Origin of the sequence: Rhodococcus sp. USK13, from assembly GCF_018343855.1 — a bacterium.
Lineage (GTDB): Bacteria > Actinomycetota > Actinomycetes > Mycobacteriales > Mycobacteriaceae > Rhodococcus_F > Rhodococcus_F oxybenzonivorans.
Window position 1 is genome coordinate 1 of record NZ_CP069243.1, and the last position, 57,310, is coordinate 57,310.

57 protein-coding genes and 1 pseudogene (1 of these 58 cut by a window edge) are annotated in these 57,310 nt (G+C 64.0%); 35 read left to right on the forward strand and 23 right to left on the reverse strand.

The genetic code is table 11. From position 1 onward, the window contains the following. Positions 1-648: 648 nt before the first annotated feature. The 4 genes from JQT59_RS35605 to JQT59_RS35615 form a co-directional block, all read right to left on the reverse strand. Positions 649-1,098, reverse strand: coding sequence for a hypothetical protein (locus tag JQT59_RS35605; protein ID WP_249354699.1), 450 nt, complete (start codon positions 1,096-1,098; stop codon positions 649-651). Continuing rightward, entirely contained in the window at positions 1,074-1,325 is a 252-nt protein-coding gene (locus JQT59_RS38110; RefSeq protein WP_349307042.1) for a DUF6308 family protein, read from the reverse strand. The genes JQT59_RS35605 and JQT59_RS38110 overlap by 25 nt, the downstream gene beginning before the upstream one ends. 207 nt (positions 1,326-1,532) lie before the next feature. Beyond that, on the reverse strand, positions 1,533-2,360 hold the full coding sequence (locus JQT59_RS35610; protein ID WP_213578439.1) for a hypothetical protein: 828 nt from the start codon (positions 2,358-2,360) through the stop codon (positions 1,533-1,535). A 133-nt stretch (positions 2,361-2,493) separates the two neighbouring features. Next, entirely contained in the window at positions 2,494-3,231 is a 738-nt protein-coding gene (locus JQT59_RS35615) for a YfbU family protein (RefSeq protein WP_213578593.1), read from the reverse strand. A 205-nt stretch (positions 3,232-3,436) separates the two neighbouring features. Here JQT59_RS35615 and JQT59_RS35620 point away from each other — a divergent pair, with 205 nt between their 5' ends. Beyond that, positions 3,437-3,631 carry a hypothetical protein gene (locus JQT59_RS35620; protein WP_213578441.1) on the forward strand — a complete coding sequence of 65 codons (195 nt, stop codon included), beginning with the start codon at positions 3,437-3,439 and terminating at the stop codon, positions 3,629-3,631. 1,063 nt (positions 3,632-4,694) lie between these two features. Continuing rightward, on the forward strand, positions 4,695-5,114 hold the full coding sequence (locus tag JQT59_RS35625) for a hypothetical protein (protein WP_213578442.1): 420 nt from the start codon (positions 4,695-4,697) through the stop codon (positions 5,112-5,114). Between the two features lie 82 nt (positions 5,115-5,196). On the opposite strand, the gene JQT59_RS35630 is transcribed toward JQT59_RS35625, so the two are convergent. The 3 genes from JQT59_RS35630 to JQT59_RS35640 all read right to left on the reverse strand — a co-directional run bounded on the left by JQT59_RS35630 (position 5,197) and on the right by JQT59_RS35640 (position 6,664). Continuing rightward, on the reverse strand, positions 5,197-5,898 hold the full coding sequence (locus tag JQT59_RS35630; protein WP_249354700.1) for a DUF6308 family protein: 702 nt from the start codon (positions 5,896-5,898) through the stop codon (positions 5,197-5,199). Beyond that, the gene (locus JQT59_RS35635; RefSeq protein ID WP_213578443.1) at positions 5,895-6,224 is read right to left on the reverse strand and encodes a hypothetical protein; all 330 of its coding nucleotides are present in this window, start codon (positions 6,222-6,224) and stop codon (positions 5,895-5,897) included. Before JQT59_RS35635 ends, JQT59_RS35630 begins: the two co-directional genes overlap by 4 nt. Before the next feature lie 206 nt (positions 6,225-6,430). Beyond that, positions 6,431-6,664: a hypothetical protein gene (locus JQT59_RS35640; RefSeq protein ID WP_213578444.1), complete on the reverse strand. Its 234-nt coding sequence runs from the start codon at positions 6,662-6,664 to the stop codon at positions 6,431-6,433. 190 nt (positions 6,665-6,854) lie between these two features. Between JQT59_RS35640 and JQT59_RS35645 the strand changes: the two genes are divergently transcribed. After that, positions 6,855-7,535 (forward strand): class I SAM-dependent methyltransferase, encoded by a 681-nt coding sequence (locus JQT59_RS35645; RefSeq protein ID WP_213578445.1) that lies wholly within the window; start codon positions 6,855-6,857, stop codon positions 7,533-7,535. Between the two features lie 25 nt (positions 7,536-7,560). Here the strand turns inward: JQT59_RS35645 and JQT59_RS35650 are convergent, their stop codons facing one another. From JQT59_RS35650 to JQT59_RS35675, 6 genes are all read right to left on the reverse strand, one after another. Beyond that, on the reverse strand, positions 7,561-8,268 hold the full coding sequence (locus tag JQT59_RS35650) for a hypothetical protein (RefSeq protein ID WP_213578447.1): 708 nt from the start codon (positions 8,266-8,268) through the stop codon (positions 7,561-7,563). Between the two features lie 126 nt (positions 8,269-8,394). After that, entirely contained in the window at positions 8,395-8,976 is a 582-nt protein-coding gene (locus tag JQT59_RS35655; protein WP_213578449.1) for a helix-turn-helix domain-containing protein, read from the reverse strand. A gap of 86 nt (positions 8,977-9,062) precedes the next feature. Then, complete coding sequence (locus JQT59_RS35660; RefSeq protein WP_213578451.1) at positions 9,063-9,266, reverse strand: hypothetical protein; 204 nt, start codon at positions 9,264-9,266, stop codon at positions 9,063-9,065. Positions 9,267-9,401: 135 nt separating this feature from the next. Then, positions 9,402-9,635, reverse strand: coding sequence for a hypothetical protein (locus tag JQT59_RS35665; RefSeq protein ID WP_213578453.1), 234 nt, complete (start codon positions 9,633-9,635; stop codon positions 9,402-9,404). Between the two features lie 133 nt (positions 9,636-9,768). Beyond that, a complete protein-coding gene (locus JQT59_RS35670) occupies positions 9,769-10,005 on the reverse strand; it encodes a hypothetical protein (protein WP_213578455.1) in 237 nt (78 codons plus the stop codon). A gap of 52 nt (positions 10,006-10,057) precedes the next feature. Further along, entirely contained in the window at positions 10,058-10,252 is a 195-nt protein-coding gene (locus JQT59_RS35675) for a hypothetical protein (RefSeq protein WP_213578457.1), read from the reverse strand. Positions 10,253-10,375: 123 nt separating this feature from the next. Between JQT59_RS35675 and JQT59_RS35680 the strand changes: the two genes are divergently transcribed. Continuing rightward, entirely contained in the window at positions 10,376-10,675 is a 300-nt protein-coding gene (locus JQT59_RS35680; RefSeq protein ID WP_213578459.1) for a helix-turn-helix transcriptional regulator, read from the forward strand. A gap of 158 nt (positions 10,676-10,833) precedes the next feature. On the opposite strand, the pseudogene JQT59_RS35685 reads toward JQT59_RS35680, so the two are convergent. The 7 genes and pseudogenes from JQT59_RS35685 to JQT59_RS35715 all read right to left on the reverse strand — a co-directional run. Continuing rightward, a pseudogene (locus JQT59_RS35685) lies at positions 10,834-12,357 on the reverse strand (RecQ family ATP-dependent DNA helicase); the annotation flags it as partial. Positions 12,358-12,397: 40 nt separating this feature from the next. Then, on the reverse strand, positions 12,398-12,925 hold the full coding sequence (locus JQT59_RS35690) for a hypothetical protein (protein WP_213578461.1): 528 nt from the start codon (positions 12,923-12,925) through the stop codon (positions 12,398-12,400). A gap of 68 nt (positions 12,926-12,993) precedes the next feature. Then, complete coding sequence (locus JQT59_RS35695) at positions 12,994-13,719, reverse strand: DUF8176 domain-containing protein (protein ID WP_213578462.1); 726 nt, start codon at positions 13,717-13,719, stop codon at positions 12,994-12,996. Between the two features lie 103 nt (positions 13,720-13,822). Then, complete coding sequence (locus tag JQT59_RS35700) at positions 13,823-15,178, reverse strand: hypothetical protein (protein ID WP_213578463.1); 1,356 nt, start codon at positions 15,176-15,178, stop codon at positions 13,823-13,825. A 62-nt stretch (positions 15,179-15,240) separates the two neighbouring features. Then, positions 15,241-16,569, reverse strand: coding sequence for a CpaE/TadZ family protein (locus JQT59_RS35705; protein WP_213578464.1), 1,329 nt, complete (start codon positions 16,567-16,569; stop codon positions 15,241-15,243). Positions 16,570-16,574: 5 nt separating this feature from the next. Continuing rightward, positions 16,575-16,916 (reverse strand): hypothetical protein, encoded by a 342-nt coding sequence (locus tag JQT59_RS35710; protein WP_213578465.1) that lies wholly within the window; start codon positions 16,914-16,916, stop codon positions 16,575-16,577. A gap of 64 nt (positions 16,917-16,980) precedes the next feature. Then, positions 16,981-19,095 (reverse strand): FtsK/SpoIIIE domain-containing protein, encoded by a 2,115-nt coding sequence (locus JQT59_RS35715; protein ID WP_213578466.1) that lies wholly within the window; start codon positions 19,093-19,095, stop codon positions 16,981-16,983. A gap of 1,217 nt (positions 19,096-20,312) precedes the next feature. Here JQT59_RS35715 and JQT59_RS35720 point away from each other — a divergent pair. The 10 genes from JQT59_RS35720 to JQT59_RS35765 all read left to right on the forward strand — a co-directional run bounded on the left by JQT59_RS35720 (position 20,313) and on the right by JQT59_RS35765 (position 32,193). After that, complete coding sequence (locus JQT59_RS35720; RefSeq protein WP_213578468.1) at positions 20,313-20,645, forward strand: hypothetical protein; 333 nt, start codon at positions 20,313-20,315, stop codon at positions 20,643-20,645. 35 nt (positions 20,646-20,680) lie between these two features. Beyond that, positions 20,681-21,079, forward strand: a complete 399-nt coding sequence (locus JQT59_RS35725) for a hypothetical protein (RefSeq protein WP_213578470.1) — start codon at positions 20,681-20,683, stop codon at positions 21,077-21,079. After that, positions 21,076-24,114, forward strand: coding sequence for an ATP-binding protein (locus JQT59_RS35730; protein WP_213578472.1), 3,039 nt, complete (start codon positions 21,076-21,078; stop codon positions 24,112-24,114). The genes JQT59_RS35725 and JQT59_RS35730 overlap by 4 nt, the downstream gene beginning before the upstream one ends. Beyond that, positions 24,111-26,252, forward strand: coding sequence for a hypothetical protein (locus JQT59_RS35735; protein WP_249354701.1), 2,142 nt, complete (start codon positions 24,111-24,113; stop codon positions 26,250-26,252). The genes JQT59_RS35730 and JQT59_RS35735 overlap by 4 nt, the downstream gene beginning before the upstream one ends. After that, positions 26,252-27,079 carry a hypothetical protein gene (locus JQT59_RS35740; protein ID WP_213578474.1) on the forward strand — a complete coding sequence of 276 codons (828 nt, stop codon included), beginning with the start codon at positions 26,252-26,254 and terminating at the stop codon, positions 27,077-27,079. Before JQT59_RS35735 ends, JQT59_RS35740 begins: the two co-directional genes overlap by 1 nt. Further along, complete coding sequence (locus tag JQT59_RS35745) at positions 27,076-28,626, forward strand: peptidoglycan DD-metalloendopeptidase family protein (RefSeq protein WP_213578476.1); 1,551 nt, start codon at positions 27,076-27,078, stop codon at positions 28,624-28,626. Before JQT59_RS35740 ends, JQT59_RS35745 begins: the two co-directional genes overlap by 4 nt. A gap of 78 nt (positions 28,627-28,704) precedes the next feature. After that, positions 28,705-29,289 carry a hypothetical protein gene (locus JQT59_RS35750; protein WP_213578477.1) on the forward strand — a complete coding sequence of 195 codons (585 nt, stop codon included), beginning with the start codon at positions 28,705-28,707 and terminating at the stop codon, positions 29,287-29,289. A gap of 62 nt (positions 29,290-29,351) precedes the next feature. Continuing rightward, positions 29,352-29,918: a hypothetical protein gene (locus JQT59_RS35755; protein ID WP_213578478.1), complete on the forward strand. Its 567-nt coding sequence runs from the start codon at positions 29,352-29,354 to the stop codon at positions 29,916-29,918. Positions 29,919-30,190: 272 nt separating this feature from the next. Further along, positions 30,191-31,018 (forward strand): MBL fold metallo-hydrolase, encoded by an 828-nt coding sequence (locus tag JQT59_RS35760; RefSeq protein ID WP_213578479.1) that lies wholly within the window; start codon positions 30,191-30,193, stop codon positions 31,016-31,018. Between the two features lie 44 nt (positions 31,019-31,062). Next, positions 31,063-32,193: a GAF domain-containing protein gene (locus JQT59_RS35765; protein ID WP_213578480.1), complete on the forward strand. Its 1,131-nt coding sequence runs from the start codon at positions 31,063-31,065 to the stop codon at positions 32,191-32,193. Between the two features lie 360 nt (positions 32,194-32,553). Here JQT59_RS35765 and JQT59_RS35770 read toward each other — a convergent pair whose 3' ends face one another. Then, on the reverse strand, positions 32,554-32,994 hold the full coding sequence (locus tag JQT59_RS35770; RefSeq protein WP_249354702.1) for a helix-turn-helix transcriptional regulator: 441 nt from the start codon (positions 32,992-32,994) through the stop codon (positions 32,554-32,556). A gap of 227 nt (positions 32,995-33,221) precedes the next feature. Between JQT59_RS35770 and JQT59_RS37510 the strand changes: the two genes are divergently transcribed. The 18 genes from JQT59_RS37510 to JQT59_RS35860 all read left to right on the forward strand — a co-directional run bounded on the left by JQT59_RS37510 (position 33,222) and on the right by JQT59_RS35860 (position 53,804). Next, the gene (locus tag JQT59_RS37510) at positions 33,222-33,944 is read left to right on the forward strand and encodes a hypothetical protein (protein WP_249354703.1); all 723 of its coding nucleotides are present in this window, start codon (positions 33,222-33,224) and stop codon (positions 33,942-33,944) included. Between the two features lie 298 nt (positions 33,945-34,242). Beyond that, positions 34,243-34,728 carry a hypothetical protein gene (locus JQT59_RS35780; RefSeq protein WP_213578482.1) on the forward strand — a complete coding sequence of 162 codons (486 nt, stop codon included), beginning with the start codon at positions 34,243-34,245 and terminating at the stop codon, positions 34,726-34,728. Beyond that, entirely contained in the window at positions 34,725-35,129 is a 405-nt protein-coding gene (locus JQT59_RS35785; RefSeq protein WP_249354704.1) for a hypothetical protein, read from the forward strand. Before JQT59_RS35780 ends, JQT59_RS35785 begins: the two co-directional genes overlap by 4 nt. 76 nt (positions 35,130-35,205) lie before the next feature. Beyond that, the gene (locus JQT59_RS35790) at positions 35,206-35,463 is read left to right on the forward strand and encodes a hypothetical protein (protein ID WP_213578483.1); all 258 of its coding nucleotides are present in this window, start codon (positions 35,206-35,208) and stop codon (positions 35,461-35,463) included. Between the two features lie 698 nt (positions 35,464-36,161). Continuing rightward, a complete protein-coding gene (locus JQT59_RS35795) occupies positions 36,162-37,409 on the forward strand; it encodes a Rep protein (protein ID WP_249354705.1) in 1,248 nt (415 codons plus the stop codon). Positions 37,410-38,154: 745 nt separating this feature from the next. After that, positions 38,155-38,943: a ParA family protein gene (locus JQT59_RS35800; protein ID WP_213578486.1), complete on the forward strand. Its 789-nt coding sequence runs from the start codon at positions 38,155-38,157 to the stop codon at positions 38,941-38,943. Continuing rightward, entirely contained in the window at positions 38,943-39,377 is a 435-nt protein-coding gene (locus JQT59_RS37515; protein WP_249354706.1) for a ParB family protein, read from the forward strand. Before JQT59_RS35800 ends, JQT59_RS37515 begins: the two co-directional genes overlap by 1 nt. Positions 39,378-39,564: 187 nt before the next feature. Continuing rightward, positions 39,565-40,737, forward strand: coding sequence for a DUF2637 domain-containing protein (locus tag JQT59_RS35810; protein WP_213578494.1), 1,173 nt, complete (start codon positions 39,565-39,567; stop codon positions 40,735-40,737). Further along, the gene (locus JQT59_RS35815) at positions 40,737-42,605 is read left to right on the forward strand and encodes a hypothetical protein (protein ID WP_213578495.1); all 1,869 of its coding nucleotides are present in this window, start codon (positions 40,737-40,739) and stop codon (positions 42,603-42,605) included. Before JQT59_RS35810 ends, JQT59_RS35815 begins: the two co-directional genes overlap by 1 nt. Beyond that, a complete protein-coding gene (locus JQT59_RS35820; protein ID WP_213578496.1) occupies positions 42,605-43,402 on the forward strand; it encodes a hypothetical protein in 798 nt (265 codons plus the stop codon). The genes JQT59_RS35815 and JQT59_RS35820 overlap by 1 nt, the downstream gene beginning before the upstream one ends. Before the next feature lie 205 nt (positions 43,403-43,607). Further along, positions 43,608-45,569 carry a cutinase family protein gene (locus tag JQT59_RS35825; protein WP_213578497.1) on the forward strand — a complete coding sequence of 654 codons (1,962 nt, stop codon included), beginning with the start codon at positions 43,608-43,610 and terminating at the stop codon, positions 45,567-45,569. 1,087 nt (positions 45,570-46,656) lie between these two features. Next, positions 46,657-47,106: a hypothetical protein gene (locus tag JQT59_RS35830; RefSeq protein WP_213578603.1), complete on the forward strand. Its 450-nt coding sequence runs from the start codon at positions 46,657-46,659 to the stop codon at positions 47,104-47,106. A gap of 721 nt (positions 47,107-47,827) precedes the next feature. Next, positions 47,828-48,760, forward strand: a complete 933-nt coding sequence (locus JQT59_RS35835) for an ATP-dependent DNA ligase (protein WP_349307043.1) — start codon at positions 47,828-47,830, stop codon at positions 48,758-48,760. Positions 48,761-48,800: 40 nt separating this feature from the next. Then, on the forward strand, positions 48,801-49,055 hold the full coding sequence (locus tag JQT59_RS35840; protein WP_213578498.1) for a hypothetical protein: 255 nt from the start codon (positions 48,801-48,803) through the stop codon (positions 49,053-49,055). Positions 49,056-49,555: 500 nt separating this feature from the next. After that, positions 49,556-50,215, forward strand: coding sequence for a hypothetical protein (locus JQT59_RS35845; protein ID WP_213578499.1), 660 nt, complete (start codon positions 49,556-49,558; stop codon positions 50,213-50,215). 315 nt (positions 50,216-50,530) lie between these two features. Continuing rightward, on the forward strand, positions 50,531-52,480 hold the full coding sequence (locus JQT59_RS35850) for an ADP-ribosyltransferase (protein ID WP_249354707.1): 1,950 nt from the start codon (positions 50,531-50,533) through the stop codon (positions 52,478-52,480). Between the two features lie 65 nt (positions 52,481-52,545). Next, the gene (locus JQT59_RS35855) at positions 52,546-52,716 is read left to right on the forward strand and encodes a helix-turn-helix domain-containing protein (protein ID WP_005574598.1); all 171 of its coding nucleotides are present in this window, start codon (positions 52,546-52,548) and stop codon (positions 52,714-52,716) included. After that, positions 52,713-53,804 carry an ADP-ribosylglycohydrolase family protein gene (locus tag JQT59_RS35860; RefSeq protein ID WP_249354708.1) on the forward strand — a complete coding sequence of 364 codons (1,092 nt, stop codon included), beginning with the start codon at positions 52,713-52,715 and terminating at the stop codon, positions 53,802-53,804. The genes JQT59_RS35855 and JQT59_RS35860 overlap by 4 nt, the downstream gene beginning before the upstream one ends. Positions 53,805-53,984: 180 nt before the next feature. On the opposite strand, the gene JQT59_RS35865 is transcribed toward JQT59_RS35860, so the two are convergent. Beyond that, positions 53,985-54,485: an N-formylglutamate amidohydrolase gene (locus JQT59_RS35865; RefSeq protein ID WP_213578500.1), complete on the reverse strand. Its 501-nt coding sequence runs from the start codon at positions 54,483-54,485 to the stop codon at positions 53,985-53,987. Between the two features lie 309 nt (positions 54,486-54,794). Between JQT59_RS35865 and JQT59_RS35870 the strand changes: the two genes are divergently transcribed. The 3 genes from JQT59_RS35870 to JQT59_RS38115 all read left to right on the forward strand — a co-directional run bounded on the left by JQT59_RS35870 (position 54,795) and on the right by JQT59_RS38115 (position 57,019). Further along, on the forward strand, positions 54,795-55,985 hold the full coding sequence (locus tag JQT59_RS35870; RefSeq protein ID WP_249354709.1) for a hypothetical protein: 1,191 nt from the start codon (positions 54,795-54,797) through the stop codon (positions 55,983-55,985). A gap of 100 nt (positions 55,986-56,085) precedes the next feature. Then, positions 56,086-56,616, forward strand: coding sequence for a hypothetical protein (locus JQT59_RS37520; protein ID WP_249354710.1), 531 nt, complete (start codon positions 56,086-56,088; stop codon positions 56,614-56,616). Then, entirely contained in the window at positions 56,540-57,019 is a 480-nt protein-coding gene (locus JQT59_RS38115) for a DUF6884 domain-containing protein (protein WP_349307044.1), read from the forward strand. Before JQT59_RS37520 ends, JQT59_RS38115 begins: the two co-directional genes overlap by 77 nt. A 166-nt stretch (positions 57,020-57,185) precedes the next feature. Here JQT59_RS38115 and JQT59_RS35880 read toward each other — a convergent pair whose 3' ends face one another. Then, positions 57,186-57,310: the 3' end of a hypothetical protein gene (locus JQT59_RS35880; RefSeq protein WP_213578613.1), read on the reverse strand. 649 nt of this gene lie beyond the right edge of the window; the window shows 125 of its 774 coding nt (coding positions 650-774); its start codon lies off the right edge, out of view; it ends in the stop codon at positions 57,186-57,188.

The following is a 57,310-nucleotide window of genomic DNA, read 5'->3' on the forward strand; positions in this document are numbered from 1 at the left end:
GCGCCCGCGCCGGGAGACGGCGCGAGTCGCTCCGCTCCCCGCCAAGGAGCCGCTGCGCGGCTCGCAATGGGCGATTCCCGTTGCCGTCGATCGAGTCGCTTCGCTCCTCTGAGTATCAGAGATTAGGCTCTCACCAGTGCTTTTCATCGTCCTGTTCGATCCGGTCCCCCGCACCCCAACGAGGCTGGGGAGGCCGGAGGAGGTGTCCGACCCGCCGCACGCTCGCCTTTCCGCGCCGCTCCATGTCATACCCACAGCATCCACCCACCCCCACGCAACCCAAACAGTCGAAAATCGATGAATCTCCAAAACTGTTTATTCACACCACATTACGGACCTTACAAGCTGACATTTGTGCATAAATTACGTAAACTCTTATTTTTCAAGTGATTTACCAAAGACGTTGTAAATCAAGCACTTTCAAAAAAAAACCAAAACCGGGCGAAACGGACATCTCCGCGCTCGGCGACACCCCGGCGCCGGCACACGCTCGAACAGGTCGCCAGGCGCCCCCCACATCACAAACCGGGGACATGCCATCACCAGGTCACAGCACCATTACGGCCCCACACAGCACACGGTCCGCACCCCGGGGTTCGGGTGCGGACCGTGTCAGACCAAGCCGATCCCCAGAGCTTCGCCGGCGGTTCAGTCGGGGGTGAAGAACAGCTCCATCGACACGAAGAACCACGCCACCAACGCCGCCATCGGGAGAAACGCGCCCACCAATGGGAGGGCGAACTGGCGGACGGGCCGCCACGGAATCGTCATCAACCCGCACGCCACCACCACAACCGCTGGTCCCGCCCAGCTCACCCAATACCCCGCCGACGGCGGCTCCGACCCGAACGAAGTGAACGAGCCGTGCGGATACACCCGCGGCTGCGGGACATTGCCGTAGTGCTGCCACAGCATCACCACCGGCAGATAGCAGAAGAACCCCAACAGCAGACCCGCGATGACTCCCAGCGAAATCCTTGCCCCCGCCGATGTCATCTCGTCCACACCACCCATCATCGGCCTCACCCACCATAGATCACCCCAGGACGTGTCATCTTCCCAGGTCAGAGCGCTCACCGAGGCCGCGGCTCTTGCCATCCATCCACGCGATCACATCGAACACCCGCAGTGCCGAGATCACCGAGGGAAGGCCGGCCTCCCGCGGAGCGACAGCACCCGGCGATGCAACGCCCCGCCGTCGGCCCGGAGGCCTCCCGGACCGGGTTCAGATGTGGTCGTTCGGTGCCCAACACCTCACTGACCACCGAATCCCAGATCGGATACAGCCGGGGACTTTTGCGGGCGACCAGCTTCGTCGCCTTCATCCTGGCCGATACCCGGCAGCGCCCACAGGGCCCTTTCCAGGTCCCAGGCGGGCCACCCCAGGGCGAGCGGGTCCGGTTCGTCGACCAGGTTCCGATCCGGCCCTATATCGCCGTCAGAAGAGCGTTCAGCGCATCAGCCTCGGTGTGCAGGATCGCCCGCGCCGACGTAGGCATCTTCGCCCGGGTACGGGCGGTCGTAGTACCGGTTCAGCGCCTACGCCGCCTCTGCAGCTCCTCTAGTTCGTCCAGTGACATCGGGACCCTACGGCCAAGCAATTTGGCGATCACTGGATCGGGTGCTTCGCCTGTAATGTTTGCGCACTCTGCTATGGGGGCGATCTGATCGCTCGTCATCTCGAACCAATTGTCGGCATCGTCGGGTGTGTGGGCAGGATGCGCTGCGTACGGCAGCCCGCCGACCAGCGTTGGCAACCCGACCTCCTCACCTGCACGAATCGACAACCAGGAGCTCACGTCCGCCCATCCATCGGCATCGAGCATCGTTGGACCTTCGTAAACCAGCTCCCACGCCAACGGCGGAAAATACACGGAAGCAACCGAGTTCACACCCAGCGCTTCGTCGGTCGTCGTTCTCCGCCGCGACTTCGGCCCCATCACGAACAATCCGGAGAACGGGCCAGCTACACGAGCGGTCTTTCCTCTTGCCAGGGCGAGCCGCAGTCGCAGATCGTCGGGAAGTCGCGGAGTCGTTCCCCGGTCCAAGAGCTGAGCCGGCAGATCGGGCCATTTGTCCACGATCAGCGGAGTTACTCCGCACATCCCGAGCAGGATCGACCGGGCAATGTCGCCAGGTCTGATGACGACATCCGGAAGTACTGCCTCGCGTGGAAGATTCAGAGTCCAGGACTGTGCCCACATCGGCTTCAGCGCATCGCTGAGGACCCTGTACTCGGGATCGAACACCCCGGCGCCACGATTACACGTTTCGCAGAGCCCGAAGAAGTGAATCCCTCCGAGAGCCGGTCGACCCAACTCAATGCGATCGTTCTTCTCGATCAATGCTGTCCGTGTCACCAGCATCTCATTGCCGGCGCACTGGGGAGGCACATGAGCCCGGGTCATCGGCTTCCGCTCACCACACCCACCACAAATATGCTTCCCGCGGGCGCGGTGAAGACCAATCGGCTGGCTGTTCCGTTTGACCATGTCAGTGGAGCCGCGGCTTGAGCGACCACGCGTTGCCGACTTGGTGCACCTGCTGCGCTGTCAGGAGGTACCTTCCGCCGTGGCCCTGACGACGGATCACGTCGTCCCAAATCGGCTTGAACACCGCAAGCATCCGCTCGTACGCAGGTAGGTTCCGCGCATGTGAATGACCTTCGTTCCCGATCTCGGCTAACCTGCCCTTAATCTCCGTCCACCGACCTGTGCGCACCAGGTATCGCAGATATCCGAGCATCGGGCCCTCAACCGGATCGCTGAGGTCGAAGCCACTGAACTTCGCCCACCTGGCGCGATCGCCGAGCGCGGCGACCTCCTCCGTGGTGAGGTTCGCGATGCTGGCGTCGAGTACCCGGAACATATCGAGGAGATCCCACACGAGCTGGCAATGGTTGAGGTCCAGCTCCGGCTCGACATACCCGAAGACCCTCTGATACTCGCCGGCGTAACCCTCCCGTAGCGCTTCCGCCAGGAGGAGGTGCTCGGCCTTCTCCTCCTCGTCGGCCGTCAGCGCGGCGAGTATCTCCCTTTGCTGCGCGAGCAGCAGGCGATCCGACGGTGCGAGGGAACTCGGGGCGTCGGGGTCCTTCAACTGTGAGTTCCGACCGAGGACCTGATCGATGGTGGCCCGCAAGAGATCACTGACATTCCGGTCCTTCGCCTTGGCCAGAGACTCGAGTTCGGCACGCGTCTTCTCGTCGACGCGGATGGTTATAGATGCCATCAGGTATTCCTTCCTGCTGTTGTAGGCATGTCTTACCGTCTTACAGGTAGAATACAGGATTACACTACCGTTGTCGCGCCACGCGAGCGCGATTAGTTTCCGTGCAGCCTGCCCTGGGGACCTTTTAATCCGCCGAGCTCCGCGCAAGAAGAGACGAGACCTTCGGCCAACCGGGACGAAGGCTTGACCTCGAGAGCGAGACGAGATGAGCGAGATCGATGACGACACGCGATCGAAGCGGACGCAACGGCGGAACCCATCGAAGAAGCTGGCCAGGGTCATCACGCGAGCATCAGTTCGAATGCTTGCGGTGAAGCTCTTGTGGAAGCTTGCGCAGGCTACCTATCACGAAGTTGCGGAGGTGTTGCGGGAGCTGTTCGCCGACATCATGAGTAGTTGACCGATCAGGCGCATGGGCGTTGTCGTTACGACTGCCGCAGCACGCAAGTAACGCCGATACGGGGGCAGGCAGCGCCCACCCCCGCGCCTCATTAGAAGCACGCCCGCGAAGATCACGATCTTCGCACCCACCAACCCAGGATCACCTCGCCGGCGGACAACAGGTCCTGCCCAAGCCCTCACCTCGGTGCCATGCGAAGCGGCCCGCACCCTAGAACGGGTGCGGGCCGCTTCATACGACGGCAGTAGGGACGGGCGGGGCTGCGGTTCAGTAGAAGCGAGCTCGAACAGTCTCACTGTCCTTATCGTCTTGAATCCAGATCGAACCGCCATCGTTCTGAGCTGAGAGAACCATGTCATACAGCTGCAGCGCCTTGTTAATGACCTCGGTCTTGGTACTTCCGGTGATATCTGCTGCGTGCTCGAGAGCATCTGCTGAGGGCCGAGCGAGGTTTACGGTGACCCGTTCGGCAACTCGCGTTGCCGTTCCAGACGGCTTACTGCCGCGTGCTACGGAATCAATGCGTGGCATTTCGGACTTCCGTTTCCGTGATCGTGGATCGTTTGTCAATCGTTGTCGTTTGTCAGTCGTTGTCGGTGATCGTTTTGCCGGGGCGGTCGCACTCTGATTTGAGCGTCCATCGAACAGTCAGCGTAACCCCTGAACTGCATCAAGGCAATCCCTTAGCTGGCAATTAGTACACTTTTGCCATCCTATTGAATGGATAATGACAGTCTACCGACTGAACATCTTACGTCGAGCATATGCTTGATAGCTGGATTATGTATGTATGCAGTAGGTAGAATTCGCCTCTAGCAGCTAAGATGATGAGTTGTACTCACAGGATGCCCTCCGGCTCGGCGGGCGCGAGCGGAAGGTCGGGCATGACGGAGAACGATGACGATCCGATCCATTTAGATCTAAGTGACGAACCTCTCGGTGACTGCATCCTCATCCGAGATGATTCGCCTCAGGAAGATGACAGCGTGATTCAGTCACTCCTCGACTGGGTGCAGAGGTTGAACCCGCGTCCAAAACCACCGCCATCGCAGAAAGAACGCGCGTGACCGAGCATCCGACAAGCCGCCCCCAGGACCCCGACGCCGGGGTCATCCCGCAGCCGCCATCGCCCGCCCCGATCGCTTCACGGTCGCCGCACCCACACGAGCAGGTGTCGGAGGAGACGGAGGACCTAACGGCAGAGCCGGTGGAACTGGAACAGATGATCCTGCGGCGCGAGGAGATGAATGTCAGCGGCGAGGCTCCCGGTTTCAAGTTCGCGGTTGCTACGAACCATCTCCACGCACTCGCAGCCCTCGTGTACGCCATGCTGATAGGCACAAGCCTTGGCGCAGCCGCATTCGCGCAGTGGCTCTTTGGAATCTATGGATTGCACGCGGCGCTCGCCCTTCCACTCGACCTAGTGACAGCCCTGACAGTGGGGTGGCTCGGCAAGACGTGGGTCGATGACTTTACGAAGTAGACAGACACGACAGCGTGGATAGGCGAGCAATCCCGGCAGAGCGGCCTGACCTGGTCTCGGGCAGGTGTGGGTCTCCGGCCGGTTATCGCCCCAGATCGGCGCTATCTCCAAGACCACGATTCTTTCCGTCCATCCACGCAATCACATCGAATACCCGCAGCACAGAAACCTCCACCGGCAAGTCGGCCTCCTCTCGGAGCGACAGCAACCGGCGGTGCAGCGCCCCGTCGTCGGCGCGGAGCGCCTCCCGGACCGGATTCAGATGCGCTCGTGTGGTGCCCAAGACCTCACTGACCACCGAGTCCCAGATCGGATACAGCCGGGGGCGTTTGCGGGCAATCAGCTTCGTCGCCTTCGTCCGGCCGATCCCCGGCAACTCCCACAGGGCTGTTTCCAGGTCCCAGGCGGGCCACCCCGGGGCCAGAAGGTCCGATTCGTCGACCAGGTCCCGATCCGGGCCTATCGCCGCCAGATGGGCGTTCAGCGTCTCCGCCTCGGTGTCCAGAATCGCCCGCGCCGCCCTCGGGGGAATCTGCACCGACAGGAACGACACCGCGACCAAATCGTCTGCGGTGAACCGGTCCGCCTCTCCCTCCCGATCCCCTGTGCTCGACCAGGAATCGAAGTGCGCGCCGACATAGGCGTCGTCGCCCAGGTACGGGTGACCGTAGTACCGGGTCAGCGCCAAGGTCGCCGCGGCATCGGAATCCGTCGCCAGGCTCGTCGGTAACCGGAACGTGGTCGGCGCCCGTTCGGGCGTTCCGGCTGAGGCGGGCATGTTCATCGCTGGTCCAGGTCTACGGTGCGCTGAGGATGATCGGCCGCGGTCAACGCTCGGTAGTTGTCGTTCGACCACTGAATCTCGCGGCGCCGCACCCGGTCGTACTTACGTAGCTGAGTGGCCGTCGTCGTCTCCACCAGCGCACCGTCCTTGACGAACCCGACCGCCGACCACTCCGCGTTCATCTCACGCGCCACGAACCGGGCCGCGCGACCGGCCGACGGCAACCGCGACGACGTGTTCAACACCGTCTCCAGGGTTGCCGCGGACGCATCCGGCAGCGAATCGGGACTGGCGTAATGCTGACAACTGCGCCACACAGCAAACATCGAAGCTCCTCGAGGTGGTGCGGAAATGCCGTCCCACCAAGTATCTCGGCGATCCGCAGATGCGACGAATATAGAACGAATCCCCAGGTCGTGACGGATCAGCTTGCGGGACATTTGACTAACTCAGGCACACTCTCTCGCCCCCAGGACGTTAGGCCGGCGGACCGCGTAAATCTCTACGCCGTGGCTACGCGAACCCGGTGCCTTCAGGCCGCACCACTTTCGGGCAGTAGCGTGCGGGCCTTCTCTGCCAGATCTGGCAGACCTAGCGCGTCGAGCCAGTCACCGTAGGTCCGTGCCGGAGCGGCCACCGCCATGTCCTCGTCGATCAGCACCACCGGGCTGGTGGAGTACGCGACCCGGGCTACGAACCGGGCGATCTCCTCGGGGGTCAAGATCTTCCCGAGCGGCGGACGTGTGGTTGCTGGATTCTCGGTCATTACATCTCCCTCTGACAGAGCTGCCTCACCGCTGGGAGCGTAGTCCTTAATGGTGAGGGTGTGCTTGTCAGCGATCTCCACAGAAACCGACTCTTCGCCCATAGTCTGGAAACGACATCCGCGCAGACACTCGATCCCACGTAGATGGACGTGTCGAGCACCGGGGATACCGGATATCGAGGAGCGAGACATGCCATTAGCACCGTTCGACCCCATCACGGCGATCTACACGCCAGCTCACGCCTGGATGTACGAAACCATCGTGGCACCGGCCGTCTACCGCTCGCGCCACGTGATCGACGAGTACTTCCTTCCGCATCTACCGCCGAATGCCCGCATTCTCGACGTCGGATCCGGTGGGGCGCTGTTCACGCAGTACATCGCCGACCAGCGCCCCGACGTGCACATTCTTGGTCTCGATCTGTCGCAAGCCCAGATCGAGCGCGCCACCAAACGCATGCGCAACTACGGCTCCCGGGTCCGGTTCGACATAGGCGACGCCACGCAACTCGACTTCGCCGACCAAACATTCGACGGCGTCATCAGCTATGGCTCCATCAAACACTGGTCATCACGCGAGGCCGGGCTCGCCGAATGTATACGCGTCCTCAAACCGGGTGGCCCGCTGCTGATCACCGATGCGGACCGCAGCACGAGTTTCGAGGACGCCCAAAGGTTCATCGAGGACTACAAGATGCCGCGCTTTCTCGGCAGCATCAACCTCGCCATCTTCCACACCTGGATCGCCGGCCGCTCCATCAGCCTTGACGAGGCCCGTGACCTCGCGAGCCGACTCGACCTCGTCGACGAGCACGTATCCCGCATCACCGATATGCCACTCGTCATGATTTCCGGGCGCCAGCCGTCCTGAAAGTACAGACCATACGTAACTTCGCTTATTCTTGCGCGGAATTCGCTTCTCGTGCGCTGCGCGAGCGGGCATCAACCATCGACAGCAGGTAGGCGCGTACCTCGGGCGGACACAACGCCTCGGGGATGCACGCCGCACGTCCCATGCCGCCACGAACGTAGAGATACACCAACCCATGGTCGACCTCGATCTTGGCGATCGAGCCGTGCCCGATGACTATCTGGGCGACAGGGTCTTCCAAGAGCATTCCGAAGGAGTTGATGCCGCTGGCCCACCGCGCTCCCGGCCCCACCATTGTCCGTTGCGCACGCAAGACCACAACGAATACAGCCAGTGGCAACGCGATAACAATCCCCGCAAAGAATCCGGTCAGTTCAGCTTCACCACCCCACAGGGCCACCGCCATGGCCACCACCATCACGGCGAAAAAGACGATAATTCTCGGGCGACGGAGAAATCGCCACAGGGCGAGCCGGGAGAACCGGCTCACGTCTCCGCGTTGGGCGGTCCAGGTGTACTGCACTGCGGGCACCATCCGCGCCGGCGGCCGGGCCTCTGGGATGCGCGGCCAGCCGACGCCCGGATCGCGGAGTTGGCGGGGTGTGCCCACCGGAACGGCAATGCCCTCCCCCACATAAAGGCCCTCTCGCACAGCGCGGGGATCATCAGCGAGGGCGTCACCATTCGGTGAGGCCCCGCCGCCGGCAGCATTGTCGGGGTGTTCAGCGGGCATGGAGATCTCCATCCATCTGGGGTAGGAAGTGCAAATTTCTGGAATCAGCAGCAATGCTCGGTATTTCGAGGCCGAGACGGGGTCAGGAACCACGCCACCCTGTCTCCACCCTTCGGCCGAAACACCTCACGCCGACTTCCGCTTCCTGGCGGTTGCGGTGGCCGGCGTCTTCCCCGCGGTGGCCGCACGCTTCGTCACTGTCTCGCCCCCTCCACGCTTCGCCGCTTTCTCGCCGCCACCGGAGGCCGCGGTTTTGACCCGCTTCGCCCGCGCGGTGGTCGTGCTCTTCGCGGCCGCCTGCGGGACGTGGGCTTCGCGGATCGCCCAGGTACTGCCGATCTTGATTGCGGGCAGCTCGTGGGCGGCGATCAGCTGCTGGACACGCTGGCGGGTCATGCCGAGCCTGTGCGCTGTTTCCTGCACCGACAGCAACGCGGTCTCGCTCGTGCCGACTTCGCGGTCGTAGTCCTCGGTGGTCAGCACCCGCAGCGATCGCACCGTCCAGGTGTAGCTATGGAGCACCGCAAGTGCGGTGGTGGTGGCCTGCCGGAGCGATGTTGCGGGCAGCGTGAACACGATCTCGGTGTAGCCGAGGTCCGACCGGCCGACCGCGCCGCTGTACTCGGCGATCGGTTCGAGAGCCGATTCGGCACCCTCCGGCCCGAACGGCACGTCCAGTTCGGCGACGACGTTGTACGAATCTGTCATCGTTCTGCGCCTTTCTGTTCTGTGTGATGATCTGCGACGATGTGGTGTGGTTCGGGGTGTTACCTGCACCCCCGAACCACTTCACGTCAGCGGCGTGGTGGCCACGCGAAGCCCGCCCGCTTGAGGTGAGCTAAAGCATTCCTGAACGACCGGTAGTCGCTCGCCGAGCCGGAGAACGTCGTGATCAGGTCGTCGCCCTTGTAGACCATCGGGTGGCCGTTCTTGGCGTATCGGACCGTGAATCCGGCCTCCTCCAGCGCTTTGAGCACCTTCTTTGTGTCTTTATCCATCTGAGTATGTCACCCCCCTTGTCGTATGTAAAGCAAGAATAGCACTTTCATTTGTCAATTGACAAGTGGAAGTGCTATTCGGCGCGGCGGGGTTGCTATTCGGAGAGTCCGAGTCTGGCCGTCAGCGTTGGGATGTCAATTCCCTGCGTCGAGGCAGGCGCGCATGACCGCCGGGTCTTGCGTGCACTGCGTGCTGATGTCGGATTTGACGTATGTGGGTACGGGCTCGACGGGCGTCGATCGGACCGGGTTCGAGGGCTTAGGTCCGAAGTTCCAGAGGATGAGGATGGTGCCGGCCATCGCAGCGATCAGGGCCGCGATCCGGTATGGGGATACTCGGCGCGGAGTGCTGGTTGCGGTCTCTATCATGATTCCCCCTGGTATTCAGTAACCCTGCGGGTGAGCGTATCCGCTGGCGGTGACATCCCAGAGACGCCTCCGGGCGCGTACGGGACTGCCGAGGCGACTGCGCGCGAAAGCACCGCGCGACTTCGGTGTTGCATCAGGCGCCTCTCGCGACGGTGACGGGCAGCGTCTGCGGCGGGTACATCGCATGTGCGGCGGCGACGGCAGCAGCCGAGGCGCCGGATACCTTCTGGGCCGACCATGCTTCCGGAGTCCAGCCCGCCCCCGGTGTAGCGATGTCGTAGAGCACGGCGGGGACCTCGGCCCCGTCGACGAACACGCGCGCGTGGGTATGGCCGCGGCCGTCTCGGACGGTCACTACTTCGACGCTCATCTCATCCACCTCGCTCATCTGCTTCCCCCGGTCGCATATGGGCATGCCTTACTTAGGCCGCGGCCGCGGACAGGGGTGCGGTCAAGACGATGTCCTCCGCGTCCGCCTCGACGACACGTCCGCCGGTCAACTCGACAAGTACGTAGACCGTGCCGGCCGGTCCGGGGAAGAACTCTCGTACTGCAGCGACAGGATTTGCCGCATGGGAAGCATCGGTCAGGACGGCGGTGCGCGCGGTGGGGGTCATGGAGATTCCTTTCAGTGGTTCGGATCTCACCAATTATTACAACGCTGCGTTGTAATAATCAAGTGTTGCTCTCGGTGCTCCCTGTTTCGATCTATTACAACGAAGGGTTGTAAGATGCGGTCCATGGACAGCAAGCCCGAACCAGCCGCACCGGAACACGGTGCAGAGGAGGGCATTCGGGGTCTCCTGACAACCAAGCAGGTCCTCGAGCTGGTCGAGCAGAGATCCGGCCGCAGGATCGCGCCTGCGACGTTCCGGTCGTACGTCTCTCGCGGTCAAGCGCCAGCGGCGGCCGTGCGTATCGGTCGCGAACCTCTCTGGCAGCGAAGCGCCATCAATGCCTGGCTACGCGAGCGGCAGGGCACCAGTGGCCGCCCACGTTCGGAGTCCCGCCGAACGACAGTGAAGCGCAGAACCGACTGACGTATCGGCAACCCCTTCCCCGCCTACACAAGGGGCGGCAAGTGCTGACGACGAGCCTGGCGAGTTCGAGCGCGATCTCGGGGTGGACCTGCCGATCGGTCATCTTCTGATTCACACCGCCACCGGCCCGGCTCATCAGGATTGGGAGCACGAGATCACCGAACTTGCTGCAGTTCCACCCCGGGCGCGATGATTCGCGATCGATTCCGGGCGCAGGTGTCACACCGTCCACATCCGGCACCGGTGCCGTCGAGGTCTGGATCGTCGAGTTGGCGGCGAAGGAACTCCATGCGACAGCCCGCGGTGTGCTGGTAGTCGATGATGGCCTGTTGTTCGGCGTTCCGAGCGTCTTCCAGGCCATCGAAGCGGTCCTTGTCGTACGTCCACCGTTGCCCGGTGCCGACCCACCCCCCGCGCACCCGCCGCACTACGCCTTCTACTTCCAGAACGCGCAGGACCATCTCCGTCCTACGACGGTGAAGTTCGGTCTTCTCCGCCAGGGCCTTGATCGTGTGTGGCTTCTTCTTGTCGAGAGTGTCGAGCAACTGCCGGACCACCTCTTCTCGCGGGAATGCGAGGGACCCGAAGTAGTCCCAAATTTCCTGATCCTCCGGGCCGGGAAGCAGGATCACGTCCGCTCTTGCCATGGCGCGGCCGGCGCGGCCGATCTGCTGGTAGTACGCGATCGGAGACGCTGGTGAACCCACATGGATGACGAACCCCAGGTCGGGTTTGTCGAAGCCCATGCCCAACGCGGATGTCGCGACGAGTGCTTTCACTCTGTTGGCCAGTAGGTCCGCTTCGAGTGCTACACGGTCGCCGGCGTCGGTCCTTCCGGTGTAAACGGCCACGTTGTGGCCGCGGCCGGAGAGTGTGTCGGCGAGCTCTTGGGCTGCGGCAACGGTGAGCGTGTAGATGATGCCCGAGCCCTGCAGGTCATGGAGCCGATCGTTCAGCCAGAGGCCGCGGTCGGCGTCATCGTCGAGGTTGATCACCGACAGATGCAGTGAGGACCGATCCAAACCACCTCGTAGGACGATCGTGCCCTTGTTGCTGGCACGGGCTCCGACGCCCAGCTGTGCGGAAATGTCGGCGACCACCCGGTCGTTGGCCGTAGCGGTGGTCGCCAGGACTGGAATGCCGTCCGGAAGCTGGGTGAGGAGGGATCCGATGGCCCGGTACGAGGGACGGAAGTCGTGTCCCCAATCCGAGACACAGTGAGCCTCGTCGATGACGACCATGCCCGCGGTCGCAGCGAGGACGGGCAACACCTCCTCCTGGAAACGTGGATTAATCAGGCGCTCGGGGCTGATCAGCAGCACATCGATCCGATCGGCGGTGATATCGGCGCGAATGCTGTCCCACTCGTCGAAGTTGTCGGAGTTGATCGTTGCTGCACACACTCCCCCCCATTGCGCTGCTGCGACTTGGTTTCGCATCAACGCGAGCAACGGTGAGACGATCACCGTTGGGCCCCTATTGCGCGATCGCAGTAGTCTCGCGGCGACGAAGTACACGGCAGACTTTCCCCACCCTGTTCGTTGCACCACAAGAGCGCGCTTGCTGTGTACGACGAGCGCTTCGATAGCCGTCCATTGTTCTTCACGCAGCGCCGCATCCGGCCCTGCGATCTCGCGCAGCATCTCTTCCGCATGCCCACGAAGACTCTCTGTGTCGCTCATGAAATGTCCTGTTCCGGTGACGTTTTCTGTGGTCATTGGTCTATTGGGTGCAGTCGACGTGCACGGACAGGTAGATCCGGCCGGTCCCGTAGGGAGAGTTCCAATCTTGGGGTGCGGCTGCGGTCGCGGCGATGTCGAGTTGGTCGAGTTGTGACCAGTCGACCGCCGTGAGGCTGTCGAGGTACTGGTTCGTTGTGTCGATGTCCCCGGACAGGTTCTGGTCGGTGTTGGTGACGGTGAGTACCTGTGACGGGTTCGAGGCCTTGATGTTCCACCCGTGCGGGGCGTTGATCTCGACGACCAGGTCCTCGCCGGTGCCGAAGCATGTGGCGGTGACGTCCTCGGGCTTGGGGGTGGTGATTTCGGTGTCGGAGTGCTTTTCTCCCCATCCGATGATGATGCTGCCGAGGTCGTCGCTCGAGTCGGTGACCACGGTGCCGCTCTGCGAGGCGGACACGGCGGTTGCGTCCCTACTGTCGTCGCTGCCGCACGCGGTGAGCGCGGTCAGCGCGCCTACCGCCACCACAGCTGTCGCGGTTGCTGATCTGCGGATGTGGTGCACGCTCATCGGTGGTCCTTTCGATGTGAAGGCGGCCGGCTGATGTCGCCGGCCGCCTTCGCTGTCTGCGAAACGGTTTAGGTGATGACGTCGACGAACCAACGGCCGTCGACCTGTTTGGTGGTGATGGTTTGGGTGAACTGCGTGGCCGGTTGTCCTGGTCGCATTTCGGACAGGACCACGGAGTAGTGGCTTTCAGCGATGGGAATTGTCCGTAGGCAGTAGTTGGTGCCGACCGGCACGGTGTCGATGCCGGCTTGGATTTTCTCCGCCGCCGGCAGTGGTGAATCGGGTGCAGCGAGGGCGCGCGCTGCTAGTCCGGACCGAGCTACGTAGTAGGCGTGCTCGAAGGCCGCGATCACCCCCGCCCCGCTCTTCTGGTCTCCACGGTCGCTGCGGCACTGGTCTCCGACGTCAGTTCCGGCTGTGGGGCTCTCTGCGGGCTCCGGAGCCTCCGTGAGGGTAGGTACAACCGTTTCGTCGAGTGCGGCGGTCGGTGGGGCAGCTGGCGTGGTCGTTGTGGACTCGTTGGGTTGCAGCACGCCCCAACCAACGACGGCGATCGCGGTCGCTGCGATGGCGGCCGCGACGGTGCTCTTCCTTCCGATGCGGACATGCATGGTGCGGGCCGGTTTCGTGGAGGTCAGGCGCTCGGATGCGCTGCGGTTTCCGCGCCTGCCGGGTGCTTGGGTATCCGGGCTGCCCGGTGTGAAGGTGGTGGTGGGCGCGGCTCCGAGGGTGTCGATCACTGCCGGATGCCGGGTCGACTTACGCGATGTGGTGCTCGGCCGGTTCACAGCCACCACCACCCCTTTCTGGTCAGTCGGTCGTCTTGACGGTGACGGGGCCCTGCCTGCAGAGGCGTCGATCCTCGATTTCCAGGCAAGGCCCCACCGGTGTGTTCTCTTAGGCTGCGGCGTTCTCGACGGTCGTGAGCAGCGCATTGATTTCGGTCGGCATTGCGGTGCGTAGATCGGCACCGGCCTGAAGCAGCTGGTTGCCGCCGGGCTGTTCGGCCACCCAGGTAGCTGCCTGCTCCCCGGCGTCCTGGACCTGCTCGATCACCGGTGCAGCGGCGGGAGCTGTCTCTGTTGCCCATGAGGTGGCTTGTTCGATAGCCGCGCCGCCGGTGGAGTTGGCGGTGGTGGTGTCCGCGAATTGTGCGGCGGCCGGGGTGTTCTGCTCGACGAACTCGGCGGCCGGGTGGAGGTCGATGATCGGTGCCGGCTCGGGAGCCGGTGTCGGAGCGGCCTCGAAGGCATGCGCTTCGGGTGCCGGGGCCGGTGCCTCACCCATGTTCTCGCCGGCCCCGTATGCGGCACCGATAACACCACCGATGGCGCCTCCTACGCCAGCACCTGCGACGGCTGCAGGGAGTCCGACGGCCGCGGCGCCTGCGGCGGCGCCGATTCCGGCTCCAGCGACACCACCGGCAACGGCTCCGGGGACTGCACCGACGATCGGCACGGTGATTGCACCGACCGGTCCCATGACCGCGGCACCGGCGACTCCACCGATCACGGCCCCGCCTGCTGCGCCGAGGACAGCGGCGGGAACACCGGCGACCAGCGCACCGGTGCTCGCTCCAATGACAACGCCAGCAGTGGTTCCGGCTGCGATCCGATCCGAGCGGGTCGTCTCGATTCCGAGGGAGTTGAAGAACGTCGCGCCCTGCGCCTCGAGGACGGCCGACGTGTTGTTGATCTTGTCGGCCTCTTCGCGTGGGAGCCAGTCAGGGCGAGGACCACTGATCGCACCGAAGCGGTAGGTGTCGGGAGCCGCCTGGATGGGTGCGACGGGCTGCCCCGGGACGGTTTCGGGTTCGGGCGCCCGGTAGGCCTCCGGGATCGGCTGCGCCTGCTCGTTGTACTCGGGAACGTTGTAACTGGGCTGGCTGTAGGCCGGTTCGTTGTACGTCGGAACCGATCGCGTCGGCACGTTCTGGTACTCGACCGGCGGCGTGTACCCGCCGATGTAGTCCCAGTCCGCGGTTGTTCCGCCGTTGTCCGCTTCCTGCACCGGAGCAGCGGGTTCCGGCGTAGGGGTGTTCACCCCAGCCTGGCCACCCTCGTTGGTGACCCCTGCCTGTCCGCCGTTGTCAGTGACCCCGGCCTGTCCGGGCGCGGCGGCCGCGGAGGGTGCCAGAACGATCCCGGCGGCGATGCAGGCTGCCACGACCGCTGCGGTGGCGCCGATCGGTGCAGCTTGCTTTCGGTGGCGGCCAACCTGTCTGCGGGCAGTACGGGAAGCGAGAGTGCTCATGTCGGGTGTGCCTTTCGTGGGGTGGATCAGGATGGAGCGGAAGAGATGGACCAGGTAGTCGGTCAGCGCGGCGCAGCCATCAACTCGACGACAGCTGCGGCGATCACGGTCAATGACTGTGTAGTGGTGGCACGAAGTTGGGCCGGGAAAATGCGCTCGCCGGTGGCGAACAACGGCTCGAACGGCATCCTCAGCACCTGCCGCACGCCGAGTTCGAGGAACGCGTCGACGGCCGCCTTCTCCACCATCGGGGCGTCACCGGGTCCCTCGGTGATCACGACGATGGTGCGGCTGAGGAGCTCATTTCGACTGGCGGCCAGGTCGAGCAGCATCTCCTCGGCCGGCTCAGCAGCGTCGTAGCGCAACGGAACAGGGACCACGAGCACGTCCGCCGCTGACACTGCCCACCGCCAACTTCCGGCGAGGGCACTGTTGCCGGTATCTGCGACGAGGATGTCGCGGTGTTGAGCGAGGATCGCAGCCAATCGCTCTGCGTCGTCATAGCTCAGGGCCGCGTCGGCTGCCCGGCGACCGGGAACGATGTCTTCGCCGGAGGGCTGGCGAGTGAGGTACCTCGACAACGCCGACGGTCGGATCGTGGCCTCAGGGTCGGTATGTGCTTCGAGCAGGCCGACAACGTCGCGGCCCCCTGCGGGAGGAACACCCACCCGATTGGCAAGGCTGCCACCGACCTCGGAGAGGTCGGCGCATGCGATCGTGCTCCCGCCGCGCAGAGCGGCCAAGACCTGTGACAGCGCCACCGCGAGCGGGGTCTTGCCGACGCCCCCTTTCGTATTGGCCACGGTCACGACCGAGAAGTCAGGGATCGCACTGGTGATCGTCGCTTCGGACATCCGCAGGCGCATCTCAGCCGAGTCCGCCTTGGGGTTGAGACTGAGACCAAGGACCGCGTTGAGCCGCCCCCGAAGCCCCAAGCGTGCGGGAGCGCCCGCACCGGGATTGACCTCGGGAGCGGCCAGCGCCGAGACGGGTCCTCGCGGCGCACCGACCGCGGCACCGCGAGCACCACGGCCGCCGTCGGACGTACGGCGAGGGCGATGCCCGATCGGCTCGACAGACACGCTTACCGGTTCGGCGAGAACGTCCTCGTTCACCTCCGGCACCGGGCGCGGTACCGGCGCCACAGTTTCGATGGGCCCGGTCGGTGCCGCACGGGAGGCTGAACCGTCCGGGGAGACGATGATCTGCTTGGACACACCCGACTGCTGCACCGCGACCTCGACCGGGCTGCCGGCCTTGACCGCCCGCTCCTGGCTGTACTGGTGAATGCTGGTGTGGATCGTCTTGCCCTCCGACGCCACCAACTGCTCACCCGTCTCGGCGACGCGGGCCGTGGTGTCCGAGATGATCTCGACAGTGAATGTGTCCATCAGTGTCACCCGCCGAAGGCACCGACGGACAGCTCGGAGTCCATCTCGCCCACGGTCTTCTCAGCGTTGTCGAGAGCAGCAAGCGCATCCGAGCGCGCCTTGCCTTCAGGGAGAACCTCGATGATCTGCCGACGCGTTGCCACCGCCGCCTTGATCTCCTCGAGACGCGGGCGTGTGAGTTCCTGCTCTTCGGTGAGCTTGGTCAGCCAACCGGGTACGGCTTCCTTGAGAACCCGACGCAGCTCGGTGATGACGGGGTCATTCGCACCTTTGGCGGCGAAGGTGCCGCGTAGCACGGTGACGTCCTCGGTGGTCGGTGTGATCGACTGGGAGATACGGCGGCTCATGAGGGGTCCTCTCGGTTTGGTGATGCAATGGATGAAGCGGTGAATTCGGTCTGCAAGTGGGTGCTCAGACTGGCGCGAGGACCTGGTCGGGTTCGGGCAGGAAAACGACCTCGGTGGGGCCGTAGTGGACGTTCGTTCTGACTCGTCCGCCGGTGTTGATCGACAGCGTCGTTTCGAGGACGTCACCGGTGTCTTTGTCGCGTATGACGGTGACCGTGTCGACGGTGACAGGCACTTCGTTGCCCTGGTCGTCGTCGAGGAGGATGACCATGCCCTCGGTGACCGCCGCGGCGGGGATCGCATCGGCGAAATCATCGTCACCTGCGGGGCCGTCGGTTCCGATGGGGACATCGCCCAGCGCAACCGGCTCGGGGGCATCTTCGTGGTCGCGTGCACGTTTAGCCAGAGCGCGCTCGGTTTCGACGAATTCACGCAGTTCGGCGGAGTAGAACAGCATCGTCGGCGGCTCGTCCGGGATGAGCCCGTGGATGATCGCCTTCTCGTCGTCCGAGAGCTGGTTCCACTTGTTGGGGTGCGGATCGACGTTCGGGGTCCACCACATCTGTGCATCGACCGGGGAACCGTCTTGGCCCAGTGCCACGCCACGGCCGGGAACGGAGGTGTCGATCTCACGGCCGACCTGGGTGTCACCCCACATCATTCCGGCTCCGTCCTGAGAGAGGTTGCCGAGCGAAATTCGGGTGCCGAAGTTGTCGCGCGCGTTGCCGCTGGCACCACCGAACAGGGACGCGTCCGGGCGCTGCACACCGAGAAGCAAGCGGATCCCTGCCGAGCGGGCGAGGACGGCAAGGTCAGCCCACGCACCCAGTGGGTCAAGGGTCTTGAGTAGGTCTCGTGTTTCGTCATCGCCGGTCTTGGCCAGGCGTTGCCACTTGCCGGAGAGGATGAAGAACTCGTCGAGGACCGCGATCAGCAGCGGCAGCTGCGAGGGTTCGATTTTCTTCACGTGCACGTAGTTGTTGCGGGCCATCATCTCCGCGTGCAGGGCGCGCACGAGCATCGCTGACCGGACCGCGTCGTAGACGATCGCTGCACATCCCGGGTATCCCTCGAGGCCGTCGAGTTCGATCATCTTCGGATCGACTCCGAGGAATGGGATTCCGCGGCGGGCCGCCTCGGTGAGCAGGGTGCGGATCACCGAGGTCTTACCGCCGCCGGTGGGGCCGACGATCAGGCAGTGCGGCTTGTTCGATTTCGTCGAGATGTCCCAGAACAGATTGAGATCGGCGACACCGGTCGCATAGGGAAGGTGCCGCAGGTTCTCGTCGACCAGTTCGAGGGGGTGATCGACCCGGGTGGGCAGCGGTGCTCGTAAGCGCATCACGAGGAAGCCTTCGGACGGAGTCCACTGGATGGCCCAGGTACGGCCGGACTCGTGCTCGCCGGCGAGGGAGGCGAGCGCTTCTTCGACCTTGGTCTGGAAACCCCGGGATCCGCTGTTGAGCGAGGGGGTGAAGGTGATCATGTAGCCGGTCTCGGCACCGTCCTCGTCATGGGTGTCGACAGTGACGACCGGTTCTTTGAGCGGTCCGTCTTTGAGGGCCATCTCCAGCGCCTTGTGACGTGCGGATCGGGTGTCCGCCTCGACCAATGTGCGGGTGATCAGAATCTGGTCACGGTGTGCTTCGTGGCGGACGGTGTAGGTGTACTTCCCGGTGCGACCACCAGCCGATCCGCGGACCGCGGCGGTGAACTCGTCCATCTCCTTCGGCCGGATGATCGCACCGCGGGGGAGCTTGATCCTCGCGCCGCGCAGCGCTCCGACGCCTGGCAGGAACGGCACGGTGACCTTGACCGGTTCGTGCCGCGTCGTCTGGCGCACCTGAGCATCGAGCATCACGCGGTAGCGCCGGCCCCGGAATCGGACGACGTCGACCGCGGACCACGCGACTCCGACTAGCGCGAGCGGCAGGCTGTAGTCGTGGAGGGTTGCGAGGATCTCGCTCGCCCCGTTGACCGTGTTCACGGCAGGGGTGTCCGACAACTCGGGCGCGTAGAAGGCGAGACCGGCAGCGGCCACCGGAATGGGAGCGAAGGTGCGGTAAGGGCCGACGACGGGCTTCGCTGCAGTTGGCTGGTCGCCTCGACCGGTGCGGTTGCCGGGCCCGGGGCCGAACATTTCGACGAGGAAGTCTTTCAATGGATCCCGCTGTGCCATCGCCTCGCTCCTCTCGTCGTGGTCGAGCCCTGCGTATGTGCGGTCGGGCGTTGTGGATGTGCACCTTGGCAGACTCGACGTCTTCGTCTCAACGTGATCTGTGGATAACTTTTTTGCGCGCTGCTCGCGGGCTGTATCGGACACCGTTGATTGCCTCATCGACCGAGTCGGGTACGGATCTCGCTGGTGCACTGCCACGTACCGATTCGCACGACGTGGCGGGATCGGTTTACCTGTCTGCGCGGGCGACCATGCACTGTCCGATGAGCGCGTGGTGCACCGCTCAGCACCGTCCCTCACAACTCCCCTGCAGCGCGCTCACTGAGCGTGTCAGCGACCGCGGGTGTGGGGTCGTTCTCGCCGCGTCCGCATGCGGTCGCCGGGTCGCTCGCAGAAGCACCGGACGACGCTGAACAATGCGGTCGTAGCCATGCGCTGTTGGCGCTCATGGCCGGACGTCGATGCTGCACGGTCGGTCGCTCAACTTGGCGGTCGCCGGATCAGGTTCGAGCGGTCATGACGACGCTGCGCCGGGCGACACCGCGAGCGCTCGATATAGCGTGTGAACAGGCGTCCACGAAATGGGTTGGCGCGGCGCAATTTTCCCAAGTACACTCCCCCCTAGGCCCGGAGGGCCGGGGGGAGTGACCCCCGAAGGGGTCGGTGTTTCAACCGCCCTACTCGGCGCTCAACCGCAGCGCTCAGATCTGTCGCGCATTCCACCGCGCCGATTCAACCCGGCGAGTGCGCCGTTCACGCCAGCCCTCGTTGATCGCCCTTCGCTGGGGTTTCATCGACGTCCCTGGATGGCGGCACCGCCGCTCCACTGATTCGAGGTGCGCACTACCCGCACGGCAGCGTGGCCACGCCTTCCCGAATCACCCTTGTCGAAGGGGTCGGCGACAGCGCATCAATTCGGTTACTGCACCGTCGGTGTGGAGACCGCACACACTGATGCCCCGAGCCGGTACGTATCGGTTCGCTTCGCCGGTGGGTCATCTGCAGGACGCCGCCATTCAGTCGGCACGTTGACTCTCAGGACGCAGCCTCCCTCCGCCGCATCCTCCCCGTACGTCGATCACCGGGTTCGGCAGCGCCCACCATCGGTGACGGAAAGTTATCCACAGATCACGTTGAGATCGAGCACGCATCTCTTCTACCGTCCCGCCCAACCACATTCGTAGGTTCGTTCACTACACACCGTTGGAGAGGCACCCATGCTCGCTATCGCTTCCACCGTCATCGACTTGTCGCATACGGCAGTCCACCCCTCGCCCGCACCCGATATCGCGACCCTGGCACAGGAGACGGACATCAACACCGGCGGTCTGCAGCAGTGGATCAAGGACAACATCGTCTTCACGATCCTGATCGTGCTCGCCTGCGTCGTCCTGACCGGAGGTCTGCGCGGCAACCTCTCGAAAGTCTTCACGGTCGGCGGTTTGGGTTTGGTGGGCCTGGCGTACGTCGGTATCGCGTCCTCGGAGTCCGCGGCCACAGGTATCGGCAATTGGGTTCTCGGTCTCTTCGGTATCAACGTCGCAGCCTGAACCGGTCCTGACAGACGAGCAAAGGACGTGGTGACGTGATCAACAATGACGACCTGCTGTACCGGGTGGACCGGCACTACCTAGGACCGACCGGATACACCTTCCCGGTCCGCATTCGCTACACCGCCCTCACGGTCGGCGCCTCGGTATTTCCCCTGGTGTTTCTCATCGCTCGTGCGGTCCTCCACGTTCCGCTCGGTTTCAAATCTTGCATGGTGATGGCGATGGTGACGGTGCTGCTGACTCACCACATCGCGAAGTACGTCACTCCGGACCGTCCGCTGCGGTCGGTGTTCATCGCTGCCCGCAACGACCTCGTCGCCCCGCGGCCACCAAAGACGGGGGAAAGAGTGTTCGTCACCCTCCCCACTCGACTGACCACGGGCTCACGCCCGGACGCGACCACCGCCGACGGTGAGGACTCACACCGATGACCACCTACGACAACGACATCGCATCGCTGTTCGACCCGCAGATCGAAGACCCGGTTGCCGTGATCCCGCCGGGCGCATTGCCTCCGTCCTGGGCGGCGGGCAGGCAGGCGCCCGCTCCAGTGCCCCAGGGTCCGCAGGCATGGGCGGACGTCGAGTTCCCCCCGCACCCGGTCACCGAAGTGTCCGAGCAGTTCGACGCCAGAGAGGGAGATCCGGCAGTCCTGGCCGAGGACACCCGCAACCGCGAGCGACGCAGCAAACGCGGCAAACGGCGCAGGAAGACGGCCGCCGACCGGCAAAAGGCGGCAGCGAAGAACAATGCCGACCGAGCACGGAAGTCGGTGCGGCTGCAGTTGACCGGCACCTCCGGCCACATCACCCGAACCTCTAAGACCTCCACAGCATGGTTCCTGCAAAAGCAGGGCCCCTGGAACTTCCGCACCACCGGCAAGCAGCGACGCTTCATCCGGGACGAGGCGATGGTGCTCACCAACCTGCAGAAGGCTGGCGTAGAGACGCTCCATCGACGCGTGGTGCGCACCCCGTTCCCCGTCGAGCAATGGGCGAAGGACCACGACCAGTGGGCTACTCCCATCGACGACGTCCCCGGCGCACTGTCGTGGGCCGACTACCTGCGGGGCCAGCAACACGCGATGCTGTGGTCGGACGCGACGATCAAGGGCCGCTACTGGGGCATCGACCTGCCCGCGCGCTCGCAGTTGGGTATCGGGCTCGACCACCTCGCCCGCACCCTTGCCTACGTGGCGAGCTGGCCGCTTCTGGGCACGCTCTCATCGCTGATCACGGGCTGGGCCGATGACGCCTTCGCCCGCGAGCAGCGAGCGCTCGCCGACCATCTCGCCGACCTCGAACGGATCATGGCCGGCCGCGGTGTGAACGCAGCGCCGGCGTCGCCGGCCGCGGTCGACTACCTACTGCGGCGTTCTGCGACGATCGGCCTACCGCTCGCCGCCGGGGCCGGCGCCGCCGGGGCCGGGGATTGGGAAGAATCCGATGTCGCCGCCCTCGAAGACCTGACCGAGTTGTCTCTGACTCCGGGTGATGGCTACACCACGGTCTCCGGAGTGGTCGAAGGCCGGCGTTACACCGGTGCGGTGATCGTGCTGACCGTCGGACGCATGGCACCGCTACCGATCCCGGAACGGATGCTGCCCTGGCAGGTCATCGGCGACCCCTCCGGCGAACCGCTCGAGTGGTCCGATCGCATCGAGCTGCACGACAAGGCGAAAACGATCCGCACGATGCGTGCATTGACCGGCAGGATCGAGGCGCAATTCACTCACTACACCGTCGAGCACGATCAGGTCCCACCGAAGGAGCTGGGCGAGCAGCACGCCCGCGTTCAAGACGTCATTTCCGACGTCGAGGAAGACCACTCCGGCCTCTCCACCCGGACCTCGGGGTGGTACCGGGTCGCCATCGTGGGAGCGACCCCGGACGAGGCACGCAAGAAGGTCTCGGATCTGCGGGAGATGTACTACCCGCACATCGCCCTCGAACAGGAGCACGGACAGTTCCAGCTGCTGCGCGAGTTCATCCCCGGCGAGCCGCGCGCGAACATGGCTCACACACGGCACATGGACGTCGAAGCGGTCGCCGCGGGGATGGCGACGGTCGGTGACCGGATCGGTGACCGCCGGGGCGTAGTACTCGGCGAGACCTCGTCGATCGCACCGCGCCCGGTCATCTGGGATCTGTTCGCTGCGCATGAGATCAAGCACAAGTCCGGTCTGACACCGATCGTTGCGGTGCCCGGATCGGGTAAAACGTTCCTGGCCGGAATGATCGTCTACCAGGCCGTGCGCGCCGGCGCCTACGGTGTCGTCCTCGACCCCTCGGGACCGCTGAAAGAACTGGCAACGCTACCCGAATTCCGGGACATCGCCCGGGTCTACGCCCTCACCGGCCGCGATTCCCGTCCCGGTGCACTCAACCCTTACCGCGTCATCATCGACCCGCGCCGCGACGACACCGAATACGACGCCCTCCACCCCGACTTCGCGCGTGTCCCCGACCCGTATGCCGCCGCCCAAGCCAAGTACGACGCGGACATGCGGGCGGCGGCCGCCGAGCGCGTCGAGGTCGCCGTCTCGGTACTGAAGATGATGCTCACCGAGCGGCACCTGAATCTCGAACACACCGAGTCGGTGCTGCACCTGGCCGCCAACCGTGTCGGCGGGGACCGCAACCACAACCTGGGTGAAGTCCTCGCCGCCATCGCAGATATCGGTAAGAACGATCCCGATCAGGCCGTGCGCACCTGTGCCGGCGGCGTCTACCAGCAGCTCGAATTGATGTCGAAGCTCTCCGAGGCGCGGGTGCTGTTCCCGGAGGCCGGCACGGTCGGGAGCGGTGTCGACGACTTCGACACCGATATCCGGCTGACCATCCTCACGATGCCCGGCCTGCAGCTGCCCCCGGAAGGTGTTCCCTCCTCACAGTGGACTCCGCAGCAGCGGATGACCGCCCCGCTGATGCACATGGCCGCGTGGCTGGCGAACCGACTCGTCTACGAAAAGCCCCGGCACGTGCGTAAAGTGCTGTTCCTCGACGAAAACAAATACCTTGAGTCCACCGGTGCCGGCCGCACCCTGAACCTGAGGATCGCCCGCGACTCACGCAAGTTCAAGGTCCGCGCCCTGGTCTGTTCGCAGCTGCCCGACGACTTCCTCGGCCTCGACGGCACCGACGACAAAACTGCGCTGACCTACGAAGTGTTCGTCGGCGATGTCGGCGGTGACCCGCACGCCATCGCAGGTGCCCTCAAGCTCCTCAAACTGCCCGCCGGGCAGGGTTTCGAGCAGTTCCTCGCCGAACTCGGCAGCGGCGGCGAGGACACCCTCGACGAGGACACCGACACCTCGTATCAGGATCAAGCGCGCCGATGGATGATTCGGATGGCCGATGACGTCGAGCTAGTCCGGTCGAGCTGGGTTCACTACGTGCACCTGGCCCACGTCTTCGCGGTCTTGAACTCGAGTACCGCGAAGAACGCTCTCGGCGGTGCTGCATGATCCACATCCTGCACCGGGGAAACGCCCACGTACCACCCGCGAACGCCCCCCAGGCCCACTCACACGTCGGAAGCCGGAATAGTCAGCTGGCGGGGCATCTGGGGCGTCTTCTTGCTGTCCTCGCATTGGTGCTGGCGCCGTTGCTGGTGAGCCCGAACTCCCCCGTCGCGGCCGCGGACGGCGGCTTCGCGTGCGACGACGTGCCCAGCCCGGAATATCCCAAGGGTGCCCTGCCCGGAATCTTCGACGCGACCAGCCAGCACCGGCCCGACAACGGCGTGACCGGATACGCGACCTACGGGTGGGCCGGCCTGAAGTGGTACACCTACGACCTCGGCTGCGGCGAAGACCTGGTTCGCGCCCCCGGCGCGGTCACCGACACCGACACCGGCAACCTGTTCCTGACAATCGGGAAATCCCTGGCCGCGGCCGCGTTCTGGCTCGACGATCAAACGAAGACCGGTCAAGCCGCCGAAGACGCCGGGATCGCACCCGCGATGGAGCAGTTCGACGAGATCGTCTCCTCAATCACGAGCCGCATGCTCGGGCCATACGGAACCTGGCTCGGCCTCGGCCTCACCGTGGCCGCGTCGATCCTTCTGTGGCACGCCCTCAAATCGAACGCCGCCGCAGTGACCAAATCCGTCGCCGTCGGCGGTACAGCACTTGCCCTCGGTGCTCTGCTGATCGGGGCGCCCCAGCAGGCCATCCGCTTTGCCGACGACACCTTCGGGTCAGTGATCACCGACGCGCAGAACGAAATGCAATTGGTAGCCGGCGGCGGGAAGGGTCCGCGAGAAGTGTTGATGGATGACATTTTCCTCGACGACTGGCGCAAGGGCTGGTTCGGCCCGAACTACGACGACGAAAAGAACCACCTCGGACCCAAGCTGCGCGATGCGCTCGCATTCTCCTACGAGGAACAGCTGCAGATCGAGAACGCACCCGATTCCAGTGTCGAGAACGACCTGAAAGCAAAGAAGGAGCAGATCTTTCGCGACGATATCGTCAGTCCGCTCGATGAGCACTACGGCTTGTCCTATTACACTTTTCAGGGCAGGGAATCCGGGCGCACTGGAATCGGCTTCATGGCAATGGTGAAGCTGGGAATGCCGTCGATCCTGTGGATCGGTGCATCGATTCTCAAGCTCGTCGCACTGCTGTCCATCCGGCTCGCGATCCTGTTCGCCCCGATCTGGGTACCGCTCGCGGCCGCACATGCCGGGACGTTGATGCGGGTGTGCCGGATGATCGCCACCGCTTACATGTGGGGAGTTGCCGGTGCGGTCATCGTCGCGCTCTACCTGATGGTGCTGGTGCAGCTGTACGTCACCGACAACGGGAAGGTCGACGGATCATGGCGGTTGTGGTTCATGGTCATCTTGACCTTGGTGTGCTGGTTCATCATGCGCCCGTTCAAACGTGTCACTCAGACCTTCAGCAATAACCGGGCCGGCGTCCTCGATCGCAAAGCCCGCCATGCGCAGCAGTCGATGAAGCAGGCGTTCTTCAAGGGCGCTAGCGCGTTCGTCGGCGGACCGGCTGGGGCGATCGTCGAGGAGGGCGTCTCGGAGATGCGCAAGAACACCAAGAACGGCCCCACCGCCACCGACTCCGGCAACTCTTCAAGTCCTGATCGCCCGGAAGGCCGCGAGCTCAACCAGCGCCGCCGCCACGAGGCAGACCAGTCCCGACTCAACGCCCGCAAGAAGGTGGACCTCCAGCAGCGACTGAACGACTCCCAGAAGGACTCCACCAGTGCCGAGAAGACCCGGCACCGGCAGGACCTCAGCGGCTTCGGCAGCAAGGGCAGCGACCAGGGCGGCAGGGACATCACCGGCACTCCCCGCAGTCGCAGCACCAAGCTGCAAACACTCGGTGGCGGTGGCCGATCCGGTAGTGGGCAGAGCCGCGGCGAAGCGCCCACGGTCAGTGAGACCTGGGACGGCGGAGCGGGTTCGGCGATCGCGCCGATGAAGGTGTACACCCCTGACCGCCGAGAATCCTCCCCGGAGCGGACACCGGCGATGTCGGGCGCACCTGCACGTACCTCGTCGTCGGCGAGGTCGACGGCGCGCCTCTACGAGCCGTCCCTGACTCCGGAGGAGCGCAGGCACCCGAGCGAGAGGTACAGCTGATGGCCCGCTCCGCTGGTAACCCGGTCCTCGCCCCGCTCCGGCGATGGGTGCTCTATTCGCGGACGAATCTGACCATCACCGTGGTCTCCCTACTCGGTGTCCTGTTCCTGGCAGGGGCGGTGTTCGGCGAGTCCCCGAACACCACCCCCCGCACGGGGAACCAGGCCACGGGCGCCGGTAGCGATGCGACCACGACCGCCGCGCCGTCCGAGGAGATCAGCTACGACCTCGTCGAGGTCACGGAGTCGGCGGTCGCCGGCAAGACCGCGGCCGCGGTCGGAAAGAGTGCACCGGAAACGGCGATGGCCTACGCACACAGCTACGTCGACATTTCGACGTCCAACACCGAGTGGCGGACCAAACTCGCGAAGTACACCGCCGACACTCCTGGGGACACCATCGTCGCCGCACGACCACCCCTTCCGGTCGCGATCACCGGACCCACGACCAGCGAAATCGTCACCGGCAGTGGCGGCCAACGGCGGGCCGAGGTCACCATCTCCACCCAGGCCGGGGACCTGAGCCTGACCGTGGAGGTGAACGACTCACCCACCGGGCCGAAATGGAAAGTGCAGAACCCTCTTCCCACTCTGGACCTCGACGAGGTCGGCAAACTGGGCACGATCCCTTCCCTCGCGAGCGGACCCGCACCGACCGCCCGCGCGAGTACGCCTACTACCACGACTCCATCGGCACAACCGTCGAGGACACCCTCTGTGCCGGAGCCTGACCCCACACTGCCGGCGGTGTCCGAACCCGATCCCGCTCCAGTCCCCGGACCGATCCCGATTCCGGAACTCGACACCCCGATCCCGGGAGCCTTGTGACCCCGCGCCACCGTGCCACCGCTCTCGTCCTGGCAGGCGCCGCCGTCGTCGTCTTGGGCTCCACCGCGTGCACCTCCCGACCGGTCATCCCCCGCGACCCCTGCAAGAGCGTGTCGACCGACACCGGCGCCACCACCGGCGGTGGCGAACTGCGCGCCTCGGGACCGATCACCCAACCCACGAAGGCCGGCACCACCACGTTCACTTCCGGTTTCGGACCCCGCTGGGGAACCGAGCACAAGGGCGTCGACTTCGCCGGCCCCGTCGGCACACCGATCTACGCCGCCCTCGACGGGCTCGTGGTCCGCTCCGGCACCGCCACCGGATTCGGGCACTGGATCGTCGTCGACTCCCTCGTCGGCGAGTCACCGGTCTCAACCGTCTACGGGCACATGTCCGCCGACGGGCTGATCGCCCGCGAAGGCCAACAGGTCAAAGCCGGTGACCACATTGCGAACATCGGCAATGACGGTGAGAGCACCGGCCCGCACCTTCATTTCGAGTACTGGGAAGGCGGCCGATTCCAAGGCGGCACTGCGGTCGACCCGATGACCAAGCTCGGCGGAGCCAGCACCCCCACCGGTACCGCCACAGATGGCGGCAACATCGAGCTCGCGGCCGCGGCATCGCCGATCGACTGCGCAGGCTTCGGCACGGTCGGTGGCGGCGAACTGGCCGCCGGATCAGTGCCAGCCGAGTTCGACCCATGGATCCGCAAGGCCGGCAGCATCTGCCCCGGTATCCGTCCCCCGGTCCTGGCCTCGCAGCTCTACGCCGAGAACCAGTTCCGGCACGGCCCGGGCGCACCCGTCTCCCCGTCCGGCGCGCTCGGGCCCGCACAGTTCATGCCCGGCACCTGGGCGACCTGGGGCAAGGATCACGACGGCGATGGAAAGGTCGATCCCAATTCGATCGGGGACGCCGTCATGGCCCAGGGCCATTTCATGTGCGCCCTCAACGACCAGGTCAACGCGGCACTCACCGCCGGCACCATCTCGGGCGACCCTGTCGAGCTGTCGCTGGCTGCCTACAACGCCGGCTTCGGCGCGGTGCAGGCACACCGCGGCATTCCCCCATATGCCGAGACTCAGAACTACGTCGCGAAAATCATCCTCGGCCAGGGCAAATACACCTCCCTGAGTTCCACAGGGCGCCTGGTACCCAATGGGTCGAGGGATGGGGGCCAGGTCGTTGAGGCCGCCCGCCAGTACCTCGGTACCCCATATGTGTGGGGTGGAGGTAGTACCGGCGGCCCGTCCGGCGGGGGCTTCGACTGTTCCGGACTGACCAGCTATGCGATCTTCACCGGCAGCGGCGGCAAGGTCACACTGCCCCGCACCTCCGAGCAGCAGTGGACCGTCGGCACCGAGATCCCGATCGATCAGGCCCAACCCGGCGACCTCGTGTTCGGATCCTGGGCCGACTCAGGACCGGGTCACGTCGGCATCGCCCTCGGCGGTGGACGCATGATTCACGCCCCGACCACCGGTGACGTCGTCAAGGAAGCTCCCCTGATGAGCGGAATGAAGGCACGGAGGGTGATGTGATGGTCACTGCAACAGACAATGCGCCGTGCAATCGACGCGGTGGAACGTGTGAGTTCCCCGCCGCGACAGGAGTATGAGATGAGTGTGCGCCGATTCCTGGCCGTGGCCGCAATACTAGGCGTCGCCGTCGCGGTCCTGGTCTACGCATTCCGGACGACCCGAGACGATCCGCAGACCGCGGTTCCCGAGACATCTGCTGCGCCCGTACCAACCTCGACGACGACTGCACCCCCGCCGCGACCGCCCACTTCAGAGAGGTCGCCCGACGCCAGTGAGGCTGAGGACATTGCCCGGCAGGCTCTGACCGTGGCGTTCACTTGGTATCCGTCCACCGACAACTCCCCCAGCGACGGATTCATGCGGGCGCGGCAATGGCTGACCGAAAACCTTGCCGCACAGATCGCCGTTCCGGTCACGACCGAACGCGGGCCCGGCGTCCAGTGGGGGCAGTGGGCGGCGAAGAACGCCAAGGTCATCGCCGACGTGACGATCGGCTGCTCCGGGTGCCCGCCTGATACCGATACCCTTATCCACCGAGTCGCCACTATCGAGCAAACCGCGGTCACCGGTGACGACGCTGCCCCCGTCGACCCGGACACCACCGTGTGGGTCACCCTCAGCAAAGCCGGGGGCAGCTGGTTGATCGACACCGTCCGGTATTGAAAGCAGTGGTCACCGCACCGAGTTCGATCGCGCCGCCCTGCGGCAACAGGAGGGGAAATCAAATGTCCAACCACGCCCGTACACTCTTCACCCTCGCTCTCGCCGGCACGATCGCCGCGGCCCTGACCGCATGCTCCGGCTCGGCGGAGGAGGACGGACGGCTTGGAACCATTACGCCAGCAGAAAGTGCAGGCGGCTCGGATGGATGGGACGGCAACCTCGCTATCGGAGTCGGGAATCGCAAAGGTAGCGACCTCGTGACGCTCCCGGCTCCTGACCAGGTCGATGCGCAATGCCACGGCGAGGGTGACACTCTCACCGTCGACGTCACCGCACCGAACGGCTGGCACGCCACCCTGACCCACGGCTCCCAGACCGTGACGGTCGAGAATGAGACTCTCAATTACCCCCCACACGGCTTCGCCGAATCCCAGCAGGCGATCGACGCCGTCAACAGAACGCGACCACCAGGCGACACCAAGATATTTCCCCTCGGCATCACCTGGGACCGGCCAGCCGTGGGTGACGTCGAGATCCAGGTCGACGTCGATACACCACCACACTGGATCATCAACTCGCCCTACGAGGACTTCGACATGTACATGCACATCAGCTGTGGCCTGAAGTAGGAGCTGTCCTCGAACCCGCCAAGGGGACGTGTCGTCTTCGCAGGTAGAAGCGAGAATTTTCGGCGCCGACGTATTGCGCAAACCTCATGGCGCACACGATCATTCCTGCAGCGGAAGTCTGCCTGCCTAGCATTTTCCTTAGTGGCGCGTAACATAGCGTCGCGCCTTCAGGTGTGAAGGTTTCCCGGTGCTTGACGATTTCGGCTCCGGATGTGGCGGCCCGGCATAGCTCATGCCTGGCCACACCTGCCAATAAGCCCGGTGGTGCCTTCATGTCCGGTGTTCGACGCGTCCATCATCTGAACTGCGGTTCCTTCGACTCGCTCGCAAGCGGACCACTCGTTTCACACGTCCTACTCTGCGAGACGGACGGCGGCCTGGTTCTTGTCGATAGCGGAATCGGCCTCGCAGACATCGCCGCACCGAAGAGCCGACTCGGCCGCTCTGCCCTAGCACTCGGGCCTGCACTACGAGTGGAGGAGACCGCTGCACACCAGATCGAAACCCTCGGCTACCAGGCCTCTGATGTGCAGCACATCGTCGCAACACACTTGGACTATGACCACATCGGTGGCGCACTCGACTTCCCACATGCAACGGTGCACACCACGGCCGCCGAACTCCACACCGCGAAGACTCGACAGCACCTGCCCGAGCGGTTGAGATACCGCCTCCCACACATCGAAGCGATCACATCGTTCCACACGTACGAAGGCGAGGGCGAAGAGTTACTCGGCCTGCCCACGGCGAACCCGATCGTTGGCATAGAAGACATATGGCTGGTGCCGATGCCCGGCCATACGATCGGGCATGCCGGCGTCGCCGTCCGGACGAGCAATCGGGGATGGCTATTTCACGCTGGCGATGCGTTCTATCATCGGTCGGTTCTCTCCCCCGACCGATCCGCGCTGATAAGCCGTGAACGTGTGTTGGGCGCTCTTGAATTCGCCTTGGCAGCGGCCCCAACCCGAGTTCGGGCAAACCATCGGCGACTCCGTAACCTCGCGGGCCGCTCCTCACAAGCAATTACAGTGTTCTGTGCGCACGACCCCGTACTATTCGATCGACTTCACGCTGAGGCGAGCCCGATTTTCCCCTGACGATCCCCTTACATAAGGTTGGGTTCGAGGGAGGGGAAATCTACGTGACCGATGTACTCGAGGGCGGCCGGCAGCGGAAAAACTCAACGGATACTCGCCACCTGGGTTGGGTGATCTACGAAACTCTGGGCATCCGTACAGGCGAGGAGCCTTCCGTCGTTTCGGAGGGCGGACAGGCTCGCGACTTCGCCAGCCGAACCAGGGGAACCTGGGAGGTTGCCAAGAGAAGCAACAGCGACCGCGCCAAAGCCCGCGAAGCAGCGCAGAATGCCGTCAAATCCGCCTACACCTCACGTAAGCCACTCCACGACCGTGTCTGGTTGTCGGGAAATCGGACTGCAGTCGCATACGCAGATCCACTGCTGTCCGCCGAAGGTGACGTCTTCGGCGTTCAGGTCTTCGTTGGGGCACCTGGTGAAGCTCCGCCGCCGCCGCGAACGGTAGGCACCTTCGAATGGGACTACGGCACGCAACGAACCCGGCATAGCGGTCCTGTCGAACAAAAGATCCTCGGCATCGACATGTCACAGCCGGACCGCGCTCTCCCCGAAATCTGGCAGTTCTTCACAGCCTTCGACAAACGGGATGCTTACACGATGTATGTGGGCGCATTCGGCCATGGAGAGCTAGGAGCTGGCGCGCCATTCGCCGCCGAGATCAGCCTCAAGGGCGACGATGGCGGTTTCCGCTGCGTACACATGACGGTTCGCTCCATCGAAAGGGCTGGCCAGAAATCTGTCGGTGGCCTCATCCACGACATCACCGACGAGACCCCTCCGAAACAAGACTTTCACCGCGAGTACAGCAAGACGCAGGTGATGGCACTCGAGAAGTCGCTGTCCGAACCAATGGGCATCGGCTACCTCGAGCTAATCACCGGCTTGTTCCTGGAATGGGACGTCCCGCCGCCCGGCCCCCTCGCCCGTTGGGCAACCGAGGTCGCCCAGATTCACGAGAAGAGTCGCGCCGAGCTCGATCGCGCGCGGGCATCACTTCGCAACGGCGAGGCCCTTAGCGTCGACCTGGTGCTCTTTGTGCGGTTCTCCGAATCGGAAGCGTGGACACCCGCGGACTTGACCATCACTGGAGTAGCTACCGCCAGTGCTGAACACGGCGTAACGGTCGCACAGTCGACGGTGCTAGTACGCCCAGGAACGAGCCCACAGTTCTGGTAGTACATGATTCAACCAGGGGGGCAATTGATTTCAGCCGTTAAGCCGAGGAACCGAGATCGACACACGGTGGGAGTCGAACGGTTGCAGACTCCCGGGGTGCTGCTAATCTGATCTCCGCGCTCCCACCCGGGAGTTTCCTGAGGCTTGTCGTGTTCGGCTTCAGATGTGGCTATGAACGTGTGGCACACCTATATCTATGTGCTGCACCGACTCCCGGGGTGGGTTATGTCGAGCGGAACTCTCGAACTGCCGCAACGCGCAGACGTGCTCTCCGGATCGAACAATGAATCGTCGGCTTTGCCTCCCGCGTTACACGGCCAAAGCGCTTCCCTATCAGTCGTGCCCTCAGTGGCACGAGGTCTAATCGAGCGGTGGTCGGGCGCGACCGCGCTCGTAAGCTTCACGCACCTCCGTCACAGACACGCCAAGTTCCTTGGCAAGACGATCAGCAATAGCCTCACCGAGCTTCGCGTGCCCACGTTCGAGGGCAGCAAGGAGGGGCGTCGACACACCGACGCTGCGGGCAAGCTGGGCTTGGGTTTGACCAGTCAGCTCACGGAGCGTTCCGAGTTTTCGCTTGTCGGCTGGGACATCGATCAACTCGTCCATTCGCAGGCCGAGGATTTCCGCAACCCTGAGCAGTCGATCGACCTGAGGGGTCGATCGACCCGTTTCCCATGCCGAGATCGTGGCCGTGCTGACGTCAGCGCGAAGAGCCAGCTCACCTTGGGCCAACTTCTTGTCAATGCGGGCAATGGAAAGCCGGGAGGGAACGAATCCCTCCAGTGTTCGTCGGCTCATTCTGGGCACCCTCGCATATCGAGTCATGCTGCCCGACCTCCTGGACTGTTGTCACACACAAGTGCTATAGACAAGAAGCGATAAGTGTAAGAATATAGAAGAACCCGTGGGGAAAGGACCGCTCCTCACACAACAAGAAACCCCCCAATCGCTACCAACGATCAGGGGGCCTCGGACCGCGAGGGGCTGCAACCCCATAGCGGCCATAGCAGATTGGAACCTCTGCAATGAACACGTTAGCTGGCGCTCACGTCGAGCGCCCCAAGAAGCACCTGTCCGCAACACAATCGTTGGCCGCAGCCACTACAGCCGAACTGGGCCGCCTCACTTACCAACACTCGACAGTGGACGGCCGTTGCTCCGGCTGCGGCTACGAGCCGACCGTCACCGAGCCGATGTGCCCGGTAGCTGCGGCCGCCCTGGGTGAGCTGCTGCGACGAGATCCGCACCCCAACACTCGCTCGATCAAGCTGTCGAAGTTGTCGACCAACGACCTCCTGGTCACCGCGAGTGCGCACCGCCCCACTTCCGCCGGCCGGTGCCACCGATGCGGGTTCGCCTACACAGCTCAATGCCAAGACTGCCCCTCACTACGCCTGATCCGTCAGGAACTGGAAGCCCGCGGAATGATCCCGCTGACGCAGCCTGATGCCGACTCCACACCCTGCGCCGGAAAGTCCGCGACATGGGAGTTGGCAGGGCAGAGTTTCGCGGCATGGCAACGAGCAATCGAATCGTGCAAACACTGCCCGTTCCTCACCCAATGCCGCGACGAACTGAATGACCGGATCGCTCAGGGAGACACACCGCACGATCAGATCGTCGCGGGAGAAGCGTTCGACTACTACGGCGACCACGTGCCGGCCAAGCGCCTACGTCCGTATGCGGTCCTCCGCAATCGCAAACCACGTCGATACGCTACGGCGACTGCCGCAGGTGATGCGGCATGACCGCACAGTCGTCTCTGCCAGGCCCGCCGTGTGCAGCCAATCCTCGGCTATGGGACCTCGACCAAGGATCTTTCCCAGCCGCACTCGACGCGAAAACGGGATGCCTCCTATGCCCGGAGCTCGCAAGTTGCCGGCAAATGGTCATGGAAATGGTCAAGGCCGGCACTCCCCCACAGTCAATGATCTGGGCAGCAGTTGCCTATCGACACGACGGCAAAGCGATTCCCACTGACCGAGCCCTGCGCGCCTACTTCAACAGGGCGGATGGCCAACGGGATGCCAACCGGGGAGTAGCGGCATGACCTCACTCGTCGATCACGTTTACCTGATGGCTGCCGGTCAGGTGGAGGCACCCGCCACCGAAGGACCCGCAGTCACTCGTTGGGGCTGGTTCGCCGACCTCTACTCAAACCCGCACTGGGGTCTGATCACACTCCCAGGCGTCTCCGTGGCCGAGGCACAAACAGTCGCGGGACTTTGCCGGGCCACACCGATCGGCTCGGTCAGCACTATTCGCGCCCGCTGGGACGCGCTCGAGCAGCTCGCCGCCATCAAGCTCGGCCGCACACAATCCGATTACGTATGGGCAGCGGTAGCCAATTCAGCCATCGATGCACACGACTACCTGCTCGGCGTCGACTTCAGCGGGGTCGAGACCACTACCAGTGCCTTTTGGGCACACCTCGCCGTCCACCCGATTGCAGCTGCAGAGGCCCGCATTACGGCGGCTATCGACGCGTGGAGCGGCCGTCTCCACGATTCAGCCAAGGGGGAAGCCGCATGACCAGACTCACTGCAACCGACAGCCAGGGGCATGAGTGGGAACTCATGCCGACGAAGGACGGGGTAGGCGCCCGCCTCATCGCGGACGGTGACCAAACGGCGATTCTGCAGGCTGAGCAATTGCTCGCTGAGCATGGGCCGCTCCTGATCTCAGCTTGCCGGCCGGCGTTCTCCATGGGAACTCACGAAGCGCTCGCCGACGTGGTGAATCTTGTCGCCTCCGATCCCGAAACTGCCTCCCTTGAACAGGTCCGCGAGGTTGCCGCCGTGGCACAGCTCCTGCTGGCCCGATCGGGCGTATCAAGGCGGGCACATCTGCTGCAGGGGCCCACTGCACCGTTCCCCCTGCAGCAACAGGCCACCGGGGATAGAAGGAGCGGTCTGGCGGGCGGACCGTGGTGACCACTTCCGTCACAGCCGACACACCGGACGCTCTTGGTTACCCGTATCGGTTACGGATTCGATCTAGGGTTTCCACATGGCACAGCGCAACAAGGGACCCCGCGGTCAGATCGCCACGCGTGCACCCCTCAGACACCACAGGTTTTACGAGGCTCGGGCAGCCGAGCTCGGCCTCGACACTGGGGACTACTCCGTGCTCATTCTCGCGATCACGCACGGATTGGACATCCCGGACTACATCAGCGCGAAACTTCGCCCCGAGCAGCTTCGACTCCTCGAGATCGAGGCAGCGGGGTCGTTACGGCGCGTTGAGCAGCTCGCGATGGGCGCGTGACCGTGCCCTGAACAGCGAACAACCCCCAGGGCTTGGCGGCGTCGGGGGTTGTCCGTTTATGCAATTTTGGGAGCTTCCCAGCTCCCTGACCACCACTAACCCTCAGAAGGAAGAGGCGGTGACCTCCCCTACCTCGAAAGGAAGAGTCGGTGCTTTCTCGATGATAACGCAGAGCCGCAATACCGGACTGCCTGCGAAGACGTTTCGCATATCACTGTTGGCACAGCATGGCCACATTCCCATGTCAGCGCGGTCCATCGCACGGATCGGCGGAACCGCACTTGCAGAATCCCAGCGGGCCGTCGCGACGCCACAAGTTTTCGAGGCCCCAGGTCTTCCGCCTCGAAACCCTGTCCGATCTCTCCGGAGCGCATGGAGAGGAGGTCGGCCTTTTGATTAGTCACATCGTGAGTACCTCGATGGCTAACTAAACAGCGCAGACCCTCGAAAAACAAAGCCCCCTGGTGGGGGTGGTTTGGGATCAGGTTCCGCATTGCGGTGACACAAGGACTGGCAGGTCCTTCAGAGGGAGAACGTGGCAGGTTCTCCGTCTTCTCAAACTTTCGAGAGGTGAGCTTCGGAAGTTGGCGCTTCCTGGCTCGTACTGCATTCCCCGAAGGGACACCGTGACCGGTTCGTCTCAGGCTAGCTCACGTCCTGGGCCAGCTTCAACACATTCTATTTCGCCCATTGATTTCGTGTCGCCCGACAGCGGTGACGCGAATGTTCCTCAGTCCCCCGAGGTCGACGCCTGGGCAGCCTCCGTCGAGGCCGCAGCCCGGGCTGTCGACGAGCTGCACGAGTTCAATCGGGAAACCGGACAGCGCGGCCGCTCCTTCGCGCTACCCGTCGAACCGGGCCGAGAGGCCTGCGTTCCGGTGTGGTCTGGACGCACCGAATGGTTGCGCCAACTCCGCCACCAGATCACCCACAGCGACACGGGCCGGACATCCGTGTCGAAACACAAAGTCGGTGTGGAACGCATGATGGCCGTCGCTACCGCACACGCTCACTTCGCCGAATCAAAAACCGGCCGAGGCATCACCGCATCACGCGAGTTGATCGCAAAGTACGCGGGAGTCTCCGAAACGACGGTCAACCGTGGCCGTCGCGTCCTGCGAGACCTAGGCATGGGCGTCGAGCTGGCGCGTGGCCGCAACCTGAACGGCCGCGAGTTCATGGCCGCCGAGCTGCACCACGGCGGCCGCCAACACCGGGCGGCTTCAGTGTGGGCACTCAGCTCGCCGAGAGAGGTCGTAGCGGCCACTCCCCCAGCCCCGCAGTCAAAGCGCAAGAAGCGCACCCGCGCGGCCGAACGCCTCACGAACTACCGTGCACGCCTCGCTCGCCACGCAACGAAGACAGCCAAAGCCGGATCCGAGAATCCCCAGATCAGAGGCCGTGACACCCTATCCCTAAGTTCTTACTTTTCTTCAGAAGATCTCTTGTTACGTAGTACTCACCAACGCGCACGCGCGGGCGAAGATTCATCCAACCCAGCACACCAAGAGCACCAGCGCTCTATCGAGCTTCAGAAGGCCGCGGCCAGCCTTGTGGCCAATGCTCCTGCTCTGAACCCGCGGGGTCATATCGGGGCTATCTGTGACGCACTGGTGGCGTCAGGAATCGACATCACACGTTGGACAGGCCGAGACATCGCGCGAGAACTCGGTCGAGATACCGCTGCACGTGGCTGGATCTGGCCGAACAGTGTCGATTCCCCGGCTGCGTTTCTTCGCTGGCGGCTCGCTCGCATGGACTGGAAAAAGGCCTCCCCCAGCGAACTCCGCGCTCTCGTAGACGCCGAGCGTCGGCGGGAGCAGGCCGCCCGTGCGGCCGAGCGTGAACATCGCGACGTGCAGGCTGCATCCGCTGAGCATCGAGCTGCAGCGCTCGCCGCTGTTCGGCAGGTATTGCGCGACAATCGTCGCCGCGCGGAGCAGTGAGGGGCGGAGGGACATGTCGTTTGCGCTGGTAGTTTGCGTTATTGAGGACCAACACCGCTCTCGAGATCAGGTTCGTCGTCCCCCGACGAAAACAAAGGAGGTGGCCAGGTCGGCGGATCCAGATACTCGGGTGACGGTTCGTTGACCCAGTCCCCCCTTGGGCGGGTTCTCCCACTTGCGCGGGCTACGGAATCTGATTACCGCACCAAACTCGACTCGCGCATTACGGAGATCGACATCCCCACCTTGAAACCAAGCGTTCGAGAAGTCGAGCGTGGGGGTTGGTCCTATATCCCCTATGGGCAGGAATGCGCCATATGGGTTATATGGTGCAACGTTGCGCCGCAACGGATATGGGTCCTGCCAGCACAAACAGCATTGCGTAGGCACGGCCCGCAACGGTCGCAACGAAGAGACCCCGCCGGGGCCTAGCTGGTGTCGGATGGGGTGCGGCGGGGGAACGCCCCCTCTGGAGGGCTTCTGCGGCGTTATCTCAGCTGGCGCTATATCTCCCCATTGGATCTCTGATGAGCAGAGTTCACCTCAGAGCAGCTATGGCTACGGGACATTTTGCTAGCAGAGATCTTCTGAAATAACTGTATATAACAGCATGTCACTCCAGATTATCTCCTCTTAGGAAATCTAGGATCACCCTAGGTAAGGCAAGAGAACGACATGTACCGCTAGCTGATATAAGCTAATATAAGCATTTATAAGCTCCCATATGGGAAGAGAGGGGAGGGGCATGACGATCACTGCGATCGCAAACCTCAAGGGCGGCGTGGGGAAGACGGTGGTCGCCAACGGGCTCTCGCATGCCGCGGCCGCAATCGGGCGGACGATCCTGCTGGTAGACGCGGACATGCAGGGCAACTCCACGAAGCATCTGACCGGCTATACGACAGCTGAGCCGCCGCCGCATTCGCTCGCAGATGTTCTCGACCGCCAGACGGATCTACCGATTCGCGAGGCGATCGTCGCCGCGCGACGGGAAGAGATTCACGTTGTACCTTCGGGCTTCGCTGAACTCCAAGCTGTCTCAGATCAGCTCGGCACCAAGCCAGGGGGAGAGATGAGCTTCGCACGCGCTCTCAAGCCGGTGTCCAGCGATTACGAGCACATCTTGATCGACTGCCGTCCTGCAATCGACCTCGTTTCCCGGAGCGCCCTCTACGCCGCCGACAACCTTCTGATCGTGGTTAACCCGGAACCGGATGCAGTCGACGGCCTCAACTCGATCCAGACAGCTCTCGAAGACCTGGCCGAGTACATGGACAAGGTCCTGCCGATCGCAGGGATTGTCATCAACAAGCTCGACGGCCGTCGCAACGACCACGCGGAGGTCATCGCCTACCTCAAGGAGTACGCGTCGGCGGACGGTATCGCCCTGCTCGGCGACCCGATCATTCAGAAGGCGGATATCTCGAAGCTGACCAACGTCGGCATGGGTTTCGATGAGCACCCCGCTAACCCGGTCTGGTCCCGCAACCTCCACAACAACTTCATCTCGATCCTGGAGAAGGTGGCCCTCTGATGAGCAAGATTCCCCAACCTGCCCGACCCGCCCCTCGCAGCGCGCGCAACACGTTCGCTCAGGCCGCGGCAACGACCGCAACGGCGCAGCCTGTTGCATCGGAGCCGACCGCAACGTTGCCTGACACGCCCGCCACAGCGGCTCCTTCCGCAACATCGTCTGCAACGCCGCGGCAACGCAAGACCGCATCGACGCCGGCGAAACAGGCAACAGAGAAGAAGCGCAAGGCTCAAACCACCGACATCCTGCTGTCGCTGGAAGAAGAGCTCAAGGACCGCATGGTCGCCGCACTCGACCACACCCGCCCACGCACCGGAATCAAAAGCCAGCAGCAGTTCATCCGCACCGCCATCGACCAGCTGTGCACCAAGCTCGAAACGCAGTACAACAACGGCGAGCCGTTCCCCGCGCCCGCTGACGAGATCGCCATATAACCACTATGGGCAGGGATGTTCCATATGGGCGATATGGCGCAACGTTGCGCCGCAACGGATATGGGTTCTGCCAGCACAAACAGCATTGCGTAGCAACGGCCGCAACGGCCGCAACGAGAGAGACCCCGCCGGGGCCTAGCCGGCGGGGCCTCATCGACCGGGACCCCGTGGAAGGAAACCCCGATCTATGAATGACCTTAATCTCAAGGCCGCACGAATCCAGCTCGGCGCCCTGATCGCTGCCTTGGTCGTTGCGATCCTTATTGCGGTGGGCATCACGGCAGGTGCCTTCGTACTGTCCTTTGCGGTGCTTCGCGACCTCGCGTTGCAGGCCACCATGCCGTATTGGCTCACCTGGATCTTCCCCGCGATCGTCGACGGCGCAATCTTCGGCGCAACGATTGCCGTCGTTGCACTCAGTAAGATCAGCGGCAGCTCGGCCGGCAAAAGGTTCTTTCTGGGACTTGCCATCGCAGTCGTACTGATCAGTGTGGTCGGCAATGCCGTACACGCATACAAGGCGGCGGAGATCTCCGCACGCAACGTTGCGGCCGGCCTCGACCTGGGCTACATACCGCTGGCCCCTGAGGGGGCCGCTCTCATTGCGGTCATCCCGCCCCTGTTGGTTCTTGCCTTCACCCACGGTGTGGGCATCCTCATCAAGGCCATCGGTACCGCCCACAGCGAGTACTCAGAGGTCGTCGACGCCGCCCGGTTGGGGCCCGCAATCGACAAGAGCGCCCCTGAGCTCAACGAGATGGTCCATTATTCCGCTTCGACACGCTACGGGGCGGGGTCCGATGTGGCCCACGATGTTGCGCCGGCATCGAACGTTGCGTACTCGCCGATTACTGGGGCTGCCGACCTGGCGCCGCGAGTGACCTCGGCTTCTGCCGAGGTGTTGGACTCGGACACCATTGCGCCCGCTGCGCAGTACGTTGCGCCGGTCTCCGAATCGGTCGTTGCGGCCACCCACAACGTTGCCGACGTTGCGGAGGCAGGGGAGTGGGAGGTTGCACGCAATGCGCCGGGCGAGGACTCCCAGGAGATCTACGTGCTGCCCGATGAGGAGCAGACCATCGAGAATCTCCTCAACTTTATTGATTCCTGCGATGACTTCGAGCCCGTCGTCAAGGAGACAGCGCGTCTGCGGATTACCGAGAACCTCAGCTACGCGGAAATCGCGACGATTACGCGGGCCAAGGCGGCATCCACCGCAATGCGCCGCTTCGTCAAGGTAGAGCAACGCGCGGTGGAGGCCGGATTCCGGACCCCGCCGCTGCCCGAGGTCGACGACGCAACTGATAGCCGCAATGCGGCAACGCCCGACCAGCAGTACACATTGGTGGGGGCACGCTGATGTCCCGCCCGGGCAAGAGCGGGGACGATCAGTTCGCGCTCTTTGACCTGACGGCCGGTGAGGACATCAAAAGGGAGTTGGCGACGGACCCCGGTACACCAACACCGACCACCGAATCGGACGTTGCGCTGCAACACGCACCCGTTGCGGACGCAACAGGAGGCGACGTTGCACCCCAGGCAGTCGACGATCAAGCAACGTCGGACGAGACCGCAACGGACACCAGCGTTGCGGACGATACGACCGAGCCGGCCGCAACACCCACACCGGTGTGGGAGTCGTTGCCCGTGGGGGAGGACGCAGACGGGCACGCCCTGATCGTCACCGCCACCGGGACCTACACCCCGTCCGGACAAAAGCTGGCCGGCCCGGTCAACTCGATCGAGAAACTCGACAAATTGATCCGATGGGCATCGCTCACCCCTCTGGGCACTCCCGCCCAAATCTGGGTCGTCGGAATCGACGCCTGCGAACTCCTCGGGTGGGTCATCGACCCCGGCAGCGAAGACGACGTCGACGACATGGAAGCACTCCGCACCCGCGCCGCCGCCGAGCTGACCGACATCCTCCACGCCACGCTCACCCCGCTCCTGAGCACGGGATGGGAGCTTCGCGGCGACCCGGGCCACGTGATCCACCTCTCGCGTGCCATCGGCAAGTTCACGTCGATGGTCGATGTAGTCATCGAGCCGTACGTGTGGACCTACTGGAACAAGGACTTCGGATGGGGAAACCGGGTCGGTGACATGGGTGTCCTCGGCTCACCCACCGCCGGCACCTACCTTCCCGACGATGATCTGCCTGCAGCGCGCGAGCTGGGCCGTCGACTGGCGTGGTGCGCGAAACATCTCGGGGTGCTCCCCGGTCCGACCCCGGCGCGCACCGGGGCCGCTGTCATCGACAAGATCAAACGAGAGCGCACCCGTAGCGGGAAAGGCATCGTTGTCACGACCGCTGGGCCTGTTCCACCCCTCGACGGCGCACCCCGGGGAGACCTCGAGCCGGCTGTGGGCTGGACCCGCGTCCCGGAGGCTGCCGACCTCGCCGGCGCCCACCGCGTGGTCTCGATCGACCAGCGCGCCGCCTACCTGGCCTCAGCCGGGATGCTCGAATTCGGCTATGGGAAGCCGAAGCACCTGACCGGTGATGCGGCGGCCACAGCAGCAGTGGGAGAGAAGGGGACCCCGTTCGGGCTGTGGCGCATCACCTTGCCCGCCGCACAGACGCTGGCACTACCTGAGAAATTGCCCTTGCCGCACCCATACATGCTCGACGACCAGCCGGTGCAGACCTGGGTCACCACTGTCACCCTTGATGCCCTCAGAGATCCGATCGCCGATGGTGGCATCGGCGCCGATCTTGACGACCTCGAGATTGCCGAGGCCTGGGTGTACCCCGAACAGGGCCGGGTGCTGGACAAGTGGGCGAAGATCCTGCGAGAGGCGCGACGGACTGCGGGCGATACCGAAGACGCCGCGATGAAGCGGTTCCTCGGGGCCTGCTACAAGGGCTATATCGGCCGGATGGTCAACCCGGACATGTGGACGTCCAACCGCATGGTGCACCACCATCAGCCTCTGTGGCGGGCGGCGATCATCGCGCACTGCCGGTGGCGCGGTCGTCGCGTGGCCATGCGCATCGCACGCGAGACGGGGCGCTGGCCGGTGCGCACCGTGACCGACTCTTGGGTGTACCTCCTCGCTGACGAGGACATCGCGGATGACAGTGCCGCGCTCGGGAAGATGGTCATCGAGAAGGAGTCGGACCTCACCGATACCCTCCTCTCTGCGTTCGCGAACGCCCAGGATGTGCACGATGTGAATCTCGCGATCAAGGCGGCATTCGAGGACGAGGAGGGGGATGACTGATGGCACTGCACCTCCCGAAGCCGCGTAGCAAGAAACCGGCGCAACAGGCGGTCGGCCTCGACGGTCTGAAGGTGTCCGTCGCCAATGCGGCTACCAGCGGGATCGAAAAGTCCAAGCAGGTCAAGAGCGGGGGACTAGCCGGGCTGACCAGCAAAGTCACGGTTCAACAGGTTCGCAAAGAGATCGGCAATGAGGGTCTTCGACAGGCCGCAATCGACGCCGGCCGCAAACCACCGTCCGACCGGACGTTGCGCCGCTGGGCGCAGAAAGGCAACATCCCGCACCCCGACGTTGCCGAGCGCGCGCAACGCCGCGCGGCAATCGAACGGCTCGGTGGCATCGACGCGGTGGCCGCCGCAATCGGGCGTTCCCGCTCCGCTGTATCCCGATACCGATCCGGTGAAACGAACGAGCTGCGTGCCGACGCCAGTAAGAAACTGAAGAAGGTCAAGGCCGAGGACACGATGAAACGGGCCGGAGTCCTGCGCCCCGACGGGACACCTAAGAAAGCAACCATTCGCGTCAAAGGCGGAGTGATGGTGCGCAACGGATCCGACGAGGGATACGACTATCGAGTCCGCACCTTGAATTTCGCGAACTCCGATACCCCGTTCAGCACCGAAGAATCTCGCGAGCTCGCCGCAGCGCTGGCTAACGACGATCACGCCCGGGTCGTCGCACTCCTGGAACGCCACGCCACCCTCGACTACCCCGAAAACAAGGGATTCGACAAGTACAGCGACGAATTCGGCTTCCATTTCGACTCCATCGAATCTGTGCACATCGACTGGACTTAGCCAACCTCGGCGCTCTTACTTAGACGGGCGAACCGAAGTTATCCACAGATCACGTTGAGATTCAGGCACCAAATCAGACACTGTGGGCGCTCGCCTCGCGGTGGCATGACTGGCAGTCACAGCAGTTGTTCCCACCAACAGGCGATTCACTGTCCGCCGGTAGATGAGGTGCCGATTGCCTGCCACACGTCCGAACGCTCGCCGCATGCTCACCGCCGCCGTGGCCGCGACACTCGCGTCCGGAACAGCAGCCCTGACGGTTCCCTCGGTGGCAAGCGCCGATCCAGGTAGCTGCGCGGCCGTGTTCAACCTGATGATCCCCGGAACCTGGGAAACCAACGAGACAGCCGACCCATCAGTTCCGGTTGGCATGCTCAAGCCCATCGCCGACGCCATCAAAACCAAACAGGGAAACCGCGCCGAGGTGTACACCTTGCCGTACATGGCCCGTGCATTCGACAACGGAAAGACCTACGCCGACAGCAAGTCCGATGCGCATGCCAAAGCCAGCAAGGTGCTGACCGACACTGCGGCCAAATGCAAAAGCACCAAATACACGATCACCGGATACTCGCAGGGCGCCGACGCTGCAGGCGATCTCGCCTCCGACATCGGAAACGACAACGGCCCGATTCCACCCGAGCGGGTGCTTGCGGTTGGACTGCTCGCTGACCCCGGCGCCGGTACCAAGGGCGAAGCCGTCGTCGGGCCCCGCGCGACCGGAACCGGGATCGCCGACCCTCGCCCACAGGGGATGGGCAAGCTCTCCGGCCGTGTCGCCTCAATCTGCTATTCCGGAAAAGACCTGTACTGCTCAATCCAGAAGGGCTCGAGCCCACTGCTGGGGTCGCTGGGATCGATCCTGAGTAAGGCGCCCAGCGCTGAGAGCGAAGGTTCCGCCGCTGGAGGGAGTTCAACGGTTGCCACCGCGTTGACCTCAGATTTCTCCAAAGCTGATCTGCCAGGACTGGGCTCGAACACCGAGACTCTCGCGCAACAGGCCACCGCAGAGACGATCGATGTCGCGCAGTTGGCGAGGTCTGCAACGTCAGTGATGAACACACTCACCCCGGTGGCAGATCTACTCGCCACCGGGGCCGCGAACTCTGCAGCAACGGCCAACCTGACCACCGCCGCGCCGGGAACGGCAGAGCATGCCGCCGGCCAGGTCCTCAACACTGCAACCCAAGCCGATCTATCGAGTGCGTTGACCACCGCAGCGAAACTCGCCGACACGGCATCGTCGTTGACTCAAACGGGCACCACCACGCTGTCGGCCTCATCCCCAGACGCGGTCGCGCTGTCGTCGGCGGCCGGGACTCTGAGCACACAGGTCGCGCCACTTGCTGCAACACCTGCAGATGCGCTCGCGTCGGCGTCGAGCGTGCTGTCGGTGCTCAAACCCAGTGTCGTGGTGGGTCAAGCGCTCAACGTGGTGACCAACGTGACCGCACTCGACCTGCCCGCCATCCTCAACAATCTCGCCGTGCTTCCACAAAAAGTCGCAGCTCTAGACGCGCGCGGGGCACATCACATTGCGGGAGAGTTGAACAATCAGTTCTCGCCGCTGGTGAAAATGGCTGCTGGAGTCGACCTGCAGTGGGTCTCCCAGGTGCTCTCCGTCATTCCCGATCCGACCGGCTACACCCAGATCGCCGCGCTCGTCACGTCCATTCTCGGAAATGTCGACATCATTCGGCTCGCAAACATCGTTGGCCAGATCCAAGAGATCGCCTGGACAGCCGTCGAGAGGCTGCTGCCACCGCCGGGACAGGCACCCGACCCCCTCGGCGCAGGCGCAGCGATGGCGGGGCTACTGCCGGTCGGCCTCGACCTCGCCTCAGTGGCGGTGAACATGCTCTCCGGTAAGGCCACCAAGACCGACCCTGCACTGCTGGGAAAGCAATCACACACCGCATCCAACGCGATCACCAGCCAGGCACAGAACCTTGACCTCAAAGGGCTGACCGGATCGCTGACGACGATGGCCAGCTCCCAGGGCGCCGACGACCTAGCAGCCCTCGTCGGGGAAGGCCTCAATGCCGCATCCTTCTTCACCTCTGGTGCCCACACCGACTACAACAACCTGGTCGTCGACAACGCCGGGCGAAACGCCATCCAGTGGCTCTCGGACTGGCTCAACCTTCAAATCGGCCGGGCAGCGTAATCGCCTCCGAGATCAAACCTGCAAGCGAGAGGCGATCGTCATGGCTATCCCCCGATCACACAACCCCGCGGCACGCTGGACCTGGTGCGCGCACTGTGAGCACCGCGGCTACCTCGCGCGCGCTGACGCGAAAAAGGTTCGCAAGCGCCACCAGACCCAGAAGTCGCTCGCAGTGTTCCCCTGCCCTCACACGGCCGGGCTCTACCACGTTGGACACCGTCCGGCCGCACTGAGTGAAGGCACGATCGATCGCCGTACGCTGGTCAAAAGCCAGCGAACTGCGCTTCAACAGAGCCTCGCGCCTGGTGGCGCATGGTGACTCCGAGGTGCACCACCGCGGCGCCGGCTACGCCCGCCCCGCGGGAGGCAAGGTCCGGTTCGGGATGGGACCCCTCGCGACCCATGGAATTCCATCTGGCGGCAAACCCGGCGTCCACCTGATATTCCCCCGAAGCCGCCTGGACTACTCGAACGAGATGCGATCGGAGAACCGGCACGAACACAACGACGCTCACCGGTCACACAGGCTGGTGTTAACGCTGTTCGTGAAAGGAACACCCACCATGCCGCTCTTCATGTGGATCTTCTACTTGCTCGGAATCGGCGGAGTCCCCGGCACCGGTCTCTTCGGCTAGACCCCACACGTCACTGCCCCGGGCGACTAGCTTCTACCACCCGCCCGGGGCCGTGTTGTGTTTGAGTCAGCTCGATTTCTCACTTCCCCCTGCGGCATAGATGTGTGCGATGCTGATCCCTGCAGTTCGTGAAAACGTGTGGGGGGACATGACTGTTGAACACTTTGCTGCGTGCCACTGGACGACGCGGTTGGACGATCCACTGTGGCCTATGCGAGCACCGTTTCGCTGCCGCGGTGGCCGATCAATACGACGCTGTCGCATTCGCGCGAACACATGGGTGGATCATCGACGAACTCACGCGCTGCCCGATGTGCGCAGCCACCCGAGCAGCGTCCATAGACAGCGGAACCCAGCCGACCGGGCATGTGCAGTGTTGTCATGAGGAACCAATTGTCAGCGAAAGGGGATAGGCGGTGGGGGAGTCGAACCAGCGGGCCCACGTGTTCGTCATGGTGTCGTACTGGTGGAGCCGTGGCGATGACCTCGCGAACTATCAGCTCGGACACATCTTGTCTCAGACAGAGTGTTGGAGTGGCGATATCACCGACGCGCAAGCAGTCGACCGCGCCTTACGGGTCGCCGCCGACAATCCAGCGCTCCTGGTGGAACTCGACGAGTGGTGGCAGATGGTCGCCGCCCGTCGCAACGGCAACAACACACAGAACCCCGGCCGCAGCCTGAGCGGAGCTATCGGATACCTCACCGACCGGCTCGACGCCGACCCGATTACACCGGACGCAATCGAAGAATGCCGCCGCCAGATAGCGGTTCTAGATCGTCAGATCATCAAGGCGAAGAACTTGCCTGAGCTAACCCACCCCGATGTCGAAATGCTTACCCTGCTGGCCCGTTACATGGAAGCGCGGTCACGGGTGTTGGCATTGAACGCCGACCGGTGAACCAACCGCCCGAACTCTCGGCGAACTTGGAACTTGTGTTGAATCGCCGCTTGTTTCGTGGTCTGGTGGGCGTTGCGGGCTTTCCCCGAGTCCGCTCAGGGCGCTCTGCCTCCCCCCGGTGAGCGCGCCGGACGCGCCCCAGCTGTAGATCGGCTGGGGCGCGTCCCCAATACCGGGAGTCCGGAATGCAGTCGAGAGCGCGGGCGGCTGGTGGACCGCTCAGGCAAGCAGACGTCGAAGGCAACACGCCATGACCGCTTTCCGCCGAGGAGCCAGCATTGAACAGAAAGGACGTCACGCACGCACTGTGGTGGAACTTTTGTTCCGCTCAGAGCCCCGGCTTATCGGGCGTAAACCACCGGTCGGCCTGAGGTTGAGGTCCTGAACATGGCGGTATTCGTATCGTTGCGAGACAACCTCGGCAGAAGAACGTTCGGTGACCACCGTTCGCCGCGTCCTCGCATCCACAGACCTCCCAGCCGACAAGGCAGGTCCCGCCAACTAGGCGATGCCCGTTTGGGCATAGGTCAGGGGAGGGTTCCACGGCCATCACCCCTCCATTATCGCACATACGTTCGAACGTATGTCTTCGGCGCATCCGCCCTCACGGGGTCGGACGAGCGGCATAACGCCAGTTCAAAGCATTGAAACCCTCGCCCGGCGGCTGCCCGCGGAGCACAATCGGCAAATGAGCGAAGTTGGGAGGCAGCCGATCGCTCCGATGTTGGCAACTCTCGGGCTCCCGCCGGAGAGTGAGGGCTGGGCCACTGAGTTCAAATGGGATGGGTGCCGAAGTATTGTCACGACCTGCGGTGATTCTCCGGTTTTGTGGTCCAGAAGCGGGAACAGCGTCGAACAGTCCTACCCCGAGGTTGTGGCAGCGTTAGCGGCTGCAGTGGGGGAGCGGAAGGTTGTCCTCGATGGCGAGCTCGTTGCTCTCGACCACGGCCGGCCGTCTTTCGGACGACTGCAACATCGAATGAACGTGACGCGGCCGACCGCGTCGCTGTGCCGGCGCTTCGCGGTCACCTTTTACGCCTTCGACCTTCTGTCGGCCGACGGGGTGGATCTGACCCGTGAGTCGTACCTCGACCGCCGTGCCGCGCTTGCCGCCCTAAACCTTCCCGGCCCACGGCTGCAGGTGCCGCCGCACTGGGTGGATGTGGACAGCCGGACCATGCTCGAAGTGGCACGTCAGCACGCGCTCGAAGGGTGTGTGTTCAAGAAGGTCACCTCGATCTACCTGCCCGGCGCCCGGTCGAGATCGTGGGTGAAGTCCGTCATCCGGCGAAGGGCCTCCCTGTTGGTTGGTGGGTGGAGCGCTGGGTCAGGTATGCAGCGAAACGTGGTGGGATCGTTGCTGCTCGGCGCCTATGATCTTTCCGGCGATCTCGTTTATGTCGGCCATGTGGGAACTGGATTTACGAACTCCATGCGGCGGCAGCTTCGGGACCGGCTCGTCGAGTGGGAACGTCCGACGAGTCCATTCCGTGGCTTTGACCAGTACTCGAAGGGTGTGCACTGGACGGAATCGCGCCTGGTGGTCGACGTAGAGTATCGAGAATTCACCGGAGCAGGCCTCAGGCACCCGTCATTCAAAGGGATCAGGGCCGACGTCTCGCACCATGATGTTCAGTGGCATCTATTGCTTTGAAGCGACATCATCAGAGGCCGTGAGCGGGCAGGCTCGAATCATGGCGAAACGCGAGATCAGGATCTACCTAACTATTCCAGGTGAACCCGGAGATACCGCGCAAGATATACGCAGACGCAGGAAACGCCGTGTGCGCGAGTTGTTCCAGCGGGCCCGCGACTGGATGAACATGAAAGCGATGGCCGAGCCGGATCGGTTCGATTACGAAATCGCTCATGACCACCAACGTTCCGACCTCGGCCAACAAATGAACGACCGCTGGGATGTGTACGGAAAAGAGACTCGGTGGAGTTGATCGGCGTCAGGGATGAACTGGACAAGGAAGCCGCTGGCTCCAGATGGAGTCAGCGGCTTCGTTCCTTCCCGGCACGCTTCGCAATGAAGGTCTGACCGGTCAGGATGACGGTGCCGCCATATCGCCTCTCGGCATGTGGTCGCTCGCGGCGACGATTCTGATGTGGTACCCGGGGTATGCGCGACACCGTCCACCCCTTCAACGGCTATGGCAACAGTGATATTCCCATCGGGGACATGTGTCTTTACAGGTCAGGTCACTTGTTGTGGGCTGGGTGATGCGTTAGCGCTCGACGTCGCGTGGGCAAGTATCGCTCCTGTGAGGCCTCCTCGGCGGGACACCAACTCGCCACGGTGAGACAACCGTGTGATCTGAGCACTCCCCATAGATACTTGATAGACCTTTCATCCCTGGGTTTGTAGTTATGCGCCAACAGTGGCAAACTAGCCAACTAGCAGGAATGGTGCATAACCGAGCCTCCAAGCCCTAGGGGTATAGAAATGCTGCATATCAAGTTGACCAGGGCTGTGAAAGCCACTGATCCGACTGACCCTTTGCCTCGGGAGTTCTATGGATGGGATGAGCGCAGAACTCTTCAGGAGAACTGGGACGCCAACCGTGGGTACTGGGCACTCGGGGCGCGCGCCGACCTCCAGGATTACGTCCTGTTGTCTTACAACGAAACCGGCGAAGTCGTCATGGCTGCGAAGATCAGAACCATTGTCGACGCGGAAGGGAAACCGAACCGGCGAATCATTGAAGGTGACCTCCTCGCGGAAGGTCACCCCGTTCACGACACCTACGTCGGTCACCGTGCACCCGAAAAGTCGCTCAGCGCGCGCAATCCGATCACCTACATCGACGACAACACTCCAGGCTTCGGGCGCCCATGCCTGTGCGGATGCGGCACAGAAATCCATGGAGCCCTCTTCGTTCCTGGTCACGACCAAGCTGCGCTACATCAGAGAATCGCCAAAATCGGTTCAATCGCCAACTTCCTCGAGTGGTTCGACAAGACCACCAACACCGAAGCGAACTTCGACACGAATGCCCCGACGGTGCTCAGGGGCGTTGGACGAATAGACCTGACTGTGTACCCGGACGGACGAATCGACTTGAAATTCGATCCCACGAAACCGGGCACACCACTTACGGAATAGCAACGCAGAGCCGCCGGTACGAATACGGCCACTGCTCCCCATCTTCGCTTGGCAACAAAAATGACCTGATACATAGACCGCAAAGGAGGGGACATGTCATCTCCCCAGTACTCTGCCCTCATGTGTCGGTCGAAATCACATGGAGCCCGGCGGTGCCCAGGATGCGGTAGCTACGGCGCCGCAGCGAAAGCGAACGCAAACCGTCGACACGGCCGCAACGCCCGAAAGAAAGTCGTCGACCACCTCAAAGAGCAAGGCCTGACGGAAACAGCGGCCGCAGTACAGTCGGCACCGCCGAGCATCCTGCCGGAACTGATGGCCGCCTTGGGAATCGACAAATCTGTCCTCGGTGACATCCCGATGCCGAGTACCCACGCCAACCCGCCGTCGGCGAAACTCCTGATCGCCCATGCCGAAGCCGAACGCGCGAAGCTAAAGGGCCCGCAGATGACCTCAGCGCAGGCCGCCCTCGACGAAGCAGAGCAACGCGTCCTCGACGTCGATGCCGAGGCCGAGGAAGCGCGCAAGGCAGTCAACCGAATTCGAGCCCGGCTCCGGAAGGCAAAGAAGGCCGCCGAAGACGGTACCGGTTCATCAGACGACATCGCAGCGAAGCAGAAGGATCTCGACGACGCGAAACAGGCTTACCTGGACGCGAAGCGCCGGCAGGTCGAGGTTCGAGAAGACCTAGCGGCCGCGAAGTTCGGTCTGCGCGAGGACATGGCCACCGGCGCCGAGCGCGACGCATACTACGCATCCCTGTCCGACGACGAGATCGACGCGATCGCCCGATCGGTGAACCGCCGCGCCGCACCAGAAGCGGCGAAGGCGCTCACCGAAGGTGGACAGCCGACCCTGGCATCGACACCGCGGGACACCAGTGTCTACACCGCCGGCACCATCGCGATGGAAACCGGGTCCGGCGTCACCGAGGTCGAGGGCCGCATCCTCGACGGCGGCACCGCGATCTACCGGCGCGGCTCCTCGGATTTCTTGATCCTGCAGCGCAAGGGCGACGCCTACCATCCGGTGGGCCAGGCCACCGGTAAGAACGATGCGCTCGCGAAGGCCAATCGCATCCCGAAACTGACCGATCCTGATCCGCTGCCCGCGAACGCCACCGAGCTGCAGAAACAGGCGCACGCGATGAAGGGCGACGTGGGGCTCGAAGTCGCCCGCAAGGCCGTTGACGGATATGCGTCGACTCCGGCCGCGCAGCAGGCCGTCATCGACGAGGAGATGGCCGAGGCGAAGGACAAGTTGACCGACTCCGCCGGGGGCGGCCCGGTCCGCGCGGACATCCACGACGGCATCAAACGGCATCGGCGGACGCTACGGCAACAGTCTGCAGTGCAGGCGGGCGAGCAGGCACGCGCGAAGGCCCTCGCCGATGGCGCCAACAAGGCGGAGGCCGACGCCGCCTACGCCAAGGCCCACCGGCGGGCTCTGGGTACACCGACAATCGGTGGCGGCACGATTCCGCACTTCGAGCACGACATCCCACCGCAGAGTCTCGGCGCGGACAAGCACGCCAGCCTCTGGCGCAGCGGAATCCGCGCCTATGGCAGGGAGACTGCCGACGACTACGCCGTGATCTCTCAACGGGCCGGCGACTTGAAGTCGTGGGGCTTCCAGGTCGGGCCGGGTGGCCAGGTGCAAACGTCGAACATCGGGGCGCTGACCACCTCCAACACGGCGTTCGTGCAGAAGGTATTGAGCTACAAGGAACGCAGTGCCCTGACGACCTACACCGGCGGCAGCTACCGCTCGATCAACGCGGCCATCACCGGCCGCGATGCCAACCCCTCCGGGCACGTGAAGACCGTGGTGTCCCAGTTGGACTCGGCGTTCGACAAGTTCCGTGCGCACAACCCGAACAAGACGCCGATGACTCTGGTCCGCGGCACCCAAGTTCCCAGCGGGTGGAAAGGCACCACCGAGGAGTACATCGACTCGGCCTTCACCGTCGGGTCGCGGATGGAGATCGGCAAGGTCACCAGTTTCAGCACCAACCACAGCACCGCCCACAACTTCGCCGGCCACCCGCCGTACATGATGGTCGTCCGCACCCGCGACGGCCTGCCCGTCAAGTCCATCTCGAACTTTTCGTCCGAGGATGAGGTCGTCCTGCCGATGGGGACCCACCTGCGGTGCGTGAAGGTCGACCATCACGGGATCAGCGGCCGGCCAACGGTCTATATGGTCGCCGAGGACTTAGTCGCCGAGGCCGAAGACGGTGACGGTTCCGCCACCAAGGCTGCATAAACTGCCGTGTACCAGCAAAAATGACACGTCCCCTCCCCGGAGGGGCGAGACGGAAGGACCCCACGATGGCCGCACTGAACGACGAGCAGCTCGACGAGATCCGTCGGCACCTCGATGAAGGCATGACCCCCGACGCGATCGCCGACTACCTCGGCCGCGTCGCCGACCTCGACCTCATGGACATCGTCACCATCCGGTCAGCGGCGGTTGCCCTCTCGCGGGGGGAGACCCCGTGACAGTGACACCCTCGATCAACCCCGACGCGGCACCAACCGAGGACAGTGCCATCCGGTACGCCAATGCACTGACCGGCCTCGCCGCCGGCGACGCGTGGGGGTATCAGGTCGAATTCACCAGCTACGCACAGATGCCGGCCTACCCGGTCGCCCCGCCATCCGGGCAGTGGGTGCTCTCCGATGACACGCAGATGACCCTCGCCGTGCACCACGCGCTGGTCGAGGTCACCGACTTCGGCGACATCGACGCGGTCACCGACGCGATCACCCGGCACTTCCTCCTCTGGCAGGTCGACCCCGACAACACCCGCGCCCCCGGCCGCACCTGCATGACCTCGTTGAGGAACCTGCGCGCCGGCGCTCGCTGGTACGACACGGACGGGGCCGTCGAATCCGCCGGCTGCGGGGCAGTGATGCGTTTGGTCCCAGTCGCATTCGCCCCCGAGCCCTACTGGCTGGGGCTGACCGCTCTGCAGGCCGTGATCACACACAAGCACCCGCGCGCTGTCGTCCCGGCGCTGCTCCTCGCCGACGCAACCCGCCACGCCCCCGAACGCCGCGGCCGGTTCCTCGAACACGCCCTGACTGCGGCCACACAGATCTACAACGGCACCAGCACCTGGACCGAGGACTCCTACCTGCGCGATGTCCTCGCCCCGATCACCGGGGACGTGTCGTCTTACCTGGTAGACGGTCTGAATGACGGCACCTGCGAGATCCTCACCCACGCAGCGGAACGCCTCGAACAACTACGCACCCTTCCGCCGGCCGACTTCGGCGACCCATGTGCGGGAATCGGTCAAGGCTGGGAGTCGGCCAGCGCCGTCGCTCTCGCCCTGCTGGTCGCGGACCTGGGAACCGCAGAGGATGAGGCCGCCCTCACGGGACCCGAGGCCCTCGCCTGGGCATCGACCAGCAACGGCGACTCCGACTCCATCGCGTGCATCGCCGGCGGGCTTATCGGCGCAGCCCATACCGCCGAGGACTACTGGAACAGCGCCGGCATGAACCCGCTCTTCGAGCCCCGCTACTCCGCCGAACTCGCCGCCGCGGCGATCCGGCCTCCGGGAACACCGAACACCCGGTGACCACAGACCCTGGGCCGAACAGGGTAAGCGGTCTTGACCAGGGGATACGACACGTTCCTGAGTCGCCGCAGGCGCCGCTAGCCCCCATAGAGCGGATAAGTACCCATATGGGCACAGCTGTTGCGTTGGTCGACGAGGCAGGCAGCGCCGGATCCGGAACATACCCGCGCAACGATTCGGTCAGTCGACCATTGGGACAGTGGTTTCGGGCTGGCCGTCGACGGAAGACAGAGGATAGTGCGGACAGGTGACCACCTGACTGGGCACCGGGATGGCACGCCGGGCGGTGTCGAGGTAAAGGCGATACGCGAACTGTCCGCTCCGGTGGGTTCCGGTATCCGGGTCGACAGCGCCGAGAAAGTAACCACTCGTGGAGTCGACGGTCGAGAAGATTGCCCGAGCCCACTCATTGGGCTCCGCCGGCGGCAGATGCCGCGGTTGTCCCGTCGACGCATCAACGGTACGTACGACGACTGTGACCACGGTCCCGGCCGACGCCGGAACCCACGCCTCGGCCGCGACATCGAACGGTGCGGTAGACGTGTGAATGCGCAACTCGACATTCGTTCCGGTCCGAGCCCTCGCCGTGACACTGTGTGGATTCGCCGCGCCGTCCTCAGCTACTAGGTCCGGCAGCGACTCGTGAGAGTCAGCGTGGATTCTGCCGAGGTCAGCGGACATACCGGTAAGCGTACGTGCAGCACACGGGGTCGGCAGGGGCGGCGTAGTTCCATATCGATACTGCTCGCGGAGCTAAATCAGCATGATGGGCGATCGGTGACCCCTGTCCGTGAGGGCCCGCCGATGGCACGCGTGTGCAGGAGCTCACCCCTTGTGTTGGGAAGTGGCTCGTATGCCATGTCCGATGTGGAGGCTCACCATGACTCCGGGTCCCCCGGCATGGCGCCGGGATTGCACATAACAATGTGGCATTGTAAAGTTCTGCCGAAGGGTTCTTACTGAGGGGGATACGTGATGTACGACTTGCCGATGGCCAATCTGACGGCGGCACTAGAGCAGATCGACAAGGCCAACGCCCGTCTGGCGCGCAACAACATCGCCGAACGGTTCACCTACGCCCTCGACCCCTACACCCACGAGGAGACCAACGCCCTCGGCATCACGATCGCACAGGAGCGGGTGCGCCTGACCTTGTCCGCGCCGCGAATCGGGTTCGGCGGCTGGGTGTTCATTGCCCGCCTGGTCGAGGAGGAGGCGGGTTACGTCACCTTCTGCGCTCCCGGCCAGAACCTGGACGGATGGAGCCGCCCGGAGACCCCGCACTGCGACTACTGCGACAAGTCCCGCCGCCGCGCCAAGTTGTACGTGCTGCGCCACACCGAAACCGGTGAGATCAAGCAGGTCGGCGCCAGCTGCATCACGTTGTTCCTCGGGGTGAAGGTCGCCGGACTGTGGACCCTCGAATACGACCTGGATGAGCACCTGCCCGCCCTGGGCGGGCAGGAGTGGGGTGAACCGGCAGCCGGTGGGGACCGGTCGCTGCACAAGCTCGACACCATCGCCCTGGCACTGGCCTTCTCCGAAGGCGGGCGCGGCTACATCTCCCGTGCCAGAGCCCGTGACCGCGAGATTCCCGCAACCGCCGACACCATCGCGACCGCCGTGTGGGGACTGGCGTCCATCCGCAACCAGGCAGTGCGCCGTGAACTCGAAGACGGCGTAGCGAAGGCCCACCGAATCAAGGCTGAGCAGCCCGAGCTGATCGACGCCGTCCTCGCCTCCGCCGAGACCGTCGACCCGACCACCGATTACGGGATGAACCTGCGCACCCTGCTCGCCGGAGAATACGTCTCGGCGAAGTCAGTGGGTATCGCCGCATCGCTGGTCGCGGTCTACGCCCGGCAGCAGCAGTACGCCGCTGAACGCGCCACCATCGTCCCCGGTTTCGTCGCGCCGAAGGGTGCCAAGGTCGCCGACCTCGACGCCACCGTGACCGTCTCCCGCATCATCGACGGCCATTACGGATCCAAGACCCTGCTCGTTCTCCGCACCGACGGCAACCAGCTGATCAAGTGGTTCGCCTCCGGTGCGCGAGACTACGAGCCCGGCCAGCGGGTGCGGATCCTGCGCGCCACCGTCAAAGACCACGAGACGTTCCGCGACCAGGACCAGACCGTCGTCACCCGCGCCAAGCTCGACACCCTCGAACCCGCCGCCTGACATACGGCACCAACCCCACACCGCGTGCCCGGCCTCGACGAGATGACCCCGACGCCGCCGATGACGCGCGCCCACCTCCCGCCACCGACAAGGACCCGCCATGCCTGCGCTGATTCGCCCGACCTACCGCTACACCGACCCGACTCTGACTCCGCCCGCGCCGGGCGGAGCCCTGATCATGGAAGTTGGCCTGGTGTTCTCCCGCCCCGGAATCGGCCCGAAGGGCGGTGGCCAGCACGGCGGTGTCCCGCTCTCCGTCGGCCCGACCACCACGCTGTTGCGCCGGCACGACGGCATCGAGATGCGGTTGCCGAACACCGATCTGCTGCTCTGGAATTCCCCGTTTCTGATCGCCGGTCACCGACACGGCGTCTTCGACCTGCGGCACCGTCCGGGTTGGGAATGGCTGGGTTGGACGCTCGCCGACCACGTCATGCACGACCACCACACGAATGTCACCACAGGACTGGCGCACGGCGTCGTCCCTGTCACCGCGGGTGAGCCGGCCCCCGTTGGTAGTGATTCCTTGTGGGGCACGAAAGACTGCTGTACCGATGCCGGCCGGTGCCCTTTACCTCGGCTCTTACCACCGGCTGTGCCAGAAGGCGGCCGTTCGGCTCACCCCACGTAAGCACATTCGCATCCTGTCCGGGCTGCACGGGTTGCTCAACCTCGACACCGTGACCGCCCCGTACGAGATGCGGCTGGGCGAGCTCGGCTCGATTACCGCCGACACCGTTCACGAGCAGGCCGCTGCACATGGTTTGCTCGATACCGACGACGTGATCGTCCTCCGGTCGCGACTACAGCCGGATCGTCACCGCGGTCTTCCCACACGCCCGCACTCCACTCGCGGGTTGCCGCGGCATCGGAGAACAGCAACAACGCCTCGCGCACATCGCTGCCATAGGCGTGGCCGCTATCGATGCGGCAGAGTCGCATCCGAAGTCGGCATGACCCAGAAACGTCGGAGTCGCGCGATAGATTCGAACGAGGACGCCGCACGTCTGGACTTGTGGGGGCAAGAATGCTGACGGTTTCCTATCTCGTGCTGGGCGGGCCTTAAGCCGGTTGGTGACTGGAGGAATCGCGGTCGAGGGCCGCCCAGTGGCCGCAGGTTAACTTCGCCGCTGCCCCCGCCTGAGATTTCCGTTCAGGGGACGGGCCATATTCGCAGTTCAGGGGCGTAACAGGGCTGGATTACGGCGCTGGGATGCGGGAGTCGACGAAGCGGCGGATTACGTTGTCCCATCCCATCGACGCGAGAAGTTGAGCTGCGGCGGTCCGTGAGGTGAGAGCTCGGAGCGTGTCTACGTCAGGGTCGG

Bases quoted from the DNA above. Each gene is read 5' to 3' on its own strand.
- JQT59_RS35615 (WP_213578593.1), bottom strand. From the start codon at position 3,231: ATGGCATCTATAACCATCCGCGTCGACGAGAAGACGCGTGCCGAACTC.
- JQT59_RS35710 (WP_213578465.1), bottom strand. From the start codon at position 16,916: ATGAGCCGCCGTATCTCCCAGTCGATCACACCGACCACCGAGGACGTC.
- JQT59_RS35855 (WP_005574598.1), top strand. From the start codon at position 52,546: ATGGCCGCACTGAACGACGAGCAGCTCGACGAGATCCGTCGGCACCTC.
- JQT59_RS35820 (WP_213578496.1), top strand. From the start codon at position 42,605: ATGGCACTGCACCTCCCGAAGCCGCGTAGCAAGAAACCGGCGCAACAG.
- JQT59_RS35675 (WP_213578457.1), bottom strand. From the start codon at position 10,252: ATGACCCCCACCGCGCGCACCGCCGTCCTGACCGATGCTTCCCATGCG.
- JQT59_RS35650 (WP_213578447.1), bottom strand. From the start codon at position 8,268: ATGCCCGCTGAACACCCCGACAATGCTGCCGGCGGCGGGGCCTCACCG.
- JQT59_RS35870 (WP_249354709.1), top strand. From the start codon at position 54,795: ATGGCCAATCTGACGGCGGCACTAGAGCAGATCGACAAGGCCAACGCC.
- JQT59_RS35825 (WP_213578497.1), top strand. From the start codon at position 43,608: ATGCTCACCGCCGCCGTGGCCGCGACACTCGCGTCCGGAACAGCAGCC.
- JQT59_RS35850 (WP_249354707.1), top strand. From the start codon at position 50,531: ATGGCCGCCTTGGGAATCGACAAATCTGTCCTCGGTGACATCCCGATG.
- JQT59_RS35720 (WP_213578468.1), top strand. From the start codon at position 20,313: ATGCTCGCTATCGCTTCCACCGTCATCGACTTGTCGCATACGGCAGTC.
- JQT59_RS37515 (WP_249354706.1), top strand. From the start codon at position 38,943: ATGAGCAAGATTCCCCAACCTGCCCGACCCGCCCCTCGCAGCGCGCGC.
- JQT59_RS37520 (WP_249354710.1), top strand. From the start codon at position 56,086: ATGCCTGCGCTGATTCGCCCGACCTACCGCTACACCGACCCGACTCTG.
- JQT59_RS35705 (WP_213578464.1), bottom strand. From the start codon at position 16,569: ATGGACACATTCACTGTCGAGATCATCTCGGACACCACGGCCCGCGTC.
- JQT59_RS38115 (WP_349307044.1), top strand. From the start codon at position 56,540: ATGCCGGCCGGTGCCCTTTACCTCGGCTCTTACCACCGGCTGTGCCAG.
- JQT59_RS35800 (WP_213578486.1), top strand. From the start codon at position 38,155: ATGACGATCACTGCGATCGCAAACCTCAAGGGCGGCGTGGGGAAGACG.
- JQT59_RS35690 (WP_213578461.1), bottom strand. From the start codon at position 12,925: ATGAGCGTGCACCACATCCGCAGATCAGCAACCGCGACAGCTGTGGTG.
- JQT59_RS35865 (WP_213578500.1), bottom strand. From the start codon at position 54,485: ATGTCCGCTGACCTCGGCAGAATCCACGCTGACTCTCACGAGTCGCTG.
- JQT59_RS35680 (WP_213578459.1), top strand. From the start codon at position 10,376: ATGGACAGCAAGCCCGAACCAGCCGCACCGGAACACGGTGCAGAGGAG.
- JQT59_RS35785 (WP_249354704.1), top strand. From the start codon at position 34,725: ATGACCAGACTCACTGCAACCGACAGCCAGGGGCATGAGTGGGAACTC.
- JQT59_RS35830 (WP_213578603.1), top strand. From the start codon at position 46,657: ATGGTGTCGTACTGGTGGAGCCGTGGCGATGACCTCGCGAACTATCAG.
- JQT59_RS35655 (WP_213578449.1), bottom strand. From the start codon at position 8,976: ATGACAGATTCGTACAACGTCGTCGCCGAACTGGACGTGCCGTTCGGG.
- JQT59_RS35840 (WP_213578498.1), top strand. From the start codon at position 48,801: ATGGCGAAACGCGAGATCAGGATCTACCTAACTATTCCAGGTGAACCC.
- JQT59_RS35715 (WP_213578466.1), bottom strand. From the start codon at position 19,095: ATGGCACAGCGGGATCCATTGAAAGACTTCCTCGTCGAAATGTTCGGC.
- JQT59_RS35810 (WP_213578494.1), top strand. From the start codon at position 39,565: ATGAATGACCTTAATCTCAAGGCCGCACGAATCCAGCTCGGCGCCCTG.
- JQT59_RS38110 (WP_349307042.1), bottom strand. From the start codon at position 1,325: ATGAAGGCGACGAAGCTGGTCGCCCGCAAAAGTCCCCGGCTGTATCCG.
- JQT59_RS35815 (WP_213578495.1), top strand. From the start codon at position 40,737: ATGTCCCGCCCGGGCAAGAGCGGGGACGATCAGTTCGCGCTCTTTGAC.
- JQT59_RS35790 (WP_213578483.1), top strand. From the start codon at position 35,206: ATGGCACAGCGCAACAAGGGACCCCGCGGTCAGATCGCCACGCGTGCA.
- JQT59_RS35770 (WP_249354702.1), bottom strand. From the start codon at position 32,994: ATGAGCCGACGAACACTGGAGGGATTCGTTCCCTCCCGGCTTTCCATT.
- JQT59_RS35740 (WP_213578474.1), top strand. From the start codon at position 26,252: ATGGCCCGCTCCGCTGGTAACCCGGTCCTCGCCCCGCTCCGGCGATGG.
- JQT59_RS35760 (WP_213578479.1), top strand. From the start codon at position 30,191: ATGTCCGGTGTTCGACGCGTCCATCATCTGAACTGCGGTTCCTTCGAC.
- JQT59_RS35750 (WP_213578477.1), top strand. From the start codon at position 28,705: ATGAGTGTGCGCCGATTCCTGGCCGTGGCCGCAATACTAGGCGTCGCC.
- JQT59_RS35605 (WP_249354699.1), bottom strand. From the start codon at position 1,098: ATGGCAAGAGCCGCGGCCTCGGTGAGCGCTCTGACCTGGGAAGATGAC.
- JQT59_RS35730 (WP_213578472.1), top strand. From the start codon at position 21,076: ATGACCACCTACGACAACGACATCGCATCGCTGTTCGACCCGCAGATC.
- JQT59_RS35755 (WP_213578478.1), top strand. From the start codon at position 29,352: ATGTCCAACCACGCCCGTACACTCTTCACCCTCGCTCTCGCCGGCACG.
- JQT59_RS35645 (WP_213578445.1), top strand. From the start codon at position 6,855: ATGCCATTAGCACCGTTCGACCCCATCACGGCGATCTACACGCCAGCT.
- JQT59_RS35660 (WP_213578451.1), bottom strand. From the start codon at position 9,266: ATGGATAAAGACACAAAGAAGGTGCTCAAAGCGCTGGAGGAGGCCGGA.
- JQT59_RS35845 (WP_213578499.1), top strand. From the start codon at position 49,556: ATGCTGCATATCAAGTTGACCAGGGCTGTGAAAGCCACTGATCCGACT.
- JQT59_RS35635 (WP_213578443.1), bottom strand. From the start codon at position 6,224: ATGTTTGCTGTGTGGCGCAGTTGTCAGCATTACGCCAGTCCCGATTCG.
- JQT59_RS35780 (WP_213578482.1), top strand. From the start codon at position 34,243: ATGACCTCACTCGTCGATCACGTTTACCTGATGGCTGCCGGTCAGGTG.
- JQT59_RS35735 (WP_249354701.1), top strand. From the start codon at position 24,111: ATGATCCACATCCTGCACCGGGGAAACGCCCACGTACCACCCGCGAAC.
- JQT59_RS35640 (WP_213578444.1), bottom strand. From the start codon at position 6,664: ATGACCGAGAATCCAGCAACCACACGTCCGCCGCTCGGGAAGATCTTG.
- JQT59_RS35665 (WP_213578453.1), bottom strand. From the start codon at position 9,635: ATGATAGAGACCGCAACCAGCACTCCGCGCCGAGTATCCCCATACCGG.
- JQT59_RS35700 (WP_213578463.1), bottom strand. From the start codon at position 15,178: ATGAGCACTCTCGCTTCCCGTACTGCCCGCAGACAGGTTGGCCGCCAC.
- JQT59_RS35620 (WP_213578441.1), top strand. From the start codon at position 3,437: ATGAGCGAGATCGATGACGACACGCGATCGAAGCGGACGCAACGGCGG.
- JQT59_RS35630 (WP_249354700.1), bottom strand. From the start codon at position 5,898: ATGAACATGCCCGCCTCAGCCGGAACGCCCGAACGGGCGCCGACCACG.
- JQT59_RS35670 (WP_213578455.1), bottom strand. From the start codon at position 10,005: ATGAGCGTCGAAGTAGTGACCGTCCGAGACGGCCGCGGCCATACCCAC.
- JQT59_RS37510 (WP_249354703.1), top strand. From the start codon at position 33,222: ATGAACACGTTAGCTGGCGCTCACGTCGAGCGCCCCAAGAAGCACCTG.
- JQT59_RS35835 (WP_349307043.1), top strand. From the start codon at position 47,828: ATGTTGGCAACTCTCGGGCTCCCGCCGGAGAGTGAGGGCTGGGCCACT.